Here is a 57671-nt window from a genome sequence, read left to right as displayed (position 1 = left end):
CTGGTTTTGTCCAAACTGCTCCGCACACAAGCTACAGTTCACTCCAATGCCCATTCTATTTGCTAGCTGCTTTTTATAGCCAAGTACATCGTTTACATTAACTACAATATCGGCAAAGGCTAAAGATATACACATTGCCTCTCCACCTTGTTTGCAGGGGGGTAAGTGTCCTTACGTTTGCTGTCGGTAGGCTAAATAGTGAGTCTGACGACCGCATCCATGTGTTCCGCACTCGGACAACCGAGGAACGAAGCTAGAACTCAAACTGCTTAAATTGATGCTAAATAATCTAGATTTGAATCTTTCTGTCGAAAAAAGCACCTACAAGTCCCAGATTGAAGCGCTGATGCGGGAGATGCGATCGCTCCAAAAGGCTTGCTGGGAAAAAAAATTACCCACGATTGTGGTATTAGAGGGTTGGGCAGCAGCGGGTAAGGGTTCCCTAGTCAAAAAAATGGTCAACTACATGGACCCGCGAGGCTTTAAGGTTCATCCCATTTGGCCGCCCAGCGAACAAGAGCAACAATATCCATTTTTGTGGCGGTTCTGGCAAAAACTCCCCGTCCGGGGCAGCATGGGGTTTTTCTATCACAGTTGGTACACCCATGTCTTAGAAGACCGATTGTTTGAACGGGTGCAGGAGTCTGAAATACCGACGGTGATGGCGCAAATTAACGCCTTTGAACGGCAGATGGTGGATGATGGGAGCGCGATCGCTAAATTCTGGATTCATATTAGCCGCAAAGAATTAAAACACCGCCTCAAAGAATATGGCGATGACCCCTTCCAAGCATGGCGCGTCCGTCCCGAAGACTGGCAGCAAGAAAAACACTACGACAAGTATGCCGCGATCGCCCAGGAAATGCTCGTCCACACCAGCACTAGCTACGCTCCCTGGACCTTAGTCGAAGGCAATTGTCAGCGCTGGGCGCGAGTCAAGGTTCTCACCCAAACTATCGCCACGCTACAGCAAGCACTAGACCGCCAACCAATGCACGTTCCCCCCCCAGCAATCCAACCACACCTCAACTCGGCTGAACCGAATTTATTAGCTAAAGTCAATTTAAATTTAAGCTTGCCTGCTGACGAGTACAAAAAGCAGCTACGCAACGAACAAGTCGTTCTGCGTAAGCTGCAAATGAAGATTGACAAACATCACGTACCTGTCTTGGTTCTCTTTGAAGGCTGGGATGCAGCTGGTAAAGGTGGAGCCATCAAACGCTTAACCGACGCCCTCGATCCTCGCAGTTATGTGGTCAATAGCTTTGCCGCACCCTCAGATGAAGAAAAATCCCATCAATACCTCTGGCGCTTCTGGCGGCGGTTGCCTTCTTCTGGAACAATAGGCATTTTTGACCGCAGTTGGTACGGGCGAGTGCTAGTCGAGCGCGTCGAGGGCTTTGCCGAAGAAAATGAATGGCATCGCGCCTACCAGGAAATTAACGAATTTGAAGCGCAACTAACCAGTGCTGGCTACGTTTTGGTTAAGTTCTGGCTGCACATCAGTCCTGAAGAACAGCTCAAACGGTTTACAGCTAGGCACAATGACCCATTTAAAAATTACAAACTGACGGATGAAGATTGGCGAAATCGAGAAAAGTGGCCTTTATACGAGGAAGCGGTAAATCAAGCAATTCAACGCACTGACACCCATACCGCTCCTTGGACGATAATTCCTGCTAATGACAAACTGTATGCCCGCGTCCAAGTGATTCAAACGGTGACGCAGGCAATTCGGGCAGAATTAAAACGCCGTTAATAGCGTAGTTCATTGCTCGTTGTTCGTTTAACCAGAACTATGAACCGTGAACCACGAACTATGGATCGCTAACCACTAACCACCATGTTTTTACTCCTAACCCGCGTTCTGCTCTGGCTACTAATTGGCACTATTGTCTATTTTGTGCTGGTGCAATTTATTCCCAGACAATATTTCACATGGATTGGTGGCTTGATTGTGTTTGGTTTGTTGGTGGCGGCGTTTCTGCGACCTTACAATCCAGTCGTCTACTCATTGTGGAATGTTTTCTCGTTTCCCCTCAAGCCGTTGGGGTTTTCGCTTTTGCTTTTGTTGTTTGCAGCCCGAACTATCGATAATGGAGGGATAAAAAGCCCTGGAGGGTGGCAAGTTTTGATTGCACTAATTGTTTTATTGGTGTCTAGCACACCATTTTTGGCCTATCAGCTTGTGGGGCAATTAGAAAAGGAAGTGCAGCAAATCGAGCAACAACGGCAGGAAGTTTGTCAAAGTGAGTGTCCGCCAGGGGAAAGGACAAGATTCAAAACGGTTACGGCAATTGTAATATTGGGGCCACTCGCTAGCGAAGCGAATTTCCCTTTTGATGATACTGGCGATCGCCTGCTTAATGCGATCGCGCTATACCAGGAACAGTTATCTGTAAGAAATCGCCCCCTACTAATTGTCACTGGTGTTGCCAGTGCTAACCTCAATCCAGCTAGCAACAACAAAACCAACGGCAATAATAATGACATCCAAACGCTGCTAGCTAGAACTTCCGTTCCGCCTAATAAAATTAGGCTTGCACCCAGCCCTATCGATCTCCGCAGTAGTGCGATCGCAGTTGAAGATATTCTGAAGCAGGAAAATATAAACTCGCGCCGCATTTTCCTCCTTTCCGCCCCCTTGCACAGTCGCCGCGCCGCCCTCACTTTTATCAACCAGGGCTTTACGGTTCTTTCCCCTTCGCCGAATATCTCTGTATCTCTTCTGGGCACGACGCCTAGAAGACGCTTGCAAATTGCTGAGTTTATCCCTACCGCAGAAGCCCTTTTCCTTACAAGCCGGGTTCTTGACGAATATTACGCCTCGCTTTATTACTTTTTGCGCGGCTGGCTGACACCTATCCTGTTATAGAAGCAGCAATCGGGCAAATTCGTCTACAATCGGTTGGCTAATAGCGAATTGCACGAGATAAAGCTAAAAACTATTGCCTTAACTCGATGAAGTAAGACAATCGCCCTTTCTACAAACTCTAAACTCTATAACCCAGGAGGATGTGTTTACTGCTGCACTAATAATATCTACGCGCAAAAAACTTGAATCTAAAAAATATTTTTTAAGTCAACACGCCCTCATTCCAGGGTGCGTTTCTTGGCAACACTTTGATTAACACAAATTAACCTTTAGTACCGTTTCAACATGGCTCACTCGCGGCTGCAAAAACTGTCATCTTATCTGCGTCCGCATTGGCGGGAAGTAACATTGGGCGTCATCGCCTTGTTTGTGGTAAATGCACTGGGCGTCTACATCCCTTTGCTGATTCGGGATAGCATTGAGGAACTCAGCAAAGCGTTCCAGTTCGACCAAGTATGGCGCTACGTGCTGATAATCCTGGTTCTCACGTCGATAATGTGGGTAATCCGGATGGCGTCGCGCATTTTGCTGTTTGGGGCGGGTCGTCAGGTAGAATTTGACCTCAAGCAAAAGATTTTTGAGCATTTGCTGCGTCTGGAGCCTGCGTATTTTGCTAACAATAAGGCGGGGGATTTAATTAGCCGTGCCACCAGCGATGTGGAAAATATCCGGCGGCTGGTGGGGTTTGCCGTGTTGAGTCTGGCGAATACGGTTTTTGCCTACGGATTGACGTTGCCAGTGATGCTGTTAATTAACGTGCGGCTGAGCCTGCTAGCGATCGCGGTTTACCCGTTAATGCTCATTTTCGTGCAGTTGTTTAGCAATCGCCTGCGAGTCGAGCAACTGGAGGTGCAAGAGGAACTCTCCAGCCTGAGCGACTTAATCCAGGAAGATATGAGCGGCATTGCCTTGATTAAGATCTATGCTCAGGAGGAAAACGAACGCCGCGCCTTCGGTGACTCTAACCGCAAGTTGTTACAGGCAAATCTTAAACTCGCCAAAACTCGGAATACGCTGTTTCCAATTGTTGAAAGTTTAGCCTATGTCAGCTTGCTGGTGTTGTTATGGGCAGGAGCTGGTGCGATCGCTGCTAATGAAATTACTATTGGCGATTTTCTGGCACTGATTCTCTATTCGGAACGTCTAGTTTTCCCGACAGCGTTACTAGGTTTTACGATTACTGCTTACCAACGTGGTGAGGTAAGTATAGATCGTGTTGAGTCGATTTTAACTGTTGAACCAAAGATTAAAGACACCCCAGATGCGATCGCCCTTCCTCCAGAAAAGGTCAAAGGTAAGTTAACGGCTCGTCACTTAAGTTTTACCTATCCCACCACAGGCGACGGTCAAAAGTCGCTAACTCCAGCTCTTAAGGATGTTAATTTTACAATCGAAGCAGGGGAAACAGTGGCGATAGTGGGGCCAATTGGCTCTGGTAAATCGACTTTAGCAAACGCCTTGCCGCGCCTGTTAAATATTCCTAAAGGTAGTATCTTTTTAGATGGTAATGACATTACAGAGATTGCCTTAGAGGATTTGCGGAGCGCGATCGCTTACGTTCCACAAGACAGTTTTCTGTTCAGCACCACCATCCAAAATAACATCCGCTATGGCAATCCTTTAAGCCAACAGCCAGAAATTGAAGCCGCCGCCAAACAAGCGCAAATTCACGAAGAAATACTCAATTTTCCACAGCAATACGACACGGTTGTAGGAGAGCGGGGCATTACGCTTTCTGGGGGACAGCGCCAGCGTACTGCTCTCGCTAGGGCACTGCTGATGGATGCTGCAATTTTGATTTTAGACGATGCGCTATCTAGCGTGGATAATCAAACAGCCACAGCAATTTTGAAAAATCTTTCAGCAGGCAATAAGGCAAAAACTGTTATTTTCATCTCTCACCAATTATCTGCCGCCGCCACTGCTGACCGCATTTTTGTAATGGATGCTGGTGAAATTGTAGAGACTGGAACTCACGCCAGTTTGCTGCAACAAGCTGGTTTATACCGTTCGCTTTGGAATCAACACCAGCTAGAAGAAATTCTGCGCTAGTAGTTTCCCAAATTTTAATTAATTTTCTAAAAAACCGTTTTTTCTAGGAAAGACGGTTTTTTTATCAAATTCCAATAATTAGCTTTATTTATAGCAATTTTCACTTCTCAGCGCATTTTTAGGGGCGCAAAACTTTATCCCCCTAACGCTTGAGAGTATGAATGAAAGTGATAACCACTATATATTTCGGGATTTCTCTTTTTATCTTCAGAAGCAATGCATAGCGTCTATACAAGAATCGGTTATCTGGTTATTTTCGTTTTTTCCGGATGACCTAGTACCAAGTTTGTATCAGCAAGTGTCAACGCTGATGCCGACTTACACTATGCGCGTCTACAACTCTATCTTTATGTCTCAAACCGCTCCACAATTTAGTTTCCCAGAATTGAGCATTGCGCGGCTGAGAGGCGCTGTTAGGCTAATCTCTAACAATTGTTACTCTCACAATCACGCTTTAATAATAGCTACACATTATCCAACTGCGCTTTTAGATGTTGAAAAGCGATATTTGGGGTAAAGTATCCCGATTTTGTATTGGGTTCTCCGTAAAAGACAGCATGAAGATTACGGAGTTCCCTATATGTCGCTCTTCAAGTCGGTGTTAGTTTTCAGTCCGCTAGTAGCAACGATCGCTGTTCATGTTTCAAACACAATTCAGCCTTCTGCTACTAGCGCCTATTCATTTGATGCGTCTCAACCACAGTTGTTAACTCAAAACCACGCTAGGTGCAGTCAAAAAGGAGGTAACTCTTCTCCGCCACGAGGTGAGTGTCGCCGTTCGTATAACGATTTCCTGTAATTGACAAGTTGATGGCAGGCGATCGCTTCGATGCTCTATATGTTCCCCAGTCCCTAATAATTAAGGTCATACTGCCTGATAAATTCGTTTAAATTAAGGTTCTTAATATTAGGAAACCTGGCTTATCATCTGATTTTGGTTTATTTATGCATCGACAGAAAATAGCTCTTGTGGTTGTCGGTGCTAACAGTGGGTGATAAGATTTTGAAGCGCTTTTATCTGGCTGCCACCAGAGGAGAGTTAGGAAAGTTCCGTGCAAGTCCGGCACTGTCTTGCAGCTATGATAAGGCGACGAGTTGTGTGCTGCGTGTGTGAGAATGTCGGCGGGGCAAGTTCAGTAGTTCAATACATCTGCGAGGTACAGAGTATGTATAAAACCAGACGCTTGATAGTAGCATTACTTATATGCATAGGCTTTTTGAGTATCGCCCCCAGCGCGATCGCTCACCATGCTATGGATGGCAATATGCCATCTAACTTCTTTGAAGGATTTATCTCAGGGCTAGCCCATCCCCTAATTGGCTTGGATCATTTTGCTTTTATCGTTGCTATTGGCTTACTTGCGGTTGGACAAGCGCGGGGCGCAATTATCCCAGGTGGGTTTGTCTTAGCAGCAATGGCAGGAACTGGAATTCATTTACTCAAATTTGACTTACCAGCAGTAGAGATACTTATTGCCAGTTCAGTAATTGCCTTTGGTGTGATGCTGGCGATGCCAAATAAACCTAACTCGATTGTACTGACACTGCTCGGAGCGATCGCAGGTTTATTTCATGGTTACGCTTATGGTGAGTCAATCGTCGGTGCTGAAATGACCCCCATAGTTGCCTACCTGCTAGGCTTCACCTTAATTCAGTATGGCATTTCGCTTCTTGCCTTAAAAATTGGCAACACCGTCAGTAAGAAATTTGCCCAAAAACCCTTATCTCCGCTGCGAATGGCTGGTTTTGCTATCGGCGCGATTGGTGCAGTTTTCCTAACTAATTCACTTGTGGGTTGATTGTTTATGGTTCATTGTTCATTATTGATTGGGTAATAGCGATAAGACTTGAAATATGAACCATGAACCACATAGGCGATCGCCAAAGCTAGCCGCGCATTTGTGTTGTGCGGTAATGCTCACAAATACCGAAAATGAAAACTAAACATACTCTATTCGTTTGCACAACTTGTGCCACTGTTCGCATTGATGGAAAGCCCCAAGGTAAAAGCGGCGGACAGCAGCTACTCGAACAGCTCAAAGAACTCCACCAAGACTGGGAACTTCAAGCAAACTTTCCCCTCCAGCCCGTCGATTGCATGAGTGCTTGCAGCCGTTCTTGTGCAATTTCCTTTGCCGCTCCTGGAAAATATACTTATCTATTTGGCGACTTACCAGCCCTAGAAAGTGCCGCCGCCGTCCTTGAGTGTGCAAGTCAATATCTCGTTAGCGAGGATGGCTATCTTCCTTGGGCGCAGCGTCCCCAACCCCTGAAAAATGGCATTTTGGCAAGAATTCCGCCACTTAAGTAGGGCGATACCGTTTTTGATTTTAAATTTTTCCCTGTCGGACTTGTGCGGCGGGGATAAATTTTAAAACATTATTACTGGTAGTTTTATAAACTAAAATTAACAAGCTTAAAACCAAATAATATTAATCAAAATTTAGCCGTTTCCCTTAAACTCGCCGGAGTTTTAACCCCTCGGCTAATAGATAAAGTCAGGTAGTGGGAGGCAGACCCTCTAAATCTGGTTCCCAGGCTCAGCCTGGGAACGAGGGTTGGGAGGCTCTGCCTCTAATTCATAATGATGCAATATCTGAGTTTAAAACGATTTCAGCTATTACTAAATAAACTAAAGCTTCTAACAGACTCTCTGCATCGGGTGCGAATTAATCAACTGTGGAACGGCAATGTCACCAAAGGCAATAACCCCAAAATTAGCCAATTCCAAGACAGCAAACTTGGTGATGGCGATTCCTCTGGTTGGGATAAAAGCGCTTCAATTCGTTCTTCTAAACGATTTTTTTGAGCAACGGCGCTGAACGCTGCACAGAAAATCTCAGACTCTACTTGCGGACTGCTAACTACTATTAGCAGAGATTCTGCTAACAACAATGGATCTACTTGTTGCGCCGCCCATCTGTCGGCACGCAGTTCTCGCAATATTAAAAGTTCTTGCCACAAAGCTTCTGTATTTGGCAACCAACTTGTTATCTGACGCACCCACCCCAACCAGAAAAACCAGAAAGTATCGCGGTAATAGTAATGTCCTTGTTCGTGGGCGAGAACTGCTTCAAGATGAGCTATATCGAGGTTTTGCAATAATCCCTGGCTGACGACTAATTCAGGTTTCCAAAAACCAATTTGAGCGCTGAAGAGAACTTTTCCATCGAGAAGGCGGCTAGTTTTGCCGTTAAGTTCGATTTGGGGATAGGTGCGTGTTTGTTGTATGGAACGCCATCCCTGAGTTGCTAGTTTGAGGAATAAAACTGCTGCATAGCCTAAAAAGCTTAAAGCAAGCAAGTAGCTAAACCAGCCCGTTTGCAACCCTAGCATGCGTCCTTGAGTTCCCATACACAGCAGAGCGATCGCTGTCATGAGCGCTAGCAACGGGGAGACTAAAAATAACCCTAACGCTCTTTGCCAGCGTTCCGTCCAATTACCAGCAGGCGAAGACCAGCTTAGTCGCAGGCACCAAGCCAAACCCAGTGCTGCCAAAATCATAAAAAGATGCATTATTTCTTCTCCTCCCTCGCTTTGCGTGCGGCTTGAAGACGCAGAGCGATCGCTTCTATTTGCTCTACGCTAGCGCTGTCTAGGCTATCGGCAAAAGCTGCTACTACATCCGGGTTGCCCACTGCTAGAAATTTATGTAACTGCTCGTGAGCTTTGATTGCTTGCGCCTCGCCGCGTGAAACCAAAGGTCGCCAGGAAAAGGTACGTTCTTGTTTATCGCAAGTCAGCCAACCTTTCTCGGTGAGGCGGCGCAGCACTGTTGTTACTGAAGTATAGGCTAGCTCGCGGTCTGGATCGGCCAAAATTCGTTCGTGGACATCCTTGACGGTGGCAGAACCTAATTCCCAAATAATATTCAAAATCTCTTCCTCCAAAGGGCCGAGGGAGAGCTGTTTGGGACGGTAGTTAGGAAGAAAAGCCATAAAAGCTTGTATCTATTCTGATGCGTTCTCTTATAGCAGATTACCGCTATGGGGTGAAGTTTTACAGCCTGTCTTTTGACGCAAGCAGCCGCTCAACTGAAAATTAGGGCTGTTATCAGTGTTTGGCAGGATGTCTGTGCTATGAGTCGCTTTTGCCGAATTATCGTCATTTTCAGCCTTGTAGCTGTACTGCTGGGTTTCCCCCACACAGCGATCGCCGATCCGTTAGAAACTTTCATACCCGCAGCTAGCACCGCGACAACCCAAGTGAGCGAGGCGGACTTTTTCAAGCGCGGCACGTACAAGGTGATGGCTGGAGACTACCAAGGAGCGATCGCGGACTTAACATCAGCAATTCAACTTAATCCTAAAAATGCCGATGCTTATACAAATCAGGGTTTAGCTCGTGCGGGTATAGGAGATCGACACGGAGCGATCGCCGACTTTACATCGGCAATTCAACTCAATCCTAGCCTTAGTCTAGCTTATTACAATCGCGGTTTTGTCCGATCTCAACTGCAAGATTATCAGGGAGCGATAGAAGATCTTAGTAGGGCAATTGAACTTAATCCCGAAGATGCTGATTCCTATCACTGTCGATGTCTTGTCCATTACACGTTGGGGGACAAGCAAAAGGTAATTGAGGATTTTCAGAAAGCGGCAGCGCTCTATCTAAAACAAGAAAAGCCAGAGGAATACGAAGCTTTAGTCAACGGGATTAAACAGCTGCGATCGCCAACTGATTTGGCTGTTTATTAAGCATTTATCCATTTAAACAATTGTAGAAATAAATGCGTTTTCGTTTAACGCAATTGTTATTTTTTGGGTGTGAGGAGATTTTGTGAGACAACAACTATTATTTAACAGCTTTTGCCTAGCAGGAGCTGTATCGGTCTTGGTGGCACAGCAAGTTAGAGCAGATATTGTTGAAGTACGCGATATTCGGATTAAACCAACGCCCAGCGGCATAGAAGTTATCTTGGGAACTAACCAAGGCAAATTATCAGAAGTTTTTACCTTCAGCTATGGCGACACTTTTGTTGCTGACATAATTACTACTCAATTGCGTTTGCCAAAGGGCAAGACATTTCGGCAAGACAACCCAGCTAAAGGAATTAATTCTGTCACCGTTACCCAAATTTATGCTAATACCATCAGGGTGACAATCGCGGGTTCTTCGGCTGTACCAAAAGTTCAGACAGTGACGAGCGATCGCGGTTTCGTTTTTAGCTTAACTGCTGGTAAGACCACGCAACCAACTGCAACTTCTATAACAGAAATACCTCCGATAAACCAACCCTCTGCAACACCTGCAACTTCCACAAGAGAAATACCTCCAGCAAACCAACCCTCCGCAACACCTGCAACTTCCACAACAGAAATACCTCCGACAAACCAACCCTCCGCAATACCTACAACTTCCACAACAGAAATACCCTCGACAAACCAACCCGCTACGACAACTCCCAGCGTCTCAGAAAGGGAACCATCTAAACAACCAAAGGTTGATACTGACGAATATGAGGAGATAGAAGTTGTAGTAATAGGAGATAGACAAGATTTTCCTCAAACATCAACTCCCGTCTATACAATTCCTCAAGAAGAAATACAAAAACAAGGCTCTAATAGTGCAGCAGAAGTATTAAGAGGTCTACCAGGATTTGCTGTCAACGATCATGGTTTTGGCGCAGATGTTCACACAGGTACTTACTACCGAGGGCAATCTACTAATCAGTCTGTATTCATGCTCAACGGCAGACCGATTGGCAATAATATCAACACATATCATGGCACTACTGACCTCAACACCATTCCTGTAGAGTCGATTGAACGAGTGGAATTATCCAGCGGCACAAGTTCCACTTTGTACGGTTCAGAAGCCTTTGGGGGAGTCGTAAATATTATCACCAAACAGGGTCAACAAACACCCCAACTCAATGCTTTGGTGCAATATGGCTCTTTTGGCCAGTCAAACTATCGAGCTAGCTATGGTGGTTCGGCAGGAAATTTAAGGTTTAACGTTGGCTATGAAGATTATAAAGCAGATAACCGTTATCAAGTCCCTAAAGGTGCAGCAAATCGCGACGAAAAAGGTTTTCTATTTAATGCAGATACCGCGACTAGCAACTATTTTGGTAGTTTAGCGATTGACGTGAATCCGAGAAATACTATCAGTTTGGATGCATACAAAATTAGCAGCCGCAAGGGTCTGATTTATTTTGGCTTTCCTTTGCAAAGAGACCGCCTAGACCACGATGTATTAAATGTTGGTTTATCCTGGAAAACTTTACTCGGACAAGGTAACGATTCTGTCCTTAGAACTACACTATCTTACAACGGCGATTACTTCAGCACTTATGGCCCGACTCAAGTAAGATTCTATCGGACAGGCGTGCTAGATTCACAAGCAGTTACGGCTAGAGTAGAACATCAATGGCAGATGACTCCCAATAATAAATTGACGTGGGGATTAGATGCAAAAAATAGCCAGCTAACAGGCGATGTCCGCAGTACAAACCCTAGTTCCATTAGATTCAATGAAACTGAAAGTCAGCAGAGGTTTCAAGCAGCATTATTTGCTTTAAACGCTTGGAATATTACCAAGGCATTGCAAGTAGAATTGGGAGTAAGACAGAATTTTGATAGCGAATTTGGTAGTTATTTAAACCCCAGCGCAGGTGTAAGATGGGCAATTACACCAGCGATCGCTGTTCGAGGTAGTTGGGCGGGGGCGCAGCGCAATCCAGGCTTAGATCAATTGTATGTTTTTGACACGGTTCATAACTGGTTGCCTAACCCCGATTTGAACCCTGAAACTGGCTCTTCTTGGACTGCTGGAGTTGATGTTAACTTTTCTAGAAGTTTGACGGGGCAGTTTACTTACTTTGGCAGTAGTTTGAGCGATCGCTTGGGGGTTGTAGCAGGCAAATGGGCTAATATTGGCCTTGTTAATACAAACGGTTTAGAGGCTGCGCTTAAATGGCAAATAACGCCTGAGTTTTCAACATTTGTTAATTACACTTATACAGATGCGCGGATTGAAACAGGCTCGGACAAGGGGTTACAGTTAGGTTTGATTCCACATTCTGTAGGACAACTAGGCGTGGGCTATTCTTCAGGAGGGTGGCAGCTTAATTTGTTTGCTAATTACTACAGTGGGGCACGCAGAGCAATTTTTAATAATCCTGGCGAAAATCCAAGGGATTTTTCACCTTCCTATGTTAATTTGGATATGAGCGGTCGTATTCCTATAGGTAGGAACTTGGGTTTGCTAGTTTATCTAGAAAATTTGGCAGATGTTAGTTACGAAAAAGCAAATCGTATTTATCAGCCTGGTTTAACTTTTCGCCTCGGTTTACAGGCTAATTTTTAAGTTAAAAAAGAAAGATGTTTTAATGCACGGAGCTTGCTTACAGCCATCTAGTTCTGCCGTTTGAACCCGATACTGGTTCTAACGGCTGAGAATGTGCCCAAAGCCGCGCTCGCTAGCGCATGCTAAAACATTGATGATATAACATCCTCAAGTCCTTGCTCCACGATCCGCCGCCGCCAATCGAGTACCAATTTTTTCCATGTTCAAGCCTTGAGATAGAGTTATGTCAGCACATACTTTGTTGTAAATTTTGATAAAAGCGGTAAAAATATATCAAAATTTACTGAATTATGACTCTTAATCGACGCGATTTTCTGGTTTTATTGGGTGGCGCTACTGGAACGGCTGCGCTGGGAACTTTCGCAACTGCTTGTGCAGCTGCACCTACCAAAGAAAGCGCTAATAAACAGGCTGAAGCGAAAGATAGTTTCACCCTTCCACCTTTACCTTATGACTACAATGCTCTGGAACCTCATATCGATGCAGCGACGATGAGGTTTCACCATGACAAACACCATGCTGCCTATATCAAAAACCTGAATGAAGCGGTGAATAAATACCCACAACTTAAAGGCAAAAGCGCTGAAGAATTAATTCGCAATCTTAATAGCGTGCCAGAAGATATTCGCACAACTGTTCGTAACAACGGCGGCGCTCACGTAAATCATACGATGTACTGGAAAATTATGGCCCCGAATGCGGGTGGAAACCCAACGGGTAAAATTGCCGAAGCGATTAATAAAACTTTCGGTAGTTTTGATGCTTTCAAACAGCAATTTAACGAAGCTGGTAATAAGCGTTTTGGCAGCGGTTGGGCTTGGTTGGTTCGCGGCAAAGATGGCAAGTTACAAGTTATTAGTACGGCGAATCAGGATAGCCCCTTGATGGAGGGAATGTATCCAATTATGGGCAACGATGTATGGGAACACGCCTACTATTTGAAATACCAGAACAAGCGTGCCGATTATTTAACAGCCTGGTGGAATGTGGTTAATTGGAATGAAGTGAACAAGCGATTTGAGAGAGCGATCGCTTAGGCTGTTACACCACATTGCTATAAACAAAAATCCCCGACCAAAAGCGAGGTCGGGGAAGATGTTAGCTCTAAAGACTTAGCCAAATCGGGCAAATAATTTTTATATTTAATAAGGTCGGCAGCGATCGCTTATCGCCAAAGCGGCTTAAACTCAACGGATACAAAATAATTCAAACTGCATATGGATAGTTCAAACAACTTATTAGGCGATTTCAACTATCAAGGAGTTTATCCCTGCCCAGTCTGTCGCTGCGGTCACATAGAAACCCTCCCTTTGATGGATGCTTTAGCTTGTAACTTCTGTCGCCACATTTTCACTGCTTCCCCCGAACGACAGCAGCTTAAGATGGCTGATAGTTCTCAACCTCTAACATGGAGCTGGGATGGTCGCAGGTGGACGGGAGCGCACAAAGAAGGAGTCGAATTTGGCCCGATGTATTGGCTGCTAGCCTTGGCTTTTGTAGCACTCCCGCCTACTTTAGTTGGACTGGCTGCTTACATTTTTCCGGCTGATTCTGGCAGTGCGTTGGATTGGGTGCCATTTGCTTGGGCATTTTTAGCCTTTTTGTCGCATCTGGCTATGGTACTTTGGCTGGTTGTTGAATTTTATCAATTCCCAGTTTTTCTCTACTTTAAAGCTATGGGACAGCGCGTGTTAAGTCGGTAGCGCCAGAAGTAATAAGTAGAGACGCGATTAATTGCGTCTCTACTTATTACTTACTCATAAATATCGCTACTTTTTGTTGAACTTCGCTTTCAAATCTGCAAGGGTGGGCGAGTTCGGCTGCGAACGGTTACTATTATTTTTGTCATTGCGCCTGTCATTAGATCCGCTTTGCGATTCTACTGGGGAAGCGCTATGCGATCGCATAGTTAAACTAATCCGCTTCAATTTTTCATTCACCTCCAGCACGCGCACTTTAACAACCTGTCCCACTTTCACAATCTGCTTTGGATCGTCAATAAATCGGTCGGCTAGCTGCGAAATATGCACCAAGCCATCTTGATGCACGCCGATATCGACAAACGCGCCAAAGTTAGCCACATTCGTCACGCTTCCTTCCAGTTCCATGCCAACTTTGAGATCGCTTATTTCCTTAATTCCCTCTTTGAAAGTTGCATACTTGAACTGTTCCCTTGGATCTCTTCCTGGCTTTTCCAATTCTGCGATAATATCGCGGAGTGTGGGCAAACCTACAGTATCGGTGACGTATTTTTTCAAGTTTATTGACTTGAGTTTTTCTGCAATCTGAGTAATATTCGCCAAAGACACATCTAAATCCTTAGCGATCGCCTCGACAACACCGTAACTCTCAGGATGCACGGCAGTATTATCCAACGGGTTATTACCACCCCTAATTCGCAGAAATCCCGCCGCTTGTTCAAATGCTTTTGGCCCTAATTTCGGCACTTTTAATAGTGCGCGGCGATTTTTAAACGCGCCATTTTCGTTGCGATAGGTGATGATATTTTTAGCAACGGTTGGCGTCATCCCAGATACAAAAGTTAGCAGTTCTTTGGATGCCGTATTTAAGTCCACGCCGACATAGTTCACGCAGCTTTCTACTGTATCATCCAACTTTTTCTTGAGCAACTTTTGATCGACATCGTGCTGATATTGTCCAACGCCAATAGACTTAGGATCTATTTTGACAAGTTCAGCCAAGGGGTCTTGCAAGCGGCGACCGATACTGATAGCTCCGCGCACGGTAATATCAAGATCGGGAAATTCTGCGATCGCTACATCACTTGCAGAATAAATTGATGCACCCGATTCGTTCACTATCACTTTAATCGGCTGGCGATCCATCGTCTTTAAAACTTCAGAGACAAACTCATCTGTCTCGCGGGAAGCTGTACCGTTCCCAATCGCTATCAATTCGATATTGTACTTTTCAATTAGATTTTTGAGAGTATTGGCGGCTTGCGATCGCTGTGCGGCTGCTTGGTGTGGGAATATTGTTTGATATTCCAAAAACTTTCCCGTCTCGGAAAGTACAGAAACCTTACAGCCAGTCCTAAATCCTGGATCTATTGCTATTGTCGGCTTCATTCCCGCCGGAGCAGATAGCAGCAGTTCGCGCATATTGCTTTCAAAAGTCTTAATCGACTCGACATCCGCATAAGCTTTCCTGTCGTTTCGCACTTCACTTATTAGGGAAGTTTTCATCAAACGGTTGAATGCATCTTTGAGCATCCCGCGATAAAATTCCCTAACCGCAGTACCTTTTGTTTTAATTTCCTGCGATTCTAAGTATGAAGTTACTGCTGTTTCATCGAAAGAAAGCTCCAAGTCCAAAACTTCCTCCGCTTCCCCTCGCAACAGCGCCAGCATATTATGCGGTGGGATGTTTTTTACCTTAATTTGGTAGTTTCGGTACATCTCAAACTTGGTACTTCCTTCTGGATGATTCTCTTTAATACGCGATAAAAATACGCCTTCATCCATCAAGTATTCTCTCAGGTAAGCACGCAATTCTGCTTTTTCGGATACTTCTTCTGCTAAAATATCTGAAGCACCTTTGATAGCTTCTTCTACAGTTTTTACTCCTTTTTCTTCGGAAATGTATTTTGCTGCTTCTTCATCTAAAGATGCAGGTTTTGCACTGGGATTGTTAAGAGATTTGATAAATTCGGCAAAAGGTTCTAAGCCTTTTTCTCTAGCAATTGTTGCTCGCGTGCGGCGCTTGGTTTTGTAGGGAAGATAGAGATCTTCAAGTTCGGTTTTTTGCAAGCAGGATTCGATCTTGGATTTTAATTCGTCGGTGAGTTTACCCACGCGAGCGATCGCATCCAAAATTGAGGCTTTTCGTTCTTCTAGTTCCGTGAGATAGGTAAATCGTTCCGAGATGTCGCGCAGTTGGATTTCATCGAGCAATCCGGTACGCTCTTTACGATAACGTGCGATGAAGGGAATAGTCGCACCCTCGGCGAAGAGTTCGAGAGCGCTGTTGACTTGAGACGCATTGAGAGAAAGTTCTTGTGCTAGGAGTTGAGGAATGTTCAGCATAGGATTTGGGGGTTAAACTCAGTCATCAATTTGCCCACCTTGCTTAGTTTAACCAAAATATTGTCGTAACCCAACTTGAGTGAAGTTTTTAGGGCATTATTAGTTTAGATTTTACCATTGAGCGGACACTAGGAATTCATACAATTCTTTTTTTGAATTTCTTTTTCTCAGTAATTCACTTTTTACATTCTTGAACCCATACTGCCTCATTAAGCTCATGTAAATTTCTTCTACGGGAACGAGAGTATCGTAAAACTTAGAGTTGCCAACGATATAAAAGATTTTTGCTCCTTTAACAAGAACATGGGTTAGGCTGTACAAGTGAATTGATATATCCACAAAATACTTATAAACATAGTTCCCGAGGATAGGACTTCGCTGATGAATGTCTTGAATGATATTTTTAAATCCTGGGTGTTCAATTTGTACGCTTCCGGGTTCCCATTGTGCTAGGCGGCTAGTTGCTATACCCCAAGTTCCGCCAATTGCTTGCCAATCTAACTCACCTGCATCCCGCGCATTTTTGAGGAACCCCAACCAATACATATAAGGTCTTACTTCACGTATATAACTTATCCTATTTGGATACGGTGGTGAGGTAATAACACAATCATAACTTCTAGCCTCTATTGTTTGAATGCAACGAGAATCACTGTTCCAGACAGTTGTTGTACCATCAATTTCCTGTTTGGCCGAATCGATAAGCTGTATGCAATAATCAACAAAACTATTTATTATTAAAGCTCTTTCGGATACATTACAAATTATCTCTTGCTGTTTCTTAAAAGACATAGATTGATGGTTAAAAGAAGCATTGGACCAATCTATTATGGTTCGGCAAAAAGCAACCATAGCTATGTTCATAGCCAAGCTGTCTTCCACATCCGGACGCTGAACTTGCAAGTTATGAAAAAGATTTGCTAGTATGTTTAGCCTTTCTCTCGGCCACCACCGTTCAATGTAGTTCAATGGTGGAATCCAGAGATTATCAAGTTGTTGCTCTAGAGATGCTTGTTGAGCTATAGCGTAAGCTATTGCCTTTGCTGCGTTTAATTCCGATGTTGTGTAATGATGTAATTTTGCTCGCGCTAGCCACGCTAAAAAGGGATTAATTTCTATTAAATTGCAATTTATTCCTCTTTCAGCACATACTAAACCTGTTGTTCCACTACCGGAAAAAGGATCGAGGACAAGTTCTGGTTTGCCCACATATTCGAGAAGGTTTTGAACTACCTTGACTGAATAAGCGGGTGTCAAGCGTAACCAACCATGCCGCCCTTGCTTAATATTGTGTTTGAAAGTCAGATCAGATCTTTGAGAAATCATGCCGTTTATTGCAGTAAAGCCGTTAGGACTGATTCTACCTCTTGTTTCAACCTTACGGAATGTCGCTGGAAGAAATTTGCTAAGTCGTACCCTAGCACCTGGCGGCAAAACTCGTATGTAGAGTTTGTGTGTAAACCAATGTTTGTACCCCAAAGTATTAACCAACGCGCCCTTCTGTAGCGGTCAGCAACGCTCCTATCCATCTGGTTTGAAAGAAGTAATATTACTGGTAAATATCCCTCTGAGTAAGCTGCGGCAGCATTCGCAATATCGGCATTCTGTCGTTTTGAATCTTTGCTTTTATAGCCTTGTCGGATTTCAAATACAGCTCCTTTTAAAAATTGGCTCATATCTTCTGATATGTTGAGCGTTCGACAGGCATCTTGCAGCCAATTGGTAACTATCGGGCGGCGATCGCTTTGCGTGTCAGCTAGGGGTATGCAGCAGTCGAGAGAGAGGGTTTGTGTCTTTCCTGCTATTTTTTGAATTTCATAAGACCATACAGATTGTGCTGCTGTCAAACCAAGGCTATCCATGACAATCCTTTGAATAAGCCTTTGACAACCTATACCAACTTGTCGGTACACTGATGTCATACCGCCAGCAGCTTTATGAGCAGTAAACATTAGGGGAGAATCTAAGCCAAACCATGAATAGAATGGATCTGCTTGGTATAATCTTTGAAACTCCGATAAGCTTAGTCCTACACTACCCCCAAACTTGGGAATATACTTTTTACAAGTAGAAATCGGATCTATAACAAGTTTTATATATTCTTCGTCTCGCGCTTGATTTGCAATAGAGTTCATATTTTTTAAGTTAATTTTTTTGTTTCTCAACAACCTGTAATCATTATGCTATGCCAGGATTTGACCGCGCCAAGCTGGGGTGAAGTCAGCAGCGAGCGTAGACTTTATCTCATGCTGAAATTGATAAAAATCGGCTCGCTTCTATTATCACTGATTTTTCTGCTTCGAGTTCGATAAAATAGGTAAATCTCTCATAGATGTTCCGAATTTGGTTTTCGCGAAGTCAACAGTGAACCAACCAATAAGCCATAACGTTGCTTTGTTTGTAAGTCTTTATCAATTGAGCCACACTATTTTTATCGTAGACTTTGTTTAAAGTGTGGTGACTTGAATGACACCAAGCGAAATCAAACTGCTAATAGGCTACGCAGTTATTTTAAAATTGCTGAGAGCGGGTGCCAAATTAATTGCTAGAGCAGGATTTATATGAGGAGCGCGATCGCCTACAATATTTGAATACGGCTACCAGCGGTTGAAACTAAGTTTAGAGATAATTAGCTTTGTTAACAACTTGTAAAAAAACTGACAAAGTAGAGGGTGACAAGTGCAGCTATATGAAGTGATTTCGCAGGCGATCGAAAAACCACCTTTACAATTCGATCCACAAAAGAACTCGCTAAAGAATTGGGCGATTTACTGTCTTAGAGACAGAGGTTTTAAAGTGGTGTATGCCCAAAATGCTGATTTTGCAATTGAGGTTAGGCGCGGAGAGAAAGTTTATTTTAAGGTGACAAATAGCGCAGTTGATTTAGACAAAACTTATGGCTGGATAGTCTGGGATAGCTTGACCAACAGCACGAGCGTTATTGCACCTCAACCTTAGACATAATTTCTGCAATTGGGAGTGACTTTTGCCAGGGCGATCGCTCATCATAATTGTAGGGGTAGATACACCAGTCATGGGGAAGACGGTATGCTGCATCGCTTAGACTCAGAGGGACTAATCTGCATCACTCAACCCGCTCACGCCTGGGTAGCAGGGTGTCTAGCACGGGCTTGGGGTAACGAACAATTTGGATATTTTGCCCCCACAGAAGAAGTCCTCTTGGGTGCAGAACAACATGATGTCGGCTGGCTAAGTTGGGAACAGTCACCCACATTGAACGCAAAAACTGGCTACCCCCATAAGTTTATGGAAGTCGCTCCATCCGTACATACAAAACTATGGTCGAATGCTAAAAATTTAACGCTTCCCATAGGAAGATATGCAACTTTGTTAGTATCGCTACACGGTACAGGATTATATGAGCGTTTCAGGAGTTGGGAGAAATACCCAGAATCTAACAAAGTTGTGCAGGATTTTCTAAAAGATGAATATACTTTTCAAGAGAAGCTAATTGCGAATTTGCAAGAAGATTCATACTATAAACCGCATACAACGCCAGATGCTATAAAGCGCAATCGTTCTTTAGTTGCTACGTGGGATGCTCTCTCACTTGCTGTGTGTCACAAAGTTCACAACGAGCAGCATATTGATAATGTCCCCACAGCACAAGGCGAAACTACGCTAACTTTAAAACCTATCGATAATAATCCTAATCAAATATCAGTATCTCCTTGGCCGTTTCAGCAAACAAAGGTGACACTTACTTATGAGGGGCGTTTATTGCACTCAACTTTTACAGATGAGGAAGCAATGCGTTCGGCGCTTGTAAATTCACGTTGGGTGACAATTACCAATACCCTTATTCCTAGATAAGCAGTATTTTTGTTAAGCATTTTAAGTCTACTTTAAGCGCCGCGAAATGCCCCAAGCAATTCCAATTCCCAAAATCGTTGCTAAAGCAATTACAGGTATTTGCCACCGCTCCGATGATACGCTAGCATTCTGAGTTGTCTGGGTTGTCTGCGTCGTCTCCTCTCTAGCTGCGCCCGCCGACTTCCCACCTGCCACAGTAACCGTGTAAGTCAGGGAAAATGGTTTAAAATTTGCCCCTGATGCTGCTGTTCCACTCAGTTGCACCTGATAAGCCCCAGGCTTGGGAAAAACAATATCCGCCCCCGGAATGCCTTGATAACCTTCAGCTGACATTGCTTTGAGCGGTGGCGATAGCACGGGTGAGGCGTCTGGAGTGCGGGGTTGCGAGTAGACTGCTAACTTGCAATTACACTCTCGTAAGGGAATAGCTTTACCGCCTTTGCGGGTGAGTGCGAACCAAGCAAGTGATGGTTCCCCAGCTTTGGGGTTGTCATTTGGTTCGATGTGCAGAGTGCTGCCGACATCTTCGGATATTTGCACCTTATGGGCAGACGCAGGCGCGACTAAAAGTGCAAACAATAATACAGTTGCACCCATTGTTTGCAACAAATAGCTTCGATTGCCCCTAACCTCCCTTAAACCAGGGGGGAGAAGAGGGGATTTCCCCAGAATTTTAGCGGGACTGGGTAGGTGGGACATAGAATTTTTCTAAAGATAAAAGCGACCAAATAACACGCGCGCGCACCAACACAACTCCCAACGTCACAACTCCGAGCAATACAACCCTGAGTATAGTTCCCTGCCCAAGATCTAAATTGCCGAGGTAATGCGAACCGATGAGCAACGCATGAACAGCACACAACAAAAAAGCTGGAATGCTCAACAGATGAATTTGTCGCCAGCGCTTCCCCAAGTATTTCTGCATCTTGTCAAAACTTGTTAGTGCAGCGGGAGTCATCAACACCAACGCCAGCATCCCCGTTGCTATTGCCAGTTGATGCAATGGCAACATAAAAGACAAAGCCTCAAAATTCCAGTTGAGTGTATGCTCCATCATGTGAAAAGTGTGAGCTATGCCTAACAAGTAAGCTCCCACTCCCAAGGCGCGGCGATAGCGTAATGGTTGCGCCCAGATGTGGCTGATGGGACGGGCAATCAGCGCCAGCATCAAACACAGCAAAGCCGCATGGCCTGTATAGTCTACCATCGTGTCGCCCGTTCGCAGCAGCGCGATCGCCCCGATAGTAAGCGTTACCCAGCCGCCCATGCGAAACAACTGGCTGCGCTTGTCAGCACTTAATTTAGATGCTGAAACTCCTACTCCCAGCATAGTTGGCAGCGTTCCCAATCCAAAAGCTAGCATCGTTGCCGCACCCATCCACATATTCCCAGTTTCAGCGGCTTTGATTTGGGCGAGGTAGAGGAAACCGCAGGGCATTAAACCCCAAACAAGTCCCAATAAAGCTGGCGTCCAGTAAGCTGATTGGAATGAGAGTTTAACCATTGCTGCGCTTAGGCGGTTGTGCATTGCGCCTTGTTTTAGCGGATGCACCGAGGGCAGTTTTGGCAGCAAATCTGGTTTAATTTGCACGAGACCGAACCAAATTAACATCAGTCCGGTGAGAATAGCGATCGCGCGTCGCAAGTCGCTACCTATACCAACCATTTGTCCGCTAGCGATCGCGACAGAACCCAGCGCCCCAATGCCAGCCCCAACTAGGGTATAACTTACTAACCTCCCCAAGTTCAACAGAGCGTGAAAATAAAATTGTTGCCCAGGTTTGGGAGTTTCCTGCTTGCGAGAAAGGGAAAAGGCTACGGTGAGAGGGGCACACATTCCGACGCAGTGCCCAAAACTCCCCAGGAACCCCAGAGCCATTATTAGCAACAAATCTACTAGCAAAATGCCTCGCTTTTTCCCTGGTTATGCCTTTTTGACTGCATGGGGCATTGTAAGTAAAGCGATCGCCCTTGTCAAAAGACAAGCTGTAAAACTTCACCCTGCTACCAGCGGGACTATCCCTAAATCGTTATTGTAAGTTCTGGGGGTGTACGAGCTAAATTTTTGATTTTGGATAAAAATTAAACGCGCAAAACTCTTTGAGAGATATACTTTCAGCTTTTGTCTGCCTCACTAAAGCATAAATAATCACTTAACGGCAAAGGATAGATATGAGGAAGTGGATTTGGTTGGCGCTGTTGGTGCTGCTGACGGCGGGAGTAGTAGTCGGCAATAAATTTTTGCAGCCTCCAGAAGAACCAGCGATCGCTTATAGGATGGATAGCATTAGCGATATAGCGGCGGCGCAAGCAGCACCACTACTCGCCCCGTATGTAGACGAAAATCGGCTAATGGCGCACATCCAAGGATTAAACTACAAGCGCTACACTCCAACTGAACGCGATCGCGCCCGGACTTACATCACTCAATCGCTGAAAAAATTAGGATTTTCGCCCAAATTAGAACAATTCGAGGGTGGTGGTGCAAATATCATCGCTACTCGGCAAGGCACCAATCCAGAAGCGGGGACAGTCCTCATCGCCGCCCACTACGACACTGTTTCCGCCTCACCCGGCGCTGATGACAACGCCAGCGGAGTTGCCGTAGTTTTAGAAGTTGCCCGCCTTTTTGGTTCGCGCCCAACTCCGCGCACTTTACAGTTGGCATTATTTGACCTAGAAGAACGGGGATTGTTTGGCAGTCTTGCCTTTACTGCAAAAGCAGCTAATTTGGAAAACCTGCGGGGCGCGATCGTTATGGACATGGTGGGCTATGCTTGCTACACCCCAGGATGCCAGAGCTACCCAGAAGGATTGCCAGTTAAGCCACCTACCGACAAAGGCGACTTTTTGGCGGTAATCGGAGATGCAGAACACTTGCCACTGATAGACGCTTTTCAAAAAGCGAGTGGGTCAAATTTGCCACCAGTGCTGACAGTTCCAATTCCTTTCAAAGGGATGCTGACGCCAGATGTATTACGCAGCGATCATGCGCCGTTTTGGTTAAAAAATGTTGGTGCAGTGCTGTTGACGGATACTGCGAATATGCGTACTCCTCACTACCACCAGGCTAGCGATACGCCCAAAACTATAGATCGAGCTTTCTTTAAGGGAGCAGCGCAGATTGTAGCGAACGCTGCTACTAGCTTATTGGAGGGTAGCGATCGCCTGGAAACTCAGTCATCCACTTCACCTTAATGCAGGGCTAATACCATGCCGAGATTTTAGATTTTACCAGTCTCGCTTGTAAGTATAGAGACGCGAAATTTTGCCTCTCTACTTACAGCAATTCTAATTTGATTCCAATACATAAAATATTTTTAGCTAATTAACAATAAGCCCAATTCTAATTGCCACTGGGGGGGATAGCGTTACTCGCAAAGTCATGGGGTTGGATGCAGGTGCAGATGATTATGTCGTGCGTCGAGACACTCAAGGCTGACATCAAGCATTTACGGCAGAAACTGCAAGCCGCAGGCGCGATCGCCGATCTGATTGAAACAGTTTGTGCTGTGGGTTATCTTCTCAAACCGAACGTTTAACATTAACAAAATATTAACTTTATGAGTTGAATGTTAAGTCTTCCCAAGTTTTTCACTTTTCCTTGCTAAATTGCAAGAAGAGTTACAAAACAAATATATGTCTCTGTGTCCTTGCTGTTCCCATACTTTAGTCCGGCAAGCCAGCGTGAGAAGAGTTTACTGGTTTTGCATCCATTGCCATCAAGAAATGCCCGCGCTAGAAACCATCCTAAAGGCTGAATTAAGTTTGCGCCGTCAGCCTGCTCTTGTTAAGAAATAGTTAAAAAGTAAAGTTAGATACAACTTCTGCTTCAAAAAGTAAATCAGCTTTTTCATCTACCTAATGGCTTAATTTTTTAAATTTTAAGGTAAGTTAAGTCATGCAGAGTTTATTAGGTGTGAGATACCCTCATTATGAAAATCGATGTCCAAGAACTTCTTAGACAATACGCCGCGGGAACAAGAAATTTTCATCGAGCAAATTTGATCGGCGTAGACCTCAGAGGGGTAGACCTGCGTGCAGCAGATTTGAGCGGGGCAAACTTGATTGGGGCAAATTTGAGTACAGCCAACTTGACCGACGCAAACCTAAGTCGAGCAGATCTGAGTCGGGCAGATCTGAAACGGGCACATTTAAATCAGACAAATCTGCGCGAGGCAAATCTAAACGGAGCAGATCTGAGTCGGGCAAACTTGGCTAGAGCCAACTTGAGTGCAGCCAATCTAAGTCGGGCAAATTTGAATGAAGCAAATTTGACAGGGGCACAAATGCCTGACGGTAAGTTTTATCAAATACCTGAATAAAAGATTAGATAGTCCAGCCTTATATAGTTGTCAGTTGTTTATCTTCTGCTAGTACAAATAGAAGTATGAAAAAAATAAATAAGGAGGGAAATATGGTGCATCAATCAGAGTATTTATATTCTCAAATTAGCTACTACAAAGAGTTAAAGTCAAAGAATTTGCTTTTTAATACAAAGCTACAGGAGTTGGCTCGCCAAGTGGGGTTAATCTCCTATAAAGATAAAGAAAAAATTCCTCTGCTAGAGGCTTACAGAAAAATTGCGATGTTCTGGGAAGAGTTGGAACAAACTAAGCAGTAATTAAATCTCAGAGATGCTCAAGGCGAGTAAGAACTGCTGATATTTAATAAATCAGTTCCCGTCAAAATCTACACTCGTTAATCCTCAGAATCACCAAGGCAGAAAATTATGACTCAAATACTCAATGCTCTACCTTTGGGTTCCAATACAATTCTATGCTGTTATGTGAATGCGACTAATCAGATGCAGGTTGTTCGGATCGTGAATATTGCAAATTGGTACTTTGAGCGCGTTGTTTTTCCGCAACAGCGCCTATTTTTTGAAGCGCCGCCAGATGGGTGGTTAGAAATTCATACAAGTAGGATGCCAACTGCAATTCTAATGGATAATATTCCGTGTAATTCTCTACAAGTTAAAGAATTGGCTGCACAATTTATCTAGGGCTGGCAACACCTTTTCAGGGTATAAAGTTATCCTCTATTACTGCCGAATAGTCCCCCAATCGCTTGAGTTGGGGGCTATTTTTTTCGTTTTTAAGGAGGCTAGGGAGCCTTACTTTTTATCTGAACTATAGCTATCTACAAACTCGTGACAAAGGTTCCTAAAATGGTCGCCCCGTTGCTCGAAGTTTTGGTATTGGTCAAAGCTAGCACAAGCAGGAGATAACAAAACAACATTGGCACTGTGCTGTTTAGCTAATTCAGCAGATCTAGCTATAGCTTTATCCATTGTTTCCACAATCTCGTAACTTGAATAACCAATTTGTTCTAGTCTTTGAGCGAAAGCACTGGCGGCGCTGCCAATTAATAATACAGCAGCGGCTTTGGCTTGAATTGTTTCCAGCCAACCATTGTCATCACCCGCTTTAGCTTCTCCACCAGCAATTAAGATAGCAGGAGCATTAACAGCCGATAAACCAACTTGCGCCGCATCATAGTTGGTCGCTTTGCTGTCATTAATGAAGTCTATTTTTTGCCAAGTAACGATGTGTTCGAGGCGATGGGGGACTCCAGGAAACTTGGCAATTGCTTGCGCGATCGCAGCCTTATCAATTCCTGCCAACCGCGCCGCCGCCACAGCCATCAACAAATTTTGCTGATTGTGTTCGCCCACCATCCGCAAAGTTGCTACTGGTAGAATTCGAGCGGGTGGTTTTGCATCTAATACCTCTACAACCCAACCATCTTCTATGTAGAATCCCACAGATGGATTGCCTAGTAAATTGCTTTTTCCTCTTACACTCGTCCACCAAGTATTAGTTTTTTCGGGGGAAATTAACTGTGCCCCTACTTTACGCAAGTAAGCGTCATCTCCGTTTAATATTTGCTGCTGGGATTGACGCAGCAGATGCGCTTTGATGTCGTAGTAGTTCTGTATGGTTCCGTGACGGCTGAGGTGATCGGGGGTAAAAGTTGTCCAAACGCCAATTGTAGGAGCAACGGAGGGCGATGATTCAATTTGATAGCTGCTAATTTCCGCAATTACCCAGTCTGGCTGAGGTAAGGCTAAAGCTACCTCGCAGGCAGCATAGCCGATGTTGCCGCACGCGGGGGCATTAAATCCAGCGGCTTGAAAGATAGCGGCAATTAAAGCTGTTGTGGTAGTTTTGCCGTTAGTTCCGGTAATACCCACCCAAGGAGAAGACTGGAGATATCGCCAAGCGAGTTCTATTTCTCCAATTGTCTCTATCCCCAGCGCTCTGGCTTGAACTAATAGTGGTGCATCCCAAGGAACGCCTGGACTGACGACAATTGTTTGAGGTAAATCGGCGCTGTCGAGTTCTAGAGAATAGCTTAGTTTAACAGTAATTCCCTCACCTTCAAGCATCTGCTGCTGTTGGCGGAGTTGTTCGGAAGTGTTGCGATCGCTAAGCGTAACCTCCCAACCGTCCCGTTTTAACAATCGTGCAGCAGCAATTCCCGATTTTCCTAGACCAATAATATGAGCAATGGGCATAAATTCAATGGCAGAAATCCCTGGTTTAGCCAACTTTCATCTTACTGCTTAATGGTGTTTTCGGAATCTAACTGGCAATTTTTGCTGCGTCCATCTTATCAAGGCAAGTCATTACCCCTGTTTTCTCATAAGTCAAATTGACAGCTTTTTTGACAGCCCGCCAGGGGCGTAAACCCCTGGCTAAAAGCTTAAATCAGTTAAAACTGATCTAACTAAAACACAATCTTTTAGTCTGGTTCAACGAATTTGAGCTTTTAGCCAGCGAAGGCGCGACTAACTTTTCACGATCGCACCAAAATCTGCCAGTACGCGCGCATGGTTACGCAGCAACCCCAGTATATTCAATCGATTGCGTTTAATTTCTGGATTTGCATCCATTACTAAAACGCTTTCCGGGCCATCAAAAAATCCGCTAACTGTTGGGGCGATCTGACTTATCGCTTCTACAAGTTGTTGATAATTTCGCTGCGATCGCGCCTCTTGTGTTTGCGGTACTAGCTGCACTAATGCATCGTAAAATGCTTGTTCGCAAGACTTTTGAAATAATTCCGGACGCACTAAGGAATCTGGATCTAACTGTTGCTTATCTAAATCGCCTTGTGCTGCTAGACGAGTAGAACGGTTGACAGTTTCATAAATTTCCTTCAGCTTGCCATTATTGCGGATAGATTGTAGGAACAAGGCGCGATCGCGCACATCTAATAAATCCTGCAACGCCCGTTCAGTATACTCTGAATCATTCTCTCCCAGAATCGCATTCACCAAATCGTAGTCAACACCACGATCTTCTTGCAACAGATTACGCAGTCTTTGTAAGAAAAATTCCTGCAACTGTTGCACTAATTCCTCATGTTTTGCTTTGGGATGGCTGGCAACAAAATCCGCTGCAATTTGCTCAACTAACTTCTGCAAATTGATACCCAAACCAGCCGTCCAAGTAATATTAATAACTGCATTAGCAGCACGGCGTAGCGCAAACGGATCTCCTGAACCAGTTGGCAGCATTCCCAATCCAAAAATGCTAACCAACGTATCTAGTCTATCGGCCAAACCTACAACTTGGCCAGTCAGGGATTCAGGTAATTTATCGCCTGCACCTCTTGGCAAGTAATGCTCAAAAACACCCCTTGACACCGCCTCCGTTTCACCGCTGGCGCGGGCGTATTTCTCACCCATGACCCCTTGCAATTCTGGAAATTCGCCCACCATTTCGGTTACTAAGTCAGCTTTGCACAGCAAGGCTGTACGCTGTATACTGTTAGCATCTTCCGAGCTTAATTGCAGTTGTTCGCTAATTAACGCCGCAATTTTGCAAATTCTATCTAACTTATTGCGAATTGTCCCTAAATCTTCTTGGAACGTAACTTTTTCTAACTGGGGCAGATAGCTTTCCAACGGTTGGGATAAGTCAGCTTTGTAGAAAAACTGTCCATCAGCTAACCGCGCCCTAATCACCCGCGCATTACCAGCAGCAATAATCTCAGATTTAGCTGGATCGCCGTTAGAAATAGTGATAAAATTTGGTAATAATTCGCTACTTTCTTTATTTTTAAATACAGGGAAGTAGCGTTGGTGAGTCACCATTACAGTAGTAGTCACCTCTGAGGGCAAACTTAAAAACTCAGCGTCAAATTTGCCGATAACCGCGCTTGGCCATTCCACCAAATTAGTGACTTCTTGCAGTAAATTAGGAGAAATCTCAGCACTACCGCCGATTTTTTCAGCCGCCGCCTGCACTTGTTCTTGAATTTTAGCTTTACGTTCATCTTGATTAACTTGAACGTAGGCAGCACTCAAAACATTAATATAGTCTGAAGCTTGGGAAATACTGACAGGTTCTGGATGTAAAATTCGATGTGCTTGGGAAATGCGATCGCTCTTAACGGTCTCCGAACCACTTACCAAAGTTATTGGTAACAGGTCATCATCCAGCAAAGCCACCAACCACCGAATCGGGCGGGGAAACTTGATATCTCCATCCGCCCACCGCATCAAACGTTTACCTTCTAACCCTAATATCCAACCTGGAACCAGTTCCGTCAAAATGTCGGCTGCTGGACGCCCATAGATTATTTTACGAACAAAAACAAAATCACCCTTATCAGTAGGGCGTATTTCTAAGGTATCGAGTTCCACGCCTTGCTTTTTGGCAAATCCCGCCGCTGCGGGTGTCGGTTTGCCATCCTTAAACGCAGCAGCCGCCGGGGGGCCTTTAACTTCTTCTTCTCGATCTGGCTGTCTGTTTGGCAAACCTGAAATAAGAAGCGCTAGGCGTCGGGGAGTACCGTAAACCTGTATCGAATCACTGTTTAAAGAATTTTCAGCAAGGCTTTTGGGAATGCGATCGCGCCATTGTTCTATGGCGTCATCCACAAAGCTTGCAGGCAGTTCTTCTGTACCAACTTCCAATAACAACGTAGGCATATCACACTTCTTTAACTACGAAAGGCAAAACGTTACTAACCAGTTACAACAGTTTACCTTGCCATGAATCTTGATGTAGTTCCTGGCAGAAGGCGGTAAAAAGTGCTTAAATTATATCTATAGATAGATGCATAGATTTATGGGCGGCTTAACCATGACCTACAGGACAAGTTCCCAAAAAGACTCGGTATCGTTGGTAGCAACAGGGTTCGCTAGCGATCGCGATAAAAGCGAGGTTCTTTCTAGGTCAGGGGGACATACCCAAATCAAAGGAAGTTCCCTAGCCCTCAGCCCTAACGGGCAAATTCTTGCTGCTGCTGATAGCATTAAGGACAAAACTATTAAAGTTTGGGATTTACGAACTGGAGAATTGCGGCGCACTTTAGCAGGACATTCCGATTCAGTTGTCTCTGTAGCCTTTAGTCCCGATAATCACCTGCTGGCGAGTGGTAGTAAAGACAAGACAATCAAGATTTGGGATTTAAATACTGGGGAACTATTACACACCCTGGCGGGACATACCAGTTCGGTCGTCGCCGTCGCCTTTAGAAAAGATAGCCAGACGCTAGTCAGCGCTACCAAAGAACGGATTATCGAGATTTGGGACTTAACTAGAGGAACTATTTTGAACGCTTTCGATGTAGCTAACTGCGGTCTAAGCGCCTAAAACAACACCCGCGATGTCCTACTCTAATTCTACTTAATCTCTCTTCCCTCGGCTTCGGAGTGCAGGTCTGTTCGACATCTTAGGCTTTGCGCGATCGCCCCTAATTCTCTCTATCCTTAGCGTCCTTAGCGTCTTCGCGGTTCAACATCTTAGGCTTTGCGCGATATCTTAGGCTTTGCGCGATCGCCTCTAATTCTCTCTATCCTTAGCGTCCTTAGCGTCTTCGCGGTTCAACACAACATCCAAAATCCAAAATCTAAAATCTAAAATAGTCTTCCCCTTGCGTCACCTCAACATAAATATGTTCCAAGCGCACGGGTTGACGCGAAATAGATTCTAGCGAAATCCCCTCAAAGCGGGAAAGAATTTCCTTTAATTCTAAATTTTCTGGAAGCCAGAAAGCCAGATCGTTACCATAGCGGCGATGGATGAAACCGCATTCTTTCCCCCTAGCGATCGCGCCTGCTTCATCCTTAGTCTGAACTACTACAATTTCTTCAGCCGAAATATGCGATCGCAACTCAGCCAAACTTCCCTCAGCCACAATTCGCCCACCCTTAAGAATACCAATTCGCTGGCATAGACGCTCTGCTTCATCTAATAAATGAGTAGTCAGCAAAACAGTCATTCCCTGACTTTTCAATTTCCGAATTAACTCCCAAACTTCATAACGCGCCTCGATATCTAAACCCGTCGTCGGTTCATCTAGAATAGCCAACTTAGGGTTATGAACAAGCGCAACAGCAATATTCAACCGCCGCTGCATTCCGCCGCTGAGAGTTTCGACGGGACTTTTTGCTCTATCTGCTAAATTAACAGCTTGCAAACAAATTTGTACTCGTTCTTGCAAATGCTTACCCTGCAAGCCGTATATCTTAGCAAAAAATTTTAAATTTTCCTCGCAAGTTAGAGTTTTATAGAGTAAATTTTCTTGCGGCGCTACACCAATCAGGGGTTTTGTTGCTTCTGACACTGGTTTATTATTGATAGCGATCGCGCCACTATCCGCCCTAATTAAATTACAAATAATATTAATAGTAGTCGTCTTTCCCGCACCATTTGGCCCCAGCAGCCCGTAAATCTCTCCATCTGGGATATGTAGCGTCAAATCCTCTAAAACTACTCGCTTCCCGTAAGACTTACTTAGCTTCTTTATCTCTAGCACTAGCTATTCTTTAACTAAAATAGGCAACAGTGTAGGCATCATGCCTACACTGTCAATACCACCTTTATTTAACTATAAATACACGAAATTGTCAACACATTTAATAGTATAAATTAAAATATTTTATTAGTCCGACAGTGCCCAAAACTTGAGGTTTTGCCTCCGTAATTGCCGCGTGCCATACAGACCTAAAAGGCTGGATAATTCATAATTTATAACCTGCGTTCAACCATTAACATTCGGCGATAAGATAACCAACCGCAGACTAGCATTAGAACAGAAAAGCTGCACAAAAATAAAAAATGCGACTTAATATCAGGCAAACCTTGTGAATTAGCAGACACGCCCAACAACGCCTGATTCATGTGATAAATTGGATTAAATTTAGCAATATCTAGCAACATCTGCGGAAACACAAAGCTAGGTATAAACGCACCGCCTAGAATTAATAAAGGCACCCCAAAAGCCGCAACGAGCGCATTTACATCCTCAGTTCGTCGTGCCAACTGCGTACCCAGAATAAATCCTAGACCCACATAAGAAATAATGCTCATTAAAATAATAATTCCTCCCAGAAACACAGAACCCCTAAACTGCGCTTGCCAAAAAGATGCAACTGTGTATACTAGCAGTGTTTGACCAATACCAATGCAAGTGTGAGCTAGAAAAATTCCTAAAAAATAGGACGTACCGCTCAAAGGCGAGATAAAAAGACGTTTGAGCGTAAGCTGTTCGCGTTCAGCCACTACGGTGGCGACACTACCACCCAGACAGCTAAAAAACAGCGCCGCGCCTACCAAAGTTGAAGGAGCAGCATTTTCAAAAGCCTGAGTCATCGACAGTTGAGCGCGTTCTGCAAAAATAAACCCGTTGAGTAGCAGAACCGAAACTGGAAAAATACACCAAAAAACCAGGCTGCGTCGCCGTCGTAACAATTCAATTAAAATACGCTGGGTGACAGCCAGCGTTTCGCGCCAATATTTCATCGTGTGAGGATTTAGCTGGATAGGACATGAGCCAATTACAAAGGTACGCGATGCAGCAAGGCATCTCTCGACGCACGCTGCTCAAAATGTTCGGTATCGGTACCGTCGGGGGGCTAGTGGGATATTCTCGCTTCTCCAAACCGCAACCAACTATATTTCAGCAAGATACCCTAGACTTACCGCGTTTTGCCAACAAAACCACCAGCGTCGTCGTTGTTGGGGCTGGACTAGCTGGGTTAGCCTCTGCTTATCAACTCAGCCAACGGGGGTTTAGCGTCACGCTTCTGGAACGCGCACCCCAACTTGGAGGAAAAATCGCCAGTTGGCCGATACAATTTGGCGATGAAACGTTCATAATGGAGCATGGATTTCATGGCTTTTTCCCCCAATATTACAATCTCAAAAGCTTAGTTAAAGAACTGAGTATCGAAGACAATTTTGTAGATTTGAAGTCCTACTCTGTTGTTTTTCGTAATGACAAATATCAACCAGAAGTCTTCCGTCCCAGCCATTCAGCATTTCCTTGGAATATTGTTGATTTAGCTATAGCCTCTCCAAATAGGTTGCGCTGGGGAATTGATTTAACAAAAATGGGGCACTGGGAAGTGTTCCAAGCAATTACTGGATTTCAAACTCAGAAAACTTTCAAGCGACTAGATCATTTATCGGTTGCAGAATGGGTTGAGAAAGATTTTCCGCGTGGGTTGTACGATCTATATTTTCTCCCCTTTGCTAAATCTAGTCTAAATGCGCCAGATTTAATGAGCGTGGGAGAATTAATGCAATTTTTCCACTTCTACTTTTTTGGTAATCCAGAGGGATTAGCTTTTAACGGCACTAAACAGGATATGGGAACGAGTTTAGTGCAACCGATTGCTAAAGCAATTGAAGGTAAAGGCGGCAAAATTATTACTGGTGCAACAGTTAGCAGTATTAACTGCCAGCAAGGTAAGATTGATTCCCTTAGCTACCAACAGGGGAATGCTGGCAATGATGTGCCATTTTGGGTTAACCGAAACTCAGTTATTGCCGATGATAAGTTGGAATATTTTGGCGCTGGAGATGAAGTGTTTGCCGCCAAGCCTGGGGGAGGAGAAGCTATTTCTCTAACTTGCACTCACCAGGGTTGTACGGTACAAAAGGCAGATGATGGAAAGTTTCATTGCCCTTGTCACGGTGCTGTTTTTGATAGTAATGGTAAGGTAGAAAAAGGGCCAGCACAGCGAGATTTAGCGCGGTTTAAAGTTGTGCGGCGACAGGAAGATAAGTTGCAGTTAGCATCTGGTGGTGCTACAGAGACATCATCGGCAATGTCGGTACAGGCAGATTATTATGTGTTTGCAACTGATGTTCCTGGCGTGCAAAAGCTGTTTAATTTGATGGGGGGAGAGGTGAATGCAAAAGTCCGCAGTCAAGTTGAAAAGCTAGCTATAGCAGACCCTTTTGCTGTATGCCGATTCTGGTTTGACCGCGATTTTGATTGGGAACATAGCTGGTTTACTTCTTTATCCGGTTATCGACTAACTGACAGCATCACGCTTTACCACCGAATTCAAGATCAATTCATTGAATGGAATAGCAAAACTGGCGGTAGTGTTGTTGAGTTACACGCTTACTGTTACAAAGAGAAAGAGTTTCCAACTCAGGAAGCGTTGCTGACAACTTTTGAGCAGGAGTTGTATGAAATTGTGCCAGCACTGAAGGAAGCAAATATGCTGCACCGCGAGTTGGTGAATCAGAAGAATTTTTCTGGTTATCCACCGAACAGCTATGCAGAACGTCCGGAGACTAGCACGGAAGTTTCTAACTTGTTGTTTGCTGGCGATTGGGTCAAGATGCCGTTTCCCTGTGGCTTAATGGAAAGGGCAATTAGCAGCGGATTGCTGGCGGCGAATGAGATACTTCATCGCGAGGGTTTGCAGCGGCGTCCTTTGCTGTCGGTAAATCCAGAAGGCGTGTTGAAAATTTGAGGTTAGTTTCTCTGTAGTGGGGAGGTGGAGCCTCGTAATAATCGTTTCCAGGCTCCAGCCTGGGAACGCTACTATACTTTTACAAAAGTGAGATGCACCGTTAAGATTTGATTGTTGATAAGGTTGATGCGCTCATGTCTTACGTTTCTACAATTAACCAAAATCGCGATATCCGTCAGCTAGGAATTAACCTAGAACGCTGGTATGTGGTTGCACAAAGCAGCGAAGTAAAAGACCAGCTTTTGGGAGTTACCTTATGGAATCAACCGATTGTTATTTATCGAGATAGTGGGGGTAAAATTCACGCTTTAGAGGATAGATGCCCCCACCGTCAAGTTAAATTAAGTCATGGGAAAGTGAAGGGCGATCGCGTAGAATGTGCCTATCACGGTTGGCAATTTAATTACGAAGGCGAGTGTGCAGCCGTTCCCTATCTAGCTGCTAATCAGAAATTACCCACTTGCAAGATTCGCCGCTATCCCGTCCGCGAACAAGACGGCTTTATCTGGCTTTTCCCTGGAGATGATACCTTATCAGACAATATTTCTATTTTAGGATTGCCAGAGTGGGAACATCTCAACTATATCGCCACTGTTTCAGTCATCAACTGTAACGCCCATTACTCCTATCTAATTGAAAATCTGATGGATATGTATCACGGGCATTTGCATGAAGATTGGCAAGCTTGGACTGAAGCAGTGCTTGATGATATTGTCGAAGACGATAATAGGGTAGATGCTCATTATAAAGCTTTAAGTTATTATAAAATAGATAAAATTTGGTCTATTTCTCAGTTATTTTTTCCAGCCCTGCGACGACTGCACCCTGAACCGTTAGATGTGAGTTATATTTACCCGCATTGGTCGTCAACTTTGGGGGAAGATTTTAAAATTTATTGTCTGCTGTGTCCCATAGATGAAACGACAACGAAAGCTTATTTAATTCATTTCACATCATTGAATGCATTTTGGCGATTGCACAAATTGCCTGTGTGGTTTAGGCGATTTGTGAAAAATAGTTTGTTTGGTTCGGCGCAAAAGTTACTCGATGGGTTGGTGCGTCAAGATGTGCAGATGATTGAAGAGGAACAACAGGCTTATCTTAATAATCCAAGCCAGCGGAGTTATGAATTGAATCGAGCTTTAGTAAGCGTGCAACGGTTGATGAGAAGTCAGGTTGAACAGAGACGCGATAAATCGCCGTCTCTACAAGAAACAATAAATTCAATAAGCGTGGCGGAGTAAAGATGCCAATGTTGGATTTCGCACCGCTTCTAAGAAACCTCGCAATCCTGATGTATGCGTAATTGAAGGTACGCTATGGAGACAAAATCCCCCAAATGTCTCAGCGGTACTAGAAGAACTATTGCTATTGGTTGTTGAGGTCGTAAGCGAAAGCACTGTTGCAACAGACTATCGCTACAAACGATCTGAATATGCCGCACTGGAAATTCCTGAATACTGGATTGTAGATTCCCTGAGTGCCAAAGTTTCCGTTTTGCTACTGGTAGAGGGTTTTTATCAGGTGACAGAATTTATGGGATGTGACAGAATTGTGTCGCCAACGTTCCCAGAACTTGAGTTAACAGTAAAGCAAGTATTAGAAGCCTAGAGGTTGGCAAGCCGTAGCAAAGCGCGTGGAGTGTGCCAGTAAAGATGCTCGTGCCAGAAAATTCCAATCAACCAAGAGTCTTCGATGCAGTTAAAGGTGGTTATAACCCAGCACCGCCTAGCAGTGCAGTCTTGGGGGGACTGCCAGCAGTAAGGCAACGGCTAACAAATGCAGATATAGAAGTTCGGCTCGCTGCCCTAGAAGAAACTGTAAATTATGGTAGGGCAGGATTAAACTTGCTGGTTCGGATTTTGTACCATACGTCGGGACAGCTACAGCATCGTGCATTCAAGCTGCTGCGTTATCGGACAGAACCGGAAGTGCGCGAGGCGCTGCGTCCATTCCATCCCCATGAATTTCTAAGGTGCGATCGCACTATCCAAGCTCATACTACCTGGGTGTTTTCTGTCGCTTTTAGCCCCAACGGGCGGACTCTTGCCAGCGCCAGCAAGGATAAAACTATCCAAGTCTGGGAGGTAAGCAGCGGTCGGAACATCTGCACCCTCGACGGTCATGCTAACTGGGTGTTTTCCGTCGCCTACAGCTTGCGATCGCCTATTCTAGCTAGCGGCAGTTGGGATAATACTATCAAGCTCTGGGACCGCAGTTCGGGAGAAGAAATTTGCACGCTTACGGGTCATGCAAACTGGGTTAATTCTCTGGCTTTCAGCCCTAAAGGAATTCTAGCTAGCGGCAGCAGTGACAAGACTATCAAACTGTGGCACGCAGCTACGCAGCGGCAACTTTGCACCCTCAAGGGTCATGAGGGAGGAGTCTTATCCGTTGCTTTCAGCCCCGATGGGCGTCTGGTTGCTTCCGGCAGCCGCGACAACACGATTAAGCTGTGGGATGCCGCTACTGGTAAGGAATTACGCACTCTCAGAGGCCATACCGAACAAGTTAACGCGATCGCCTTTAGCCCCGACGGACACATTCTCGCTTCCGGCAGCTTTGACAATAACATCAAGCTGTGGGATACCTTTAGCGGCGAGGAACTTTGCACCCTCGCAGGTCACGACCGCTGGATCTATGCGATCGCTTTTAGTCCCGATGGGCAAACTTTAGCTAGTGGAAGTCGCGACAACACCATCAAACTCTGGCAGATGAGTAGCGGTCGTCAACTTTGCACTCTTCCCGGTCATACTTGGTCGGTTTGTTCCCTCGCTTTCAGCCCCGATGGACACATTCTCGCTAGCGGCGGCGATGACGGTACTATCAAGATTTGGCGGTGCGATTAGCCCTCACCCTACCCTCTCCCATTGGGAGAGGGTAGGGTGAGGGCTAATTTAGATAGTTGCTCAAAAGCGCTATAGCGGCGCTGCCCAAGATAATCGAACCACAACCGAAAACCAGCGACCAGAAACGATGGTAACTATTAACGATTGTGCCGCTTTTACTATTGAGCTGGATTAAATCCATCCAGGGCGCGACGCCGCGACGGAACCAACCCAATGCACCAACTTCTGAACCAATCAAGCTTTGAACTCGCTTCATGCCAAACAGGAAGTTCCCCAAGGGGCCAAAGCGAGAAGCATAGTGTACATAGAGTAAACCGCTGCGGTCTTGGATCGTTAAATCAGATCCAAACTTGTATCCAGAATCGCCACGCCCAATCAGTTCGCCTTGCAGTTTTGCTGGTTGTCCCCGCAAAGGACTTGCATAAGGGTCAGACATTAACGTAAGGATGTCGGTTTCCGCTGCTTGCTTGTAGTCGGGGAACATCACTAATGTTTTGAGCAATACTCCCAAACCTAAGCCGATAAGCGGGCAACCAACTAACAGGCTCAGGTTTTTGGATTGCATTACTAGGAAGAAGCCAATTGCCAAACCTGCAACAAAGCCAATAGTTTCTGCTCCGTAAAGTACGATGTCTAGCAAAAAGTTGCCGTAGAGCTTGCTCTTGCTCAGACTTCTGCCCTCGCCCACTATCCGCCCCATGTCAAATTCAGTTTCTATACCAAGTTGTTCTGCATAGGTACTGAGGGCGCGAACCCGTTTTCCAGTGAGGGGGTGAGTAGAATTCAACTCCATCCACCAACCCCAAGGGTTGAACATATCCCACAAGAAGACGCGACCGATTTTTGCTGGTTCTGAAGCAATGCGGTAAGCGGTTCCCGTGCTGGCGGCTGCTTTGTGGTCGTAAATGCCTAGCGCCCTCGTGCCTTCAATTAAGCGGCTGGGTTCTTTAGCTCGTTGACCTTCTTCGACAATGCCGTATGCAATCTTAACTAAGGCGCGGGATAGCCCGTTGGGGTTGCCAGTGCTTTCGGCTGCGAAGTGATCTGCATAGTATTCTCGCGTCCGGGATAGATACAGCACTAAATATGTACCAATGAGGTAAAAGATATAGGCTACAACTGCGGCAACAGCGATCGCATCTTTGGCTTTATTATCTCCTCCACTCCGACCTAAGCGACGGGCAAAGCTGTATATCAAATAAGTAATTTGCACCAAGGTTGATGCTAAGGTCATTACCGCAAAGTCCCAATGGACTATATGCCCCATTTCGTGGGCATAGACGGTGGCAATTTCATCATCATCTAAATAGGTGAACAGCCCTTCGCTAACTACCAACCTCGCGCTGTTGGGTAGCGAACCATATGTAAATGCTGTTGGGTTCTGGTCGTCAATGATTCCCAGCCTGGGCGTTTTCAGCTTTTTCTGTTCGCAAATGCGCTGAATAACTCTCGCTGTCTCTGGACTTTTGTTTTCAAGTTCTCCCATCTCCACCCAGCGCGTATGGTACATCCAGTTCTGTACCAAGTCCATAATCCAGGGGGACAGGAAAAACCCTATGGTGTTGAAAATCAGAGTTAAACCTACGCCGATAGCTAGCGCCAGTTTTGGATCGTCGCTGTTGTAAATCAAGACAACGGCTAAACTTAACACCAACACCATCCCGAACAGCAAGGAGAGGGTGACGCCAGAAGCCAAGGTAAGATTCCCGCCAACCTTTGCCATTGCCAACTTAGCGCCGACTGTCGAGGCTCTACTTGCTTGGCGGGCGGGTGCAGGTTGTTTGCTAGCGATCGCCTGGAGAGCTTTTTCTGCCCAGGCGCGTACTTGTGCATTTTCGCTAGTGGCTACCAGTTCGTGACACAAGGCGATCGCTCTATCTGTCTGCCCGCTACCCCCATACGCTTTCACTAGCCCCATCTGAGCTTTCATATACTCGGTGGCGCGAGTATCGAGACAGTTGTGGCAAAAATTTTCCAGTAATTGAACAGCTTCTTTATACCGTTCTTGTTTTAGTGCCGCTAATCCAGATTCTAGTGACATGGACATCTCCCTTAAGAGAGAGGATGGTTATTGGTTTACGAATAACCTATAACTCCAAGGGCATACCCTAAAAATTCGCAAAAGTTTAGAAGTACATTGTGCGTTAGAGATTGCACTGGCGCGATCGCCGATATCTGTACCCTAGCTCTTATCTAAGCGTTTTTCCTTACCCCAAAGTGACGTACACCAGTAGCATGTCGAGGCTCGACATCTCAGACAGGGTTGGTGAAATTAAAATTTTCAACCGCAAGCGACACTCAAAGAGTGTCGCTTGCGGTTGATCCATCACCTTCTGACCAATCTCCATACCGGAATTTATTAACAAATGTATCAATAGCTCCTAAGACTTTTTCCCACCCAAGCTGGTTTAAAGACTCGTCAGACATATCGCTACTCAACTCATCAACCTGCGGATTTTCAATTAAAGGCTCCCCCTCTGGCACAGTGTTGGTTAAATCGAATGGCAACTGTTCTAGCTCCCGCAGACGGCTCTCTACATCAGACTGCGCCTCGTCTATCATTTGCAGACGAGCATCTGCATCCGACTGCAATTGCAAGAGCGCCCGAAAACGTGCATGGGGATCTAAAGGCAAGGTGCCTATCTTACAGAGACGCACATCTGAATCGCAGTTAGACTCAGATGTTATTTGGGAATTGCCATTAACAACAACCCGCAGCTGCTGCAATTTTTGACGATTTATAACAAATTCAGCCCGCAAATCCTGCCATTTCTCGCTATATCTAACCCATTCATGCTGTGCCTGCTCGAATTCCCGGCGATATTCAGCAAACTTAACCCGCAATTCCTGTCTTTTCTGGCGACATTCACCCAACTTCGCTCGCAATTGCTTGTTTTTCTCGCGATATTCAGCAAAAGCAGTTGCGGACTGAAATTGCTGGTTACTACCAGCAATTTCAGTCCGCAACTGCTGGCATTTCTGGCGATATTCAGCCAAATCAGCCCTAAATTGCTGCTTTGCCTGCAAATGTTTAACATACTCAGCCTGCAACGACTCTATCGCTTTAAGCTGGGTATCTGAGGCTAACTTAGGAATAAGTGCCATAAATATCTCGATGTGAATTAATTAAAATAAATATCCGGCTATGTTATATAACACCTTAACTAAGAATTCCACTAATTGCCCAAAGCACCTCAAATTGATATTCTTACTAAAAGAATATATGGCTAGCTTGCGCCAAGAGTCAAAAATATCCAGGAAAAGGACATAATTAAACATAAAAACGACTTAAGCACCAACCTAAAAAATCGGAGGGCTATTTCGCCTATCAACCGAAAACATTCTTTCTATCCCCTTGGCTAAAAGGATAAAGTTAGACAAAGATAGGGGAGAAGTTTTAAAATTTATTGTATCTACTTGCTGAGAATCATCTCTAGGGATAGCTATATCGTAGCTAGAAGCAGGCATCACTAGATGAAGATGTTAGCAAAAGACAATATTTTGCTAAACTTTGGATTGCACGCAGGCATTTGATCCACACCTATGACCGCTTCTAAAATTGCTTCTATTCCTCTTAGTGCGATCGCACAACAAACCCGTTCTTCAGCACGAAGTCTGGCGGCTCTCTCAACCTCGTCTAAAAATCAAGCCATCGAAGCGATCGCGCGTTCTCTAGAATCTGCAAGCGCTGACATCTTAGCGGCTAACGCGGCTGATTGCAAAGCTGCGGAGTCGGCTGGAATTGCTAAGCCGCTATATGCGCGGTTGAAGTTGGATGAGACTAAACTTAAGGGTGCGATCGCAGGCGTGCGCGATGTCGGTAAATTACCAGATCCAGTAGGCGAAATCCAAACTCACCGGGAACTAGATGAAGGGTTAATTCTCAAGCGCATCACCTGTCCTCTCGGTGTTTTGGGCGTTATCTTTGAAGCGCGTCCCGATGCAGCAATTCAAATTGCTAGTCTTGCTATCAAATCGGGTAACGGCGTTATCCTTAAATGCGGACAAGAAGCTGTGCGTTCTTGTGAAGCGATTGTGAAAGCAATTCACCAAGGATTAGCCGATACTGATGTTAATCCCGATGTTGTGCAGTTGCTAACTACTAGAGAGGAAACTTTAGCTCTTTTGCAGTTAGATCAATACGTGGATTTAATTATTCCCAGAGGCTCTAATTCTTTTGTGCGATTTGTGCAAGAAAATACGCGGATTCCTGTCTTAGGTCATGCAGAAGGAATCTGCCATGTCTATGTTGATGAAGAAGCGGATATTCAAAAAGCTGTAGCGATCGCCATCGATGCCAAAACTCAGTATCCAGCAGCTTGCAACGCCATAGAAACTTTGCTGGTGCATCGAGCGATCGCTACTTCATTCTTACCGATTGTTGCTACTGCAATGCAAGAAAAAAATGTAGAATTGCGCGGCGATGGACTAACGTGCGAGATTGTAGAAAATATCTCAGCGGCGACAGATGCAGATTGGGCGACAGAGTACAGCGATTTGATTTTGGCTATTAAGATTGTAGATTCTTTAGACGAAGCGATCGCGCACATCAACACCTACGGTTCCAGGCATACTGACGCAATTATTACGGAAAATTCCACTACCGCCGCTACTTTTATGGGACAGGTGGATGCTGCTGGTGTATATCACAATTGTTCCACTCGCTTCGCCGATGGATTCCGCTACGGATTGGGTGCAGAAGTAGGAATTAGCACCCAGAAAATGCCCCCTCGCGGGCCAGTTGGCTTGGAAGGACTGGTGACATATAAATATCAAATTGTAGGTGACGGACATATTGCAGGCACTTACAGCGGTGCAGACGCCAAGCCTTTCAGCCACCGAGATTTATAGTTAACTAATACTTTTTGGTTAACGATTCATTTAGTAGCCCGGCATCGCCCACCATTAAAATAATTGGTAAGTTCCGGGCTACTATTAACTAAATTTGAAAACTTAGCATGACAACCGAAGGATTCAACTGGCTTAGATTGGCTTTGCAGTGGCGTGGTTCAGTTGCTCCCATTATTTTCCCCCGCGTCCTGTTGTGCGGCCTTTTCGGTTTGTTAATTTCCCTATTCGCTTATTCTGGATTATCAATATCTGGAAATATTTTAGATAATTTAGTTGCTAATGTTGTTTACAATCTTGTTTTAGGTTTATTATTAGTTTTTCGTACTAATACCGCTTACGAACGATTTTGGGAAGGTAGAAAATGTTTGGGTATTTTGGTTGTTGCCGTCCGTAACTTAGCGCGGCAAATTTGGGTAGGGGTAGCTACGCCAGAAGCTATAGATAAAGAGAATAAAATAGCAATTATGCGGATGTTGGGTAGCTTTGCGATCGCTACTAAATTACATCTGCGACAAGAGTTTGCCAACGGAGAGTTAGAAGGTATGTTTACTAACTCCCAATATCTAAAGCTCAAAAGTGTTAAAAATCAACCATTAGAATTGGCTCTCTGGATTGGTGATTACTTGCAGCAACAGCATGACCGTAATTGCTTGAGTAGCAATCAGTTACAGGCTATGAATCTATTGCTCGATCATATGATAGAGGCTTTAACTGGCTGCGAACGCATTTTAAAAACACCAATACCGTTGGCATATGCTATTTATCTAAAGCGACTATTGCTAATATATTGTTTTGCTTTGCCGTTTCAAATAGTCGAGAAATCGGGTTTTTGGACTGGCCCGATTGTAGCTACGATTGCATTTATTTTATTTGGTATTGAACAAATTGGTAATGAAATTGAAAACCCTTTTGGACGCGATCCAAATGACTTGCCCTTAGATGATATTTGCACTAGCATAGTGGAAAATATAGAAGATATGCTCTTGGTAGTAGAGGCAGAATCGACAGAGCCTTTGGAAGATAAGCTTGCCGCTGTAGCTGAATTGGAGGCTTTACCAGTAGAGTAGCTATTGTCTGTGATATTCTTTAAAGAAAGACGCGAGAATTGAAAGATACAGAAGAAAAGGGCGTCTATAAACCAGAGAAATCATGGAAATGGATTGCATTCAAGTAAGAGGAATTCGCTGCTACGGTTATACGGGGTACTTGCCAGAAGAGCAAGTTTTGGGGCAGCGGTTTGAGGTGGATCTGACGTTATGGCTAGATTTAGCAACAGCGGGGAAAACGGACGCAATAGAAGATACTCTGGATTACCGCAGCGCGATCGCTTCAATTCAGCATATTGTAAAAACCTCTAAGTTTGCCTTGGTGGAAAAATTGGCTTCCGCGATCGCACTGGCTATTTTAGAATACGATAAAGTACACCAAGTTAAAGTCAGGCTGACAAAACCCGCTGCTCCGATTCCTGATTTTGGTGGTGAAATCAGCGTGGAAATAATCAGGTCGAAAACTTTTTAATTAGTATTTTAACGGCGATTATTCGTGGAGGAAAAAATAGTGACTTTTCGCATTCTCAGTTTTGATGGTGGCGGTATTAGAGGTGTTATGTCGGCAGCTATTTTAAGAGCAGTCGAAAAACAGCTAGACCAGCCATTAAATGAATATTTTGACCTAATTGCCGGGACTTCAACTGGATCGATTTTAGCCAGTGCGATCGCTATGGGGTTCAAAAGCGATGCAGTTATCAACCTTTACAAGGAAAACGGACACAAAATATTCCCTTACACCAACCTTTTTTCACTACAACGGTTGGGATTGGTGATGCAATTTGGTTTATCTGCTCCTAAATATTCAGACCAAGGGTTGATCGAAGTTCTACAAAACCAATTTGGCAACACAAGGCTGTCTGACGTGAAATCGACGAGACTGTTGATTGCAGCTTACGACACCCTTAGTAGAAACGGGATAATTTTTAAAAGCTGGCGTAAAGATAAACCTTGGGTGAACGTTCCGCTGTGGGAGGCTTGTGTCTGTTCCGCATCGGCTCCAAGCTATTTCCCCGCTCATAAACTAGAGACTGTAACAAAGGGAATTGCTCAAGACGGCTCGACAAATACAATTAAGTTAGACAAAAAGAATGCCTCTTCTACTAAGAATGAATACAGCAAGGGGCTTATTAAGATTACAAGCGGAACCGGAAGCGGTCAAACTCGCCCCATCACCAGCTATGATGGCCGTTCAAGAGTGGCGCGGGTAGGTGCAAATTGGCAGATAATACCGGATGCAACTTCGGAATACGAAGTGGTGATGCAATATTCAGTTATTGACGGTGGAGTTGGCGCTAACAATCCCACTGCTTGTGCTGTGGCTGAAGCTATTAGAATACTTAAAGAAAAACAAGGAAATACAGAACAGCAAGATCCAATGGATATTGCCGTGCTGTCAATTGGAACGGGAAGCTCAAATCGTACAATTCGCTGGGAAGATGCGAGGGGTTGGGGATTAATTCAATGGGGATGGAAAGGACGCCTAATTGATGTAGTTTTTGACGCTCCCTCTGACATTACTGACTATATTACCGAGCAGGTTATGAGCGTTCCTGGTATGGGGGATGATGATGATAGTTCCCGATACTTGCGTCTGCAACCGGAAATCGTCAACGATGCAATGGACGATGCGACGCCAGTGAATGTGGCTCAGTTAATTAAATTTGGCGAGGAGTACGTGGAAGTTAATAAAGATTTGCTGATGAAGTTCTTGCAGGGAACTTCTTCTTAAAGGTAAATTGCCGCAGGCTAGAAGTCTGCCTGCGTCGCTAGGTGGCAGGCATTTGCCTCTAGTTGCCCCACTACGACGCCCGCGTGAGTTGTTTTCGGTTGGGGTTGTGGGGATTCTGCTACGCAAGCGTAGGGAGTTGCTCTTGCCTTGGGTACGCGATCGCCGATTCCTCCTTACCACCTTACCGTTTTCTATCGAAATTTATACTTTTGTTAAGTTCCTTAAATAAGGGGTGCGATCGCTGGGTAAAATCGAATGGCGAATTTTGCCCAAGACATTCTATTCGTAACGTCCACGAGGGGAAAGAGATGGAGTTTATAAGCGATATAGCAAGCGGTTTAGGCAGCGTCAACTGGGAAGTTATCGCCCAGCTGACCTTTGTAGCATTAATTATGCTGTCTGGGCCAATAGTGATTTTTTTACTGGCAGCGCAGCGCGGCAACCTTTAAAAGAGTTTTGAGTGTTGAGTTTTGAGTGTTGAGTTAAAAGGCGATAATTCAAAACTCAACTAAAATAATTTTGAGTGTTGAGTTAAAAGGCGATAACTTAAAACTCAACACCAAGGGCTACTTAGTTTCCAAAGCACTGAGAGCAGCCTTAATTAAATCGAAATAAGGTGGCTTAGTCACATCGACTTCATCCGCTTCTTCCCGCTTTATTCCCAAAAAGCCGACTCTTTGGCCTCGCTGAATCGCTAAGACTTTGCCTTGGGGATTTCTAATTCTTAATTCCCTCAAAGACTCCACCAGGCTGCAAGTGTAGCGGCGATCGTTGTGGTAAAACTCGGCTTTCTTTTGGGCAGCCGTAGGGGAAGAAGTTACCGGGAGCCTGACACCTACTAACACTAGCTCTATATTAGTGTTGCCATTCCAGTTGTTTTCTTGCAATTTGTAGGCGATATCGATTTGAGAAGGTAGGGGGAAGTAATCGCCCCACCGCCAAGCGATCGCTTTAATTCTATTTGGCTGGCCGTCCTGTTCTAATATCAATTTGATGTGACCCTTGCCAACAATTTGTTGACTAACTACCCGCACTTCAGGCGTCCAAAAAACGGGATCTGGATTTTCAATGCCGCAGGGATGTAGCGAGTCAATCTGCTTGTAAAGATTGAGATCGATTTGCTCAAAATTAGCGCGGGCATCAATTGAAATCAACGGCTTTAGATGTTGTGGTTCGAGACACTGGTGAGCAAACTTGCTTAATCTTTCTCGAAATGCCCCCAAATTTTTAGCTGAGAAGGAAAAACCTCCAGCCGCCCTGTGACCGCCATATTTTTCTAACAAGTCGTGGCAGGATTCCAACGCTTCAAATACATGGAATTCTGGAATACTCCGCGCCGAACCTCGGATGTGTCCATCTTCCTCATAAGTGCCGATAAACACAGGTACGCCATAGCGTTCCACCAAGCGAGAGGCGACAATACCAATAACCCCGTGATGCCAACCCGCTTGCACAATAACTAATACGCGCTGTTGTTGGAAACTAATCTGATTTTGTTCGCACAAATCAACAGCTTCTCGTTCAATTTCCTCGCAGAGTTGCTGTCGTCTTTGGTTAATTTCTTCGCACTGCCTCGCACGTTCTTGTGCTACCCCCATATCATCTGTAGTCAGCAAATCAATTACAATTTGAGGGTCATCAAGTCTACCTACGGCATTAATGCGCGGGCCAAGTTTAAAACCAATATCCTCCGGTTTTAGGGTTTTTGCATTTTTACCCCCATTTGATAAAGCGGCGAACAATGTTGGATTCGCTTGTTCCCCGCTTCCTGGTGCTGACTTTACTCCAGCAACTTCAATTAATGCTTGCACCCCTTTTAATTGCGAGTGCGGCAATTCCCTTAACCCGCGCTTTAACCAGCGGCGATTAACTCCCGTCAAAGGTGCTAAATCGGCAATAGTTCCTAAGGTATATAGTTCTAAAAGAGACTTAGTTAATCCCTGAAGTTTACCCAGTTTTTGGGCAAGAGTTACAGCCAAAACGTAGGCAACACCAACACCAGCTAGACCGCGATAGGGAGAAAGTTCGGGGAGTAGTTTGGGGTTGAGGATAGCATCGGCTGGGGGAAGTTTCTCTGGTAAATCGTGGTGGTCGGTGACGATGACTTTTATCCCAAGTTGCCGCGCCCTATCGATGGGTTCATAAGCTGAAATCCCGTTATCTACAGTTAAAATTAGCGAGACTTCTTCGCGGTGGAATTCTTCAACTATGCGACTATTAATGCCGTAGCCATCTTTCATGCGGCTGGGTATGGCGTAATCTACTTTAGCGCCTAAGTGACGCAGCGCCCTTAATAATAAGGCGGTGCTGGTCATACCATCGGCGTCGTAGTCGCCACAAATAGCAATTTTTTGGTGCGATGTTATGGCATCAATTAATAAATCTACGCTGATTGCCAAATCGGGAAATTCTTCTAGCGGCGTTGGCAAGAACTGGGAATCTGGATTTAAATAGACCAGCCCCTGTTCAGTTGTCTCAATGCCCCGGTTAATTAACACTTGAGTTATAAGGGGCGAGAGATTAGTAGCAGCCGCTAACTGTTGCGCCTGGTTGTCTCTTGCTGGATAAATGTGCCAGCGCTGGAGGGGCAACCGCTGAGATTTTGGAGAGTTGGATTGGTCTGGCACAGGGGCTGTATTTTTAGCACAACAGTTTATCCTATCAGCAATTAGGGATACTTGCTACCACAACAAAATCATTTAGTTTTCTCTTAGATAGGTTGGGGCGATCGCTCATATGAAACTTGTTCTTGCCTATGTTCAATTTTCTCAATAAACTCCGAGATAATCGCTGCAAATTTATCGGCAAAGAAAAGATTCCATTCGTGGTATCCTTCCTCTACAACTAGCATTTCTGCTCCTCTTATACCCTCAAAAAACTCTTTGCCAGACTTTAGAGGAGTAAGCAGATCGTTTTCACCCCACACAACTAAAGACGGGACTTGAATTTTTGGCAAAATGGGTCTTAAATCTTGCTCTATCCCCATTTTGCCTAAGTTGATAATACTGCGAATCTTAACCAAGCAGTTGAGGAAGAATACTTGAGGTATCAAAAAATGTTGATAGCTAAAAGGCTTTTCCCAAGCTTGTGCAGGCATTTCCATAGCCCGCCGTAACACTATTTCCGGCACAGTCCCTAGAGGAAAACCCGTGCTATCGGCTATTAATAGGCTGCGGACAAGATCTGGCCTTGAGGCTGCCAAGGCAATACCGATTCCTCCTCCTATGGAATGTCCGACGATATGCGCTTTTTTGATATTAAGCGTATCTAAAAAAGCGATTATAAATTGAGCATATTTCTGATAGTTGAAATCTGCGTCATTATAAATTAGTTTCTCAAACTCTAGCAAACGAGGCACTATAACGCGATAGCGCTGGACTAAAATATTTAAGCTTTCTTGATAAGGTTCAACTCCTACACCCCAGCCATGTAAAAATACCAGCGGTGCTGAATTTGATGCGATTCCTCCTTCTAAATAAGGAATGTTAAATCCTGATAAGCTAACTTGCTTTTCTATAAGTTGGTGTTTCATTTGTGACTTTTTTGGGAAATTTTGGCTTCAATATTATTTTCTAAAACAGCCAAAAAGAGGTTTTAGATGATGGACTGAAAAAATCTAAAGCACGCCACGAATAGGCTATACCTAACAATATGCAAAATTAGGTATCCTGCCAATGCGCGATCGCACCTTAACAATTTCATCCCAATATTTTTCTATTGCGATCTTTGCCCTTGAATGGCTTTACCAGTAGGTAGGAAACACAGGTTAAAATTAAACATTGTTACTTTTCTTAACAATGTTGTCATGTATACATCGTAGCTACCGACCTATGGGCTGAGGTCTACCCATAGTGTGAAACTGCATCCACTTCTAAAGTGGGGGTTATATTATGCAACTATAAGATTTTTAGAAAACAGCAATACGACCGTCGTCTTTGAGATAAACCGTGCGATCGCCTGGAGGACGCCCGCCGGAACGCACTTCCACCCGCAAGGTTCTAGCCGTCGGTTTAGCAATCCTCACTCGCAGAGGCTGACCGTTTTCATCCCAAACTACTAAAGAAAAATTGGGGTCTGTATTTCCCCCGCGCACGAAAGACGAAACTTCTCCTGGAATTAGGGCAATCGGTTCAGTACCGTAGACCTTCTGTAGCTGAATAATGCCCGATGTCAGGTTAGCTACTTGGACAGTAATGCGTTGTCCCGGTACAAACTGTATTGGTTTCGGGCCGCATCTATTACCCGAACAGGAGCGGGCGATCGCTGGATTCGGGCTTCCTGTTTGGCTCAAGACAAGGGCTATTGATAGTAAGGCTGCGGGTAAAAGTTTAGACATATATAGGGCGGAAAAAATAGATATTATCAGGATATGAAAGACGCTTTTTTTGTTTTTTGTGCCCGCCTATTTAATATCTTAAAGTACAGCTAGAAGGTTATTTACTGAATGTAACAAAATTGTTAGATAGACAGAGCCAGTTTTTAGGCGTGCCATTCCCAGTAAAATCCCTAAAGCAAAAAGTACGCCCATAAAATAAAGATCGTATTGTGTGTGAATTATCGTCCATAGCAATGAAGTAATTAGTATAGAACCTATAGAACCTAGACGGGAACGTCTGATTCCTTCAAACAAAAATCCTCTAAATAAAACTTCCTCAAATATCGGTGCTATAACTATAATAGCTAGATAAAGTGCTGGAGAAAAATAAGCTGTTTTTACTATTTCGGTCACAAAAGGTGATGGTGAAATTTTTAATAAATTAGTAATGCCAGCGGTAATAGCTATGTAAAGTGCCAAAAAAATCAACCATAAAAAATAATCTTTTATAGTGGCTTGTCTAAGGCCAAGATAAATTTTGAGATTAATATTCTTGCGAAGCTTCGCAAACCAAATAGTTAAAGCTGTACAAATAGGGGCAGAACCAATAACGGATAGTGAAAGTAAGAAGCCGTTGATTGATAAGCTTTTGGCAAAAGCCTCTCGATCTATGTTAGGGTTCTGGGCAAGCTGAAAGATAGCGTATAGGATAGCGATCGCCACTTGCATCCCAAAATATGTTGCTAATACAATAGCGGTAAAGCCTAATGTTGGCCATAAGCCCCAAGGCACAGGTCTATTTTCAGCATCTGATGTTGACATTTCTCGGATAACCTCAAAAGTCAGAGTTTTTCCTATCTCTAGTGTCGCTGACTTCCGAGCAAAAGACAAATATCGTGATTTTTGGAATTATTACCGCGTCTTGCGATGTAAATGGTCTAGCGATCGCTGGGTAGTCCTATTGATAGTTGGGCTGGTGCTGACAGCGGTTGGTTATCATCATCGACATTTGGAATTTGAGTTTGGGGAAGTTGAATAAATATTGTGGTGCTAGGGTCATTTGGATCTACAACCTGAACAGCGCCACTCACATTATTATCTTTGATAGCAAAACTACCGCTGTAATTTCTTCGCCCGCTAAAGTTTATCGTTTTACCGTTGGCTTGTATAGCCCCATTAACTGTTAGCGTGCCTATCCGAGGATCTGTACCATATTGAGGGCTGGTAAAGGTCAATATAGGGACATTAGGTCCAACCGCAAAAGTAGTCTTGAGAAAATTGGGAGAATTTTCGTTGCGACTCAAGACGGTTAAAGTACCATTTATAGGACTAATTACTGGCGCCGAAAGCGGATTTAAGGAAGCATTAGAAAGCTCGCTAACTGAATCGCTAGCAAAGTAGTTGTCTGCGCCATCTAAGGCAGAGTCAAGGAACTTACCGAAGCCAAACTGCTGCCTTCTTTCTTCTTCAAAAAAACCTGGGTTTGGGCGGCGCGGAGCATTTCGGTCAGTTGTTTGGGGAGATGTGGATTGTGTAACGGTACTGTTTACAGGTTGTTGTGCATTTGCTAGACCAAACGCATCTAAATTTAAACAATAGAGAGTTGCTGACACAAGTATTAGCAGCTTTCCAGAAAAATAGCGATTGATATTTTTGCTAATTATCATCAAATTTTCCCCCTTTAGAAGCGAAAAGTAGTTCGTAGTACGCCAACATAGATAGTTTTATTATTTTCAATATTTCCAGGATTCGTCACCATGAAAAACCCCGGCGTGATGGAAATCCTGTTATTGACCGTCAACCGATAGAAAGTTTCTAGGTGAAACGAGGAAGAGTCTTCTAAAAGACCGCCGTTGGCTCCGACGAATCCCAGGACACGAATTAGTCTGGGAGGTTGCCCAACCATTAATGCTAGCAAATCTCCTCGCCGTCCGAAGGGATCGGAAATACCCAAGGAAAACATATAATTAGTGCTGACAGCGAACGCTTGGGTAGCGGCGGCATAAGTTCCAACAATACCGCCCCAAGTTGCAAAGGTGAGTTTAGGGGAAATTCGCCATTGTAGAGTTCCACTCAAGGCATGAATATTAGATCGTTGATCGATGAATCCAGAAGCATCGGCGATCGCGCTTCCGGTAAAAGTATTTAATCGACCGTCAGGCGAGTAATTATAGACATAACTGATGCCAGTCAGTACGCTATTACCCGGTAACAGTAAAAATTGAATTCCGGTTGCATGAGCGTTTTTACCAAATATAAAACCGTCATCTGAATTATTAGTCCTTCTAGTGCCGTAAGCTACTTGTAAGCGAGCGCGATTTCCTAACAACAAATCCATACCGAAGCCAGCATCCAAAGCGCCAATCTTGAAGACGGGATTCGCTTCGCCAAAGCGGGAAATTGAGCCTCGACCTGTATCAAAATAAGGAGAATTGGCGCTCAGGACGCTGCTCAAGCTAAAGCCAACTGGCCTAAACGTAAAAACCGCGCGATCGCCAAATGCGGCAAAGCGATACTCTGCCATTGCTAACTGTATATTGTTGTTAGTACCTGCCTGATAAGAAAGTAAAACTGTATTGGTGTTCAGTGCGTCAGGGCTAGCAAAGCCTAAGTTATCAAAGTTACCACCAGCGAGTTCCATCCGCAGTCGGTCTTTGCCAGTAAAAGACGCGACTATTTGCAATCGCGTTAGGTAGTTGAGAACCGTGTTAGCCTTCCCTGTACCTGGAGGGCCACCTCCAAAGGCATTTGCGGCGGCAAAGATCGCCTCTCCCCCCAATATTACGGTTGTAGAAAATTGATGGTTTTCTAGATAATCTGTACGACCCTCAAGTTTATCGACCCGACCTTGCAAAGCAGTTAGTTCAGATGCAAACTGTTCTTGCAGTTTTCGCAGCGTTTCCAAATCTTGCTGCTTGGCTTTATCTTCCACATTAGCGGTAACTAACTGCTCAATTTTTTTGATAGTTGCATCCAATGCAGCGGCAAATTCATAGCGAGTTAAGGTGCGATTTCCCTGGAAAGTTTCATCAGGATAGCCAGAAATTATGCCATACTTTTCTACTAAGTTTCGCAATGCTTGATAAGCCCAATCTGACGTTTGTACGTCCGACAGTTCTGAGACAGAAGTTACTCGCTCGCTTTCGTCATCCGGCGAATTATTATCATCCGGTTCATCGTTACTGTCAACTTGCGCGATCGCTTCATTCTCTCCAACATCTGCTGCTGGTGGAGTTGGTTGTGATAAAAACTCTGATTCTAGGCTGTGGTTATTTTCTGAAATGGCCCCCCGTGATAACTGAGAAATTTCCGGTAATTGTTGGCTTTCCTCAAGTATTGGAGAATCGTGGATCGCAGCTAATTCATCTATTACCTCAGCCAAAGCGGATGGTGCAGCTAACAATAATATTGATATAGCAGATAAAAAATATTTCGCGTTCACGAATGCTCCTTACAGCTTAATTTACCTGCTGTTACACTCATCGCGAGCGCCCAGGTTGACGCTTATAGAGCAATTTCCGAGTCTACCATCAATGCTAGAAAACCCGCCATAAATATCGTCTATGACATCATTGGGATCTTCAAAGCCATCAGAAAGGGCATCAAATTCTACCTTGCCACTTGCCTGCGCGATCGCCCGGATTCCCCCTGGCATCATTCCTCTTTTAATCAGAGCCGCAGAAGGCGGGTCAACATTGAAGGGTAATTTAAGGCCGAATTCTTGCAGTTTAAGCAAAAAGTAATTGACATTCTGCGAACTGCTAAATAAAGAATTCAGGCTGTCAAAATCAGGATTTTTTCCTAGTAATGCTGTTGGGTTTTCGCCAGACTCTAATGCAGCCTGCGATTGATTTACAGGCTGAATGTTAGCGCCACATTGAGGTTTTGTACTTCTACCTAACCCGTGACTGCCAATCACTTTTCCTTTATTATCAAAGACTGGCCCGCCGCTCATTCCCGCCCTTGTATTATCCGTATAAAAAATGCTATAGCCCTGGTATTTCAGATCGGGATTAAGCTTTCCACTCACGCGACCCCAGGCTAAACGCCTCTGGCGACGAGCTACCTTACCGCGACATTTGGGCGAACCATCTTCGTTAAATTGTCCAGGAATTACCTCTTTTTCCGGATCTGGCCAGCCTGAGATATAAACCGTATCGCCCATTTTTACAGTATCGGCGTCTCCCAATGAAGCAACAGGATAGTTGCGATCGCTCTCAAAACTAAGAATAGCGAGATCTGTACCTTGAACGTTCTCCCCTGGAGGTTTACAGCCAAATCTTATCAGAGATGTAAGCCTTGGTTCGCTAACGAGCGGACAACCCCTACCATCATCTACCTTGCTGGCGACATGAACTGTGCGATCGCTTGTCCTAATCCCAAACGACTGATTATTCTCTACAAGATCTTGCCGAAAGTTATGGGCAACCGTTAAAACATAGTAAGTTTTTCCGTTTCTAGCAATAATTACCCCAGAACCAGGATTCCAAACTCCTTCCTTATTTCTTTGGCTCGCTAAAGGATTGTTACGGTTTTCCTCTATTTCTTTCTTTAATTCTGGCGTCAGTCCAGGCGCGATCAGCACTGTAGTTTGCCGTGCAATCGAATTAATTTCCTCTGGTGAAAGCGCCGCTAAACTTGGATTTGCAGCTAGGCAACTCAGCATAATTCCTCCAATTAATGTGGATAAATAAGCTGCTCTGCCTTGTTTTTGCCCGTAGATACTAACTAAAAGTTTTGTTGAAATCGGTTTTCTTTCTTTTGCGTTTTGCCCTTGTTCCCTGTATGTTAATGCAAAAATTTTTGGTTTTGTTATTTTTAGGAATTTACTAGGATTCATTGGTATATTTTGCTAAATTAACTATCTCTAATTTGGGATTAAAGGTAATATCTCACAGTAGTAACAACTCTATTGCTTTTCTTAGCTCGTAGAGCCACCTTCAAAAACAAAGTAGTTTGATTGTGCAAAAGACCCTCCCACCAATTCCGCGTCACGAAAGCGGGAATTATCACCGTAGACAAAGCCCCAGGATGACGCGCTTCAAACTCTTCGACAAACTGCACAATTGGACGCGATACTGAGCGATAGGGCGAATCTACAATTACCAAAGGGATATCTGCTTCTAATTCTTGCCATCTTTGTTGCAGTTTTTCTCGATTTGTCGAACCAAGATCAACATGAAGTGCAACAATCTCATCAGCAATACTGCGGGCATAATCAAGCGCCTCTACTGTGCCTCGGTGTAATTGGCCTACTACAACTATCGCTGGGTGCGTTACGATGTCCCCTTTAGGTCTCGGAACATAACTTCTAGGCGCTATTTCCTGAATGCTGAGGCGTTCTGCCACATATTTATAGTGACTGTTAATGCTTAAAAACAGACACACAACAAGTGGAATTGCTACTACAACTAACCAAGCTCCTAACAGGAACTTCGTTGACACAATTACACCCAAAACTACAAGGGTAGCAATGGCTCCCAAGCCATTCATCAAGGCGCTAGCTTGCCAACCGGAAGTTTTTTCATTGAGCCAGCGGCGCACCATTCCAGCTTGAGAGAGGGTAAAGGAAGTAAACACGCCTACAGCATAGAGGGGAATAATAGCGTTAACTTGCCCTTTGAAGATTACGACCAAGATAGCAGAGGCGACGCTGAGGAAAATAATACCGTTGGAATAGACTAAGCGATCGCCTAAAATTGCTAATTGCCGGGGTAAAAATCCATCCCTCGCCAAAAAATAACAAAGTCTGGGAAAATCCGCAAAACTGGTATTAGCTGCTAACAGTAAAACTAACAGAGTTGCTACCTGGATAAAATAGTAAAACGGCCCCTCTCCCAATATCTCGCGACCCAATAGAGACACTACCGTTTGTCCCTCTTCTGGAACGATGTGATAAGTGTAAGCTAACTCAGTAATTCCCATAAACATCGTGCCTAAAATCGCCCCCATCCAGAGCAATGTCAGGCGGGCATTTTTCCACTCCGGTCGCTTGAAAGCTAACACTCCATCAGATATTGCTTCCACCCCCGTTAGGGCTGTGCAGCCAGCAGAAAACGCCCTCAAAATGAAAAATAAACTGACGTTTTCTGTAATACGAACTTCCGGATATATGTGAGGTACTGGAGCAACTGCTTGGCGATAATAACCAATACCAATCAAAACGAAAATACAGGCAATAAACGTATAAGTGGGAATCATAAACAGCTGGCCTGATTCCTTCACTCCCCTGAGATTTGCCACCATCAATAAGAAGATAAACAGCACGCAAAGCTCTACCGTGTAGGGTGTTAGTTGGGGAACGGCTGAAGTTAGAGCGGCGGTTCCAGCAGAGATGCTGACAGTGACAGTTAGGATATAGTCGATCATCAAAGAAGCGCCTGCAACCAACCCTGGATACAAACCCAGGTTTTCTCGCGCCACAATGTAGGAACCACCGCCTTGGGGATAAGCTCTAATAGTTTGGCGGTAGGAAAGTATGACAATCACCAGAAGGGCGATAATCGCTATGGCAATGGGTAAAGACCAACTCAAAGCGCCAGTTCCAGCAGCCACCAGCACCAACAGTATCTCTTCTGTCGCGTAGGCAACAGAAGAGAGAGCATCCGACGAAAGCACGGCCAATGCTGCGGCGTTGCTCAATCGTTCTTCAGCATGGGCGCTTGTCGGTAAAGATTCACCGATTAAAACTCGCTTCAGCCCGGAATAGAAGGACATAAAAAGCCTACCCGTAAACTTTTATAGCAAATGCAGATGACCATTAATATTAGCGATCGCCAGCGTTGTTGTCTATTACTATGCTCTTAAATCTTACTGGAGACTGGTTATTGGCGATTAAGCAATGGTAAAGCAGATTTTAAATTTTCTTACTCTGCATAAACAACCTTAAAAATATAGGGATATTTACAGGCAGTTGATATTAAGCCCAAGCTAGATACCCAGGACTAAGCAGCCAATACTACCAAATAGCCGTCTAGTTGACTGCACGCTTCAGCAAAATTATGCAGCGCATCTTCGACAAAGCCAGCAAAGCTTATCGGATACAAATGTGTTTCTAAGAAGGCAATCAACCTTTTGCCAATAACTCAGAAAATTAGGAATGCTGGGGTAGAGATTCAAACTAAAGTAACCTCAGTTGAGCATCTACATTACCCCCCACTTGTTGGCTGTTTTGATTAGTATTTTTCTCCAACTCCGACCCACCCTTACTTGTCTCTAACCACAGTACCTCCTCAGCTTCCAATAACCTGTGTGCTGCCTCCATCAACTCGCTTTGAATATCTTTGAGATCTTCACGATTATCCAAGTAAGTTTTCAGCGCCGACATTGGATCGATACTACTACCAGCATCTAGTTCAGGCAAGCGCGGACGTGCTAGCTGACTAATTAATTCTGGCTGAATTGTATAAGTGTGAGCATCGCTCAAAGCCCGGTGCAACGCCGCATTATCAATTTGATCTATTTGTTCGGAGCGCAGCTTGTAAATTAGCCTTACTACTGCCTCCTGAAGCTCGTGTTTCTCAATAGCTTTTAACAAAGCAGCTTGCGGTTCAGCTGCCTTAGATACATCCACCTGTATCGTCCGGAAAACGCGAACTGGCAAAGGACAAAATTCCCACTCAGCCTTGCCTCGCTCTAGCTGCACCATTACATAACCTTTGTCTTCCTTCTCTTCAGAGAAATCCACCCGCTCGATGCTACCTGGGTAGATAACAGGCGGGTCGTTAGATTTATTAAGGTTTTGGTGCTTGTGGACGTGGCCTAAAGCAACATAGTCAAAGCAGTCCCGCGTTAGCAATGACAGAGGGAGGGTAAAGCCTTTGCCTACTGCCAGCAAGCGTTCTGCTCCCAAGCTAGCGTTGTCTGCCATGAGGTGAGCTAGTAAGACAGTTGGCACTTCTGGGTCTAAACGCCGAATTTCACCTTCTATGCGGGGATTTAGCTTATCGATTAATAAGTGGTTTACTTCAGCCAGAGAAAGCCCTTCTGTGTCCGGGCGAGTTAGCAGAGTAGAACGGGTAAGCCAAGGGAGAGTAAGGATTTGGACTGGGCCACTGCGGGTTTCGATGCGGTGGGTCTCTATGGCATCGCCAACGACAAACCCAGGCACTCCCAATGTACGATAGATGCCGAGACTTGCTCCGCCTTGGCCTTGGGAATGTTGGTCGTGATTGCCTACGAGCAAGACTGTAGGGATGCCCGCATCGACCAAGCGCCGAAACTGTCCGGCAAAGGCTTCTTTGACATAAGGGGGCGGCGTAGCGTCGGGGAAGGCGTCGCCACCGAATAAGACCAGATCTACTTGTTCTGCGATCGCGCTGTCAATACACCTTCCCAAGGTATTAACAAAATCCTCCAGCCTCGTATTTAACCCTGTTTCTGGATTAATCCGTCCGTGGGAAAACCCACTTCCCATGTGTATATCCGATAGGTGGAGGATTTTAATCATTTTGGTAATTGGTAATTTGTAATTGGGGAAATGAGATTAGGGAATGCTTTATAGAGTTTTGAGTTATTAATTCAAAACTCAAAACTCAAAACTCAAAATTCCCCAATCCCCCATTCCCTAGATGTGAATGCCGCACTCAGTTTTACCAGTTCCCCGCCAGCGACCTGCACGTTCATCTTCACCCTCACCTACTTGGGTGGTAATCGGTTCGTCGCCAATGCTGGGATATCCTTGGTCATGTAAGGGATTATAGATTACGCCGTGTTCGGCGACATAATCCCAGCTAGCTTTGCGCGTCCAACTTGCTAAGGGATTTACCTTTAAGCGCCCCTTGTTATCAAGTTCAAACGCTGGCATATCAGCCCTAGTTACTGCTTGGTCGCGGCGTCTCCCTGTAATCCAAGCTACTGTATTCAGTTCCCCAAGACCGCGTTGCAATGGTTCAATTTTGGTCAGGTGGTGGAATTGTGTAATATCAGTGTCCCAAAGTGCTTCGCCATATTTTGCGGCAAAGGCATCGCGGGAATCTACGTCTGGAATCTTGTAAGTCTTGAGATCTAAGTTATAGATTTCCTTAGA

The 57671-nt window shown here is 44.6% G+C and carries 51 protein-coding genes and 1 pseudogene (1 of these 52 cut by a window edge); 29 read left to right on the top strand and 23 right to left on the bottom strand.

Annotated elements, in window-relative coordinates; all coding sequences use genetic code 11:
* Positions 1-277: 277 nt before the first annotated feature.
* The 6 genes from pap (at position 278) to H6F77_RS15345 (ending at position 7238) form a co-directional block, all read left to right on the top strand.
* Positions 278-1759 (top strand): polyphosphate:AMP phosphotransferase, encoded by a 1482-nt coding sequence (gene pap, locus H6F77_RS15370; RefSeq protein ID WP_190489556.1) that lies wholly within the window; start codon positions 278-280, stop codon positions 1757-1759.
* Positions 1760-1843: 84 nt separating this feature from the next.
* Positions 1844-2875: a YdcF family protein gene (locus H6F77_RS15365; RefSeq protein WP_190489555.1), complete on the top strand. Its 1032-nt coding sequence runs from the start codon at positions 1844-1846 to the stop codon at positions 2873-2875.
* 285 nt (positions 2876-3160) lie between these two features.
* On the top strand, positions 3161-4927 hold the full coding sequence (locus tag H6F77_RS15360; RefSeq protein WP_190489554.1) for an ABC transporter ATP-binding protein: 1767 nt from the start codon (positions 3161-3163) through the stop codon (positions 4925-4927).
* A 580-nt stretch (positions 4928-5507) separates the two neighbouring features.
* On the top strand, positions 5508-5726 hold the full coding sequence (locus H6F77_RS15355) for a hypothetical protein (protein ID WP_190489553.1): 219 nt from the start codon (positions 5508-5510) through the stop codon (positions 5724-5726).
* A 367-nt stretch (positions 5727-6093) separates the two neighbouring features.
* Complete coding sequence (locus tag H6F77_RS15350; RefSeq protein ID WP_190489552.1) at positions 6094-6726, top strand: HupE/UreJ family protein; 633 nt, start codon at positions 6094-6096, stop codon at positions 6724-6726.
* A gap of 134 nt (positions 6727-6860) precedes the next feature.
* Positions 6861-7238: a DUF1636 family protein gene (locus H6F77_RS15345; protein WP_190489551.1), complete on the top strand. Its 378-nt coding sequence runs from the start codon at positions 6861-6863 to the stop codon at positions 7236-7238.
* Positions 7239-7600: 362 nt separating this feature from the next.
* Here H6F77_RS15345 and H6F77_RS15340 read toward each other — a convergent pair whose 3' ends face one another.
* Entirely contained in the window at positions 7601-8443 is an 843-nt protein-coding gene (locus tag H6F77_RS15340; protein WP_190489550.1) for a M56 family metallopeptidase, read from the bottom strand.
* Positions 8443-8865 carry a BlaI/MecI/CopY family transcriptional regulator gene (locus tag H6F77_RS15335; RefSeq protein ID WP_190489549.1) on the bottom strand — a complete coding sequence of 141 codons (423 nt, stop codon included), beginning with the start codon at positions 8863-8865 and terminating at the stop codon, positions 8443-8445. The genes H6F77_RS15340 and H6F77_RS15335 overlap by 1 nt, the downstream gene beginning before the upstream one ends.
* Positions 8866-9006: 141 nt before the next feature.
* Between H6F77_RS15335 and H6F77_RS15330 the strand changes: the two genes are divergently transcribed.
* The 4 genes from H6F77_RS15330 to H6F77_RS15315 all read left to right on the top strand — a co-directional run bounded on the left by H6F77_RS15330 (position 9007) and on the right by H6F77_RS15315 (position 13941).
* Positions 9007-9624, top strand: coding sequence for a tetratricopeptide repeat protein (locus H6F77_RS15330; protein WP_190489548.1), 618 nt, complete (start codon positions 9007-9009; stop codon positions 9622-9624).
* Between the two features lie 82 nt (positions 9625-9706).
* A complete protein-coding gene (locus H6F77_RS15325) occupies positions 9707-12238 on the top strand; it encodes a TonB-dependent receptor domain-containing protein (protein ID WP_190489547.1) in 2532 nt (843 codons plus the stop codon).
* Between the two features lie 290 nt (positions 12239-12528).
* Complete coding sequence (locus H6F77_RS15320) at positions 12529-13275, top strand: superoxide dismutase (protein ID WP_190489546.1); 747 nt, start codon at positions 12529-12531, stop codon at positions 13273-13275.
* A 180-nt stretch (positions 13276-13455) separates the two neighbouring features.
* Entirely contained in the window at positions 13456-13941 is a 486-nt protein-coding gene (locus H6F77_RS15315) for a hypothetical protein (protein WP_190489545.1), read from the top strand.
* A gap of 66 nt (positions 13942-14007) precedes the next feature.
* Here the strand turns inward: H6F77_RS15315 and H6F77_RS15310 are convergent, their stop codons facing one another.
* The 3 genes from H6F77_RS15310 to H6F77_RS15300 form a co-directional block, all read right to left on the bottom strand.
* The gene (locus H6F77_RS15310) at positions 14008-16284 is read right to left on the bottom strand and encodes a Tex family protein (protein WP_190489544.1); all 2277 of its coding nucleotides are present in this window, start codon (positions 16282-16284) and stop codon (positions 14008-14010) included.
* Between the two features lie 111 nt (positions 16285-16395).
* The gene (locus H6F77_RS15305) at positions 16396-17610 is read right to left on the bottom strand and encodes a DNA methyltransferase (RefSeq protein ID WP_190489543.1); all 1215 of its coding nucleotides are present in this window, start codon (positions 17608-17610) and stop codon (positions 16396-16398) included.
* A gap of 5 nt (positions 17611-17615) precedes the next feature.
* Positions 17616-18419 carry a hypothetical protein gene (locus H6F77_RS15300; protein ID WP_190489542.1) on the bottom strand — a complete coding sequence of 268 codons (804 nt, stop codon included), beginning with the start codon at positions 18417-18419 and terminating at the stop codon, positions 17616-17618.
* 544 nt (positions 18420-18963) lie between these two features.
* On the opposite strand from H6F77_RS15300, the gene H6F77_RS15295 reads away from it, so the two are divergent.
* Positions 18964-19242 carry a hypothetical protein gene (locus tag H6F77_RS15295; protein ID WP_190489541.1) on the top strand — a complete coding sequence of 93 codons (279 nt, stop codon included), beginning with the start codon at positions 18964-18966 and terminating at the stop codon, positions 19240-19242.
* A gap of 21 nt (positions 19243-19263) precedes the next feature.
* Complete coding sequence (locus tag H6F77_RS15290; protein ID WP_309228857.1) at positions 19264-20118, top strand: DUF3891 family protein; 855 nt, start codon at positions 19264-19266, stop codon at positions 20116-20118.
* 27 nt (positions 20119-20145) lie between these two features.
* On the opposite strand, the gene H6F77_RS15285 is transcribed toward H6F77_RS15290, so the two are convergent.
* Together H6F77_RS15285 and H6F77_RS15280 are read right to left on the bottom strand one after the other, a co-directional pair.
* A complete protein-coding gene (locus tag H6F77_RS15285; RefSeq protein WP_190489540.1) occupies positions 20146-20715 on the bottom strand; it encodes a hypothetical protein in 570 nt (189 codons plus the stop codon).
* 76 nt (positions 20716-20791) lie between these two features.
* Positions 20792-21997: an urease accessory protein UreH domain-containing protein gene (locus H6F77_RS15280; protein WP_190489592.1), complete on the bottom strand. Its 1206-nt coding sequence runs from the start codon at positions 21995-21997 to the stop codon at positions 20792-20794.
* 25 nt (positions 21998-22022) lie between these two features.
* Between H6F77_RS15280 and H6F77_RS28440 the strand changes: the two genes are divergently transcribed.
* The 7 genes from H6F77_RS28440 (at position 22023) to H6F77_RS15250 (ending at position 25123) form a co-directional block, all read left to right on the top strand.
* On the top strand, positions 22023-22157 hold the full coding sequence (locus tag H6F77_RS28440; protein ID WP_255515765.1) for a hypothetical protein: 135 nt from the start codon (positions 22023-22025) through the stop codon (positions 22155-22157).
* A 133-nt stretch (positions 22158-22290) separates the two neighbouring features.
* Positions 22291-23316, top strand: a complete 1026-nt coding sequence (locus H6F77_RS15275) for a M28 family peptidase (protein ID WP_190489539.1) — start codon at positions 22291-22293, stop codon at positions 23314-23316.
* 209 nt (positions 23317-23525) lie between these two features.
* Positions 23526-23660 carry a hypothetical protein gene (locus H6F77_RS15270; RefSeq protein WP_309228856.1) on the top strand — a complete coding sequence of 45 codons (135 nt, stop codon included), beginning with the start codon at positions 23526-23528 and terminating at the stop codon, positions 23658-23660.
* A gap of 97 nt (positions 23661-23757) precedes the next feature.
* Positions 23758-23919 (top strand): hypothetical protein, encoded by a 162-nt coding sequence (locus H6F77_RS15265; RefSeq protein WP_190489537.1) that lies wholly within the window; start codon positions 23758-23760, stop codon positions 23917-23919.
* Between the two features lie 134 nt (positions 23920-24053).
* Entirely contained in the window at positions 24054-24443 is a 390-nt protein-coding gene (locus tag H6F77_RS15260; RefSeq protein ID WP_190489536.1) for a pentapeptide repeat-containing protein, read from the top strand.
* A 92-nt stretch (positions 24444-24535) separates the two neighbouring features.
* Positions 24536-24742, top strand: a complete 207-nt coding sequence (locus H6F77_RS15255) for a DUF7219 family protein (protein ID WP_190489535.1) — start codon at positions 24536-24538, stop codon at positions 24740-24742.
* Between the two features lie 108 nt (positions 24743-24850).
* Entirely contained in the window at positions 24851-25123 is a 273-nt protein-coding gene (locus tag H6F77_RS15250) for a DUF1830 domain-containing protein (protein WP_190489534.1), read from the top strand.
* 111 nt (positions 25124-25234) lie between these two features.
* On the opposite strand, the gene murD is transcribed toward H6F77_RS15250, so the two are convergent.
* Positions 25235-26638, bottom strand: a complete 1404-nt coding sequence (gene murD / locus H6F77_RS15245) for a UDP-N-acetylmuramoyl-L-alanine--D-glutamate ligase (protein WP_190489591.1) — start codon at positions 26636-26638, stop codon at positions 25235-25237.
* A gap of 273 nt (positions 26639-26911) precedes the next feature.
* Positions 26912-29062, bottom strand: a complete 2151-nt coding sequence (gene glyS / locus H6F77_RS15240; protein WP_190489533.1) for a glycine--tRNA ligase subunit beta — start codon at positions 29060-29062, stop codon at positions 26912-26914.
* 154 nt (positions 29063-29216) lie between these two features.
* On the opposite strand from glyS, the gene H6F77_RS15235 reads away from it, so the two are divergent.
* A complete protein-coding gene (locus H6F77_RS15235) occupies positions 29217-29729 on the top strand; it encodes a WD40 repeat domain-containing protein (RefSeq protein WP_190489532.1) in 513 nt (170 codons plus the stop codon).
* Positions 29730-29985: 256 nt separating this feature from the next.
* On the opposite strand, the gene H6F77_RS15230 is transcribed toward H6F77_RS15235, so the two are convergent.
* Entirely contained in the window at positions 29986-30894 is a 909-nt protein-coding gene (locus tag H6F77_RS15230) for an ABC transporter ATP-binding protein (protein ID WP_190489531.1), read from the bottom strand.
* 212 nt (positions 30895-31106) lie between these two features.
* Complete coding sequence (locus H6F77_RS15225; protein ID WP_190489530.1) at positions 31107-31880, bottom strand: ABC transporter permease; 774 nt, start codon at positions 31878-31880, stop codon at positions 31107-31109.
* A 26-nt stretch (positions 31881-31906) separates the two neighbouring features.
* Between H6F77_RS15225 and H6F77_RS15220 the strand changes: the two genes are divergently transcribed.
* From H6F77_RS15220 to H6F77_RS15205, 4 genes and pseudogenes are all read left to right on the top strand, one after another.
* Positions 31907-33850 (top strand): FAD-dependent oxidoreductase, encoded by a 1944-nt coding sequence (locus H6F77_RS15220; protein ID WP_199321350.1) that lies wholly within the window; start codon positions 31907-31909, stop codon positions 33848-33850.
* Positions 33851-33984: 134 nt separating this feature from the next.
* Positions 33985-35094, top strand: coding sequence for an aromatic ring-hydroxylating dioxygenase subunit alpha (locus H6F77_RS15215; RefSeq protein ID WP_190489589.1), 1110 nt, complete (start codon positions 33985-33987; stop codon positions 35092-35094).
* A 16-nt stretch (positions 35095-35110) separates the two neighbouring features.
* Positions 35111-35461: pseudogene (locus tag H6F77_RS15210) on the top strand (Uma2 family endonuclease); the annotation flags it as partial.
* 44 nt (positions 35462-35505) lie between these two features.
* A complete protein-coding gene (locus tag H6F77_RS15205) occupies positions 35506-36699 on the top strand; it encodes a WD40 repeat domain-containing protein (protein WP_206753469.1) in 1194 nt (397 codons plus the stop codon).
* A gap of 43 nt (positions 36700-36742) precedes the next feature.
* On the opposite strand, the gene H6F77_RS15200 is transcribed toward H6F77_RS15205, so the two are convergent.
* Positions 36743-38740 (bottom strand): zinc metalloprotease HtpX, encoded by a 1998-nt coding sequence (locus H6F77_RS15200; protein WP_190489528.1) that lies wholly within the window; start codon positions 38738-38740, stop codon positions 36743-36745.
* A 257-nt stretch (positions 38741-38997) separates the two neighbouring features.
* Positions 38998-39804, bottom strand: a complete 807-nt coding sequence (locus tag H6F77_RS15195; RefSeq protein ID WP_190489527.1) for a hypothetical protein — start codon at positions 39802-39804, stop codon at positions 38998-39000.
* A gap of 438 nt (positions 39805-40242) precedes the next feature.
* Between H6F77_RS15195 and H6F77_RS15190 the strand changes: the two genes are divergently transcribed.
* The 5 genes from H6F77_RS15190 (at position 40243) to psb30 (ending at position 44777) form a co-directional block, all read left to right on the top strand.
* On the top strand, positions 40243-41550 hold the full coding sequence (locus tag H6F77_RS15190; RefSeq protein ID WP_190489526.1) for a glutamate-5-semialdehyde dehydrogenase: 1308 nt from the start codon (positions 40243-40245) through the stop codon (positions 41548-41550).
* Between the two features lie 107 nt (positions 41551-41657).
* A complete protein-coding gene (locus H6F77_RS15185; RefSeq protein ID WP_190489525.1) occupies positions 41658-42617 on the top strand; it encodes a bestrophin family protein in 960 nt (319 codons plus the stop codon).
* A gap of 88 nt (positions 42618-42705) precedes the next feature.
* The gene (gene folB / locus H6F77_RS15180; RefSeq protein WP_190489588.1) at positions 42706-43068 is read left to right on the top strand and encodes a dihydroneopterin aldolase; all 363 of its coding nucleotides are present in this window, start codon (positions 42706-42708) and stop codon (positions 43066-43068) included.
* A gap of 39 nt (positions 43069-43107) precedes the next feature.
* A complete protein-coding gene (locus tag H6F77_RS15175) occupies positions 43108-44328 on the top strand; it encodes a patatin-like phospholipase family protein (RefSeq protein ID WP_190489524.1) in 1221 nt (406 codons plus the stop codon).
* Between the two features lie 83 nt (positions 44329-44411).
* Positions 44412-44777: a photosystem II reaction center protein Ycf12/Psb30 gene (gene psb30, locus H6F77_RS29005; RefSeq protein ID WP_309228855.1), complete on the top strand. Its 366-nt coding sequence runs from the start codon at positions 44412-44414 to the stop codon at positions 44775-44777.
* 117 nt (positions 44778-44894) lie between these two features.
* On the opposite strand, the gene recJ is transcribed toward psb30, so the two are convergent.
* The 10 genes from recJ to cysH all read right to left on the bottom strand — a co-directional run.
* Positions 44895-46955, bottom strand: a complete 2061-nt coding sequence (gene recJ / locus H6F77_RS15165) for a single-stranded-DNA-specific exonuclease RecJ (RefSeq protein WP_190489523.1) — start codon at positions 46953-46955, stop codon at positions 44895-44897.
* 83 nt (positions 46956-47038) lie between these two features.
* Positions 47039-47860: an alpha/beta fold hydrolase gene (locus H6F77_RS15160; RefSeq protein ID WP_190489522.1), complete on the bottom strand. Its 822-nt coding sequence runs from the start codon at positions 47858-47860 to the stop codon at positions 47039-47041.
* Positions 47861-48235: 375 nt separating this feature from the next.
* Positions 48236-48664, bottom strand: coding sequence for a hypothetical protein (locus H6F77_RS15155; protein WP_190489521.1), 429 nt, complete (start codon positions 48662-48664; stop codon positions 48236-48238).
* 78 nt (positions 48665-48742) lie between these two features.
* Complete coding sequence (locus H6F77_RS15150; protein WP_190489520.1) at positions 48743-49465, bottom strand: CPBP family intramembrane glutamic endopeptidase; 723 nt, start codon at positions 49463-49465, stop codon at positions 48743-48745.
* A 116-nt stretch (positions 49466-49581) separates the two neighbouring features.
* A complete protein-coding gene (locus H6F77_RS15145; RefSeq protein ID WP_190489519.1) occupies positions 49582-50310 on the bottom strand; it encodes a hypothetical protein in 729 nt (242 codons plus the stop codon).
* A 14-nt stretch (positions 50311-50324) separates the two neighbouring features.
* A complete protein-coding gene (locus H6F77_RS15140) occupies positions 50325-52085 on the bottom strand; it encodes an iron uptake porin (RefSeq protein ID WP_190489518.1) in 1761 nt (586 codons plus the stop codon).
* Positions 52086-52106: 21 nt separating this feature from the next.
* A complete protein-coding gene (locus H6F77_RS15135) occupies positions 52107-53309 on the bottom strand; it encodes a S1 family peptidase (protein WP_190489517.1) in 1203 nt (400 codons plus the stop codon).
* Positions 53310-53521: 212 nt separating this feature from the next.
* On the bottom strand, positions 53522-55360 hold the full coding sequence (locus H6F77_RS15130; RefSeq protein ID WP_190489516.1) for an APC family permease: 1839 nt from the start codon (positions 55358-55360) through the stop codon (positions 53522-53524).
* Between the two features lie 403 nt (positions 55361-55763).
* Positions 55764-57092 carry an exonuclease subunit SbcD gene (gene sbcD / locus H6F77_RS15125; RefSeq protein ID WP_190489515.1) on the bottom strand — a complete coding sequence of 443 codons (1329 nt, stop codon included), beginning with the start codon at positions 57090-57092 and terminating at the stop codon, positions 55764-55766.
* Between the two features lie 117 nt (positions 57093-57209).
* A protein-coding gene (cysH, locus tag H6F77_RS15120) for a phosphoadenosine phosphosulfate reductase (protein ID WP_375335942.1) crosses the window boundary here: on the bottom strand, positions 57210-57671 show its 3' portion. 288 nt of this gene lie beyond the right edge of the window; 462 of the gene's 750 nt are visible here — the last part of the coding sequence; its start codon lies off the right edge, out of view; the stop codon is at positions 57210-57212.

This window comes from Microcoleus sp. FACHB-831, from assembly GCF_014695585.1.
Lineage (GTDB): Bacteria > Cyanobacteriota > Cyanobacteriia > Cyanobacteriales > FACHB-T130 > FACHB-831.
This window is presented reverse-complemented; position numbering and strand designations above follow the sequence as displayed.

What these genes read in the sequence shown, in the direction of transcription:
- pap (WP_190489556.1), top strand. Translation starts at nt 278, where the DNA reads ATGCTAAATAATCTAGATTTGAATCTTTCTGTCGAAAAAAGCACCTAC.
- H6F77_RS15365 (WP_190489555.1), top strand. Translation starts at nt 1,844, where the DNA reads ATGTTTTTACTCCTAACCCGCGTTCTGCTCTGGCTACTAATTGGCACT.
- H6F77_RS15360 (WP_190489554.1), top strand. Translation starts at nt 3,161, where the DNA reads ATGGCTCACTCGCGGCTGCAAAAACTGTCATCTTATCTGCGTCCGCAT.
- H6F77_RS15355 (WP_190489553.1), top strand. Translation starts at nt 5,508, where the DNA reads ATGTCGCTCTTCAAGTCGGTGTTAGTTTTCAGTCCGCTAGTAGCAACG.
- H6F77_RS15350 (WP_190489552.1), top strand. Translation starts at nt 6,094, where the DNA reads ATGTATAAAACCAGACGCTTGATAGTAGCATTACTTATATGCATAGGC.
- H6F77_RS15345 (WP_190489551.1), top strand. Translation starts at nt 6,861, where the DNA reads ATGAAAACTAAACATACTCTATTCGTTTGCACAACTTGTGCCACTGTT.
- H6F77_RS15340 (WP_190489550.1), bottom strand. Translation starts at nt 8,443, where the DNA reads ATGCATCTTTTTATGATTTTGGCAGCACTGGGTTTGGCTTGGTGCCTG.
- H6F77_RS15335 (WP_190489549.1), bottom strand. Translation starts at nt 8,865, where the DNA reads ATGGCTTTTCTTCCTAACTACCGTCCCAAACAGCTCTCCCTCGGCCCT.
- H6F77_RS15330 (WP_190489548.1), top strand. Translation starts at nt 9,007, where the DNA reads ATGAGTCGCTTTTGCCGAATTATCGTCATTTTCAGCCTTGTAGCTGTA.
- H6F77_RS15320 (WP_190489546.1), top strand. Translation starts at nt 12,529, where the DNA reads ATGACTCTTAATCGACGCGATTTTCTGGTTTTATTGGGTGGCGCTACT.
- H6F77_RS15315 (WP_190489545.1), top strand. Translation starts at nt 13,456, where the DNA reads ATGGATAGTTCAAACAACTTATTAGGCGATTTCAACTATCAAGGAGTT.
- H6F77_RS15310 (WP_190489544.1), bottom strand. Translation starts at nt 16,284, where the DNA reads ATGCTGAACATTCCTCAACTCCTAGCACAAGAACTTTCTCTCAATGCG.
- H6F77_RS15305 (WP_190489543.1), bottom strand. Translation starts at nt 17,610, where the DNA reads ATGATTTCTCAAAGATCTGATCTGACTTTCAAACACAATATTAAGCAA.
- H6F77_RS15300 (WP_190489542.1), bottom strand. Translation starts at nt 18,419, where the DNA reads ATGAACTCTATTGCAAATCAAGCGCGAGACGAAGAATATATAAAACTT.
- H6F77_RS15285 (WP_190489540.1), bottom strand. Translation starts at nt 20,715, where the DNA reads ATGGGTGCAACTGTATTATTGTTTGCACTTTTAGTCGCGCCTGCGTCT.
- H6F77_RS15280 (WP_190489592.1), bottom strand. Translation starts at nt 21,997, where the DNA reads ATGGCTCTGGGGTTCCTGGGGAGTTTTGGGCACTGCGTCGGAATGTGT.
- H6F77_RS28440 (WP_255515765.1), top strand. Translation starts at nt 22,023, where the DNA reads ATGCCTCGCTTTTTCCCTGGTTATGCCTTTTTGACTGCATGGGGCATT.
- H6F77_RS15275 (WP_190489539.1), top strand. Translation starts at nt 22,291, where the DNA reads ATGAGGAAGTGGATTTGGTTGGCGCTGTTGGTGCTGCTGACGGCGGGA.
- H6F77_RS15270 (WP_309228856.1), top strand. Translation starts at nt 23,526, where the DNA reads ATGATTATGTCGTGCGTCGAGACACTCAAGGCTGACATCAAGCATTTA.
- H6F77_RS15265 (WP_190489537.1), top strand. Translation starts at nt 23,758, where the DNA reads ATGTCTCTGTGTCCTTGCTGTTCCCATACTTTAGTCCGGCAAGCCAGC.
- H6F77_RS15260 (WP_190489536.1), top strand. Translation starts at nt 24,054, where the DNA reads ATGAAAATCGATGTCCAAGAACTTCTTAGACAATACGCCGCGGGAACA.
- H6F77_RS15255 (WP_190489535.1), top strand. Translation starts at nt 24,536, where the DNA reads ATGGTGCATCAATCAGAGTATTTATATTCTCAAATTAGCTACTACAAA.
- H6F77_RS15250 (WP_190489534.1), top strand. Translation starts at nt 24,851, where the DNA reads ATGACTCAAATACTCAATGCTCTACCTTTGGGTTCCAATACAATTCTA.
- murD (WP_190489591.1), bottom strand. Translation starts at nt 26,638, where the DNA reads ATGCCCATTGCTCATATTATTGGTCTAGGAAAATCGGGAATTGCTGCT.
- glyS (WP_190489533.1), bottom strand. Translation starts at nt 29,062, where the DNA reads ATGCCTACGTTGTTATTGGAAGTTGGTACAGAAGAACTGCCTGCAAGC.
- H6F77_RS15235 (WP_190489532.1), top strand. Translation starts at nt 29,217, where the DNA reads ATGACCTACAGGACAAGTTCCCAAAAAGACTCGGTATCGTTGGTAGCA.
- H6F77_RS15225 (WP_190489530.1), bottom strand. Translation starts at nt 31,880, where the DNA reads ATGAAATATTGGCGCGAAACGCTGGCTGTCACCCAGCGTATTTTAATT.
- H6F77_RS15220 (WP_199321350.1), top strand. Translation starts at nt 31,907, where the DNA reads ATGAGCCAATTACAAAGGTACGCGATGCAGCAAGGCATCTCTCGACGC.
- H6F77_RS15215 (WP_190489589.1), top strand. Translation starts at nt 33,985, where the DNA reads ATGTCTTACGTTTCTACAATTAACCAAAATCGCGATATCCGTCAGCTA.
- H6F77_RS15205 (WP_206753469.1), top strand. Translation starts at nt 35,506, where the DNA reads ATGCTCGTGCCAGAAAATTCCAATCAACCAAGAGTCTTCGATGCAGTT.
- H6F77_RS15200 (WP_190489528.1), bottom strand. Translation starts at nt 38,740, where the DNA reads ATGTCACTAGAATCTGGATTAGCGGCACTAAAACAAGAACGGTATAAA.
- H6F77_RS15195 (WP_190489527.1), bottom strand. Translation starts at nt 39,804, where the DNA reads ATGGCACTTATTCCTAAGTTAGCCTCAGATACCCAGCTTAAAGCGATA.
- H6F77_RS15190 (WP_190489526.1), top strand. Translation starts at nt 40,243, where the DNA reads ATGACCGCTTCTAAAATTGCTTCTATTCCTCTTAGTGCGATCGCACAA.
- H6F77_RS15185 (WP_190489525.1), top strand. Translation starts at nt 41,658, where the DNA reads ATGACAACCGAAGGATTCAACTGGCTTAGATTGGCTTTGCAGTGGCGT.
- folB (WP_190489588.1), top strand. Translation starts at nt 42,706, where the DNA reads ATGGATTGCATTCAAGTAAGAGGAATTCGCTGCTACGGTTATACGGGG.
- H6F77_RS15160 (WP_190489522.1), bottom strand. Translation starts at nt 47,860, where the DNA reads ATGAAACACCAACTTATAGAAAAGCAAGTTAGCTTATCAGGATTTAAC.
- H6F77_RS15155 (WP_190489521.1), bottom strand. Translation starts at nt 48,664, where the DNA reads ATGTCTAAACTTTTACCCGCAGCCTTACTATCAATAGCCCTTGTCTTG.
- H6F77_RS15150 (WP_190489520.1), bottom strand. Translation starts at nt 49,465, where the DNA reads ATGTCAACATCAGATGCTGAAAATAGACCTGTGCCTTGGGGCTTATGG.
- H6F77_RS15145 (WP_190489519.1), bottom strand. Translation starts at nt 50,310, where the DNA reads ATGATAATTAGCAAAAATATCAATCGCTATTTTTCTGGAAAGCTGCTA.
- H6F77_RS15135 (WP_190489517.1), bottom strand. Translation starts at nt 53,309, where the DNA reads ATGCTGAGTTGCCTAGCTGCAAATCCAAGTTTAGCGGCGCTTTCACCA.
- H6F77_RS15130 (WP_190489516.1), bottom strand. Translation starts at nt 55,360, where the DNA reads ATGTCCTTCTATTCCGGGCTGAAGCGAGTTTTAATCGGTGAATCTTTA.
- sbcD (WP_190489515.1), bottom strand. Translation starts at nt 57,092, where the DNA reads ATGATTAAAATCCTCCACCTATCGGATATACACATGGGAAGTGGGTTT.